Genomic DNA, 57,671 nt, shown 5'->3' with positions numbered 1-57,671 from the left:
TCCGCGTCAGTATCATCTTAGCGCGAATGAAATTGCGCAGATTCTCAATGCCTGAATAAGGAGCAGCGTGTGAAGTACAGAGGTTTTCTGTTTGATTTAGACGGTACATTGGTGGATTCATTACCTGTGGTGATTCGCTCATGGTCATTGTGGGGCGAACGCCACGGTATCGCAGCGGAAGAGGTTCTGGACTTCATACACGGCAAACCCGCCATCAATTCACTGCGCCACTTTATGGCTGGCCAGTCTGAAGAGGCGATTCAAGCCGAGTTCCTCTGGCTTGAGCGTCTGGAAGCGGAGGATACCGAAGGGGTTCAAGCTATCCCCGGGGCGAAAGCTCTGCTGGCAACTTTAAATGAGCTGCATATTCCTTGGGCGATCGTGACATCGGGCTCGATTCCGGTGGCGCATGCGCGACATAAAGCAGCCGGGCTGCCGATGCCTGAAGTGTTTATTACCGCGGAGAATATCAAACACGGCAAGCCCAATCCGGAGCCCTATTTGCTGGGTGCTGAGCGCCTGGGTCTGGCCGCCAGCGAATGCGTGGTGGTTGAAGATGCGCCAGCAGGGATTATCGCCGGTCTGGAAGCGGGTAGCGCCGTAGTTGCGGTAAATGCCCCAGCAGATGCACCGCGCTTGCATGAAGTCACTTATCAGGTAAAAACCCTGGAACCGCTGGTGGTGACGCAGGCGGAAAACGGCACCTTTACACTTTCTCTCAACGCTTAATTTTTTACTACACGCACATAAGTCGAGAAGCCGACTGGGGCTGCATAAGGGCTGGCAATCCGCAGCGCTGAATGGAATGAGTATGCCAGGAGAGCCCGCAGGACGCGGGCGAAAGGTGGCGCTGGAACATGGATGTTCCATCGGCACCGGTCCGTAAGGCCGTCGAATGAAGTGAAGGCACCGCGTAAGCGGCGCGAGGACCGCCAGCACTTATGCAGCATCAATCGGCGTCATCGCCAATCCTGAAGTCCCGTCTTTACAACGGCGTGTCCTGGGAAATCTCATCCAGCGACAGGCTGAAACTAGGGATAAAGACTTCCACAAAGTAATCCATCTCAGGTGAGCGGCGTTGCGACAGGGTTTTCTCCAGACGCGCCTTTGCCAGCAAGAATTCGTTATTACCTGCCGATAACTCTTCCAGGCATTTCACATAGGCGCAAAGCGCATCCGCCTGTTTCACCACTGCCTGCTCACTTTCGCTGTGCAAATGCTCATCAATCAAGGGTCGATAGGCATCCTGCAATTCAGGCGGCAGCATATCAATCAACTTTTGCTGCGCAATTTTCTCTATCTTCTTATATTCATGGGCAATTTGTGCATTGTAGTACTTCACCGGCGTCGGTAAATCACCGGTTAAGACTTCGCTGGCATCGTGATAGAGCGCCAGCATCGCAATACGCTCCGCGTTGAGATTACCGCTGAACTTCATGTTTTTGATGATCGCCAGGGCATGCGCCACCATCGCGACCTGAAGGCTGTGTTCAGAGACGTTCTCAGTGCGCACATTGCGCATCAGCGGCCAACGGTTAATCAGTTTAAGGCGGGAAAGGTGGGCGAAAAAGTGGCTACGGGTCATGACGGGTTCCTGTTGCACGGTGGGGAGTTTTACACTCCCCGAAATGAGAACAGTATATACCCGTCATACTTCGAACCGCAGCTGCGTTTGCTACGCGTGCTCACCCCAGTCACTTACTCATGTAAGCTCCTGGGGATTCACCCACTTGCCGCGTGATTCGGCCTTCGGCCTCACCCTGCGGGCCAGCGCAAGCGCTGTTCAAAAGCGCCGTAAGGCACTTTTGTACTGCAATTCGAATTATTTTGGGTATACGCATCACCTGTTACTGGCGATAGCCTTGCAGGAAGCGACCAAACTTGCTGATGGCCATTTCGAGGTCATCAACGCGCGGCAAGGTTACGATGCGTACGTGGTCCGGCCATGGCCAGTTGAAGGCAGTACCCTGAACCAGCAGCACCTTCTCTTGCAGCAGGAAATCCAGCACCATCTTCTGGTCATCAAAGATATTGAATTTCTTAGGATCGATGCGTGGGAACATATACAACGCACCTTGTGGCTTAACGCAGCTCACACCCGGAATGTCGTTAATCAACTCCCAGGCACGCTGGCGCTGTTCATACAAACGACCGCCCGGTGCAATAAACTCGCTGATACTCTGATAACCTCCCAGCGCAGTCTGAATGGCATGCTGAGCCGGGACGTTGGCACACAGACGCATCGATGCCAGCATCTCCAGGCCTTCGATGTAGCCTTTGGCATGCTTTTTCGGACCGTTCAACACCATCCAGCCCTGACGGAAGCCGGCAACGCGGTAGGTTTTGGACAAGCCATTAAACGTCACCGTCAGCAGATCCGGTGCCAGCGCAGCAATCGAATGGTGCTGTGCTTCGTCATACAAAATCTTGTCGTAGATTTCGTCGGCAAAAATAATCAGATTGTGTTGACGCGCAATCTCAACCACTTCCATTAGCAGTTCTTTGCTATACACCGCACCGGTCGGGTTGTTGGGATTGATGATCACGATGCCACGCGTACGCGGCGTGATTTTGCTACGAATATCATCCAGGTCTGGGAACCAACCCGCAGACTCATCGCACAGATAGTGCACCGCTTTACCGCTCGACAGGGAAACGGCCGCGGTCCACAGGGGATAATCCGGGGCCGGAACCAGCATTTCATCGCCGCTGTTCAGCAATGCCTGCATCGCCTGCACGATCAACTCGGACACACCGTTACCAATGTAGATATCTTCAACGGTAACATCGCGCATATCTCGCGCCTGGTAGTGCTGCATAATGGCTTTACGCGCCGAGTACAGTCCCTTTGAATCACAATAACCCTGCGAACTTGGCAGGTTACGAATCACATCGACCAGGATTTCATCAGGGGCTTCAAAACCAAACGGGGCAGGGTTACCGATGTTCAGTTTGAGGACTTTGTTACCTTCTTCTTCAAGACGCTTTGCTTCTTTCAGTACCGGACCACGGATGTCATAACAGACATTTTCCAGCTTGCCAGATTTATCAATTTGAAAATTCATTATTACCGCCTTAATGGGCAGAGTCCTTTAACCTGCCACCAAAAACAAACCTGCCCAATTTACTCCTCTCATCGTCACAAAAGAAGGGTAGCGCTGGGTTTTGGCGAGTTTGCCAGTTATTCCCGGCGTACGTAGAGTAAAACGCATCCGTTGTGAGCTGGCCTGGTTTATAAGCCTGCAAACTTGAGTAAGTGTGATATTAAATTCTGGGTAAACTGATGACCGCTGTAAAGCGCGTTATCCATAGGTAAAGCAGGTGATTAAGAAATTTTTTATTCACATCCTGTGCGAAAATTCATTAGCCACATGATGAAATAGTTAAAGGAATCTTGTTGGATGCCGAAGAAGTGTGCACCGGTGATGAAGCAATAGCTGGTGTCAGGGTATACAGTGCATTCTTATTCACTTTTTCACAGCAGAATGAGGCGCTAACAAGTGAATGATTAAGGCGATAATTGCGTCTTAAATAGCATTTGTACTGTAACTTTAACGCCTGGTATGGGGTTTCAGAATCGGGGTGGTTAAAAAACGCGCAGGGTTGTGGCAGGATAGGCTGGAAAAGCGTTTTGGTCAAAAATTGCGATGTTTTGAACAAAAACATTTCCCTTTAAAGCGTAAAAATGATTAAGTATAATTTATTATTTGATGCACTTTACCGCTTCGCATCAGCATAACATGATGTTATCCCTTTTTGACCCGCAGGGCCTTTTTGCGGGAAAATAGACAACTACGCAGCTTCCAGCACTTGTACGACATACGTCTTCGGACCAGAAGTTGTTCTGTCTTAAATAGACGGCGCTGCTCTGATTGCAGAGTGACATATCCGTCGGTATCCGCCTGACACGTTTTTTTCATGGCATCCTCCACACAGGGCTGCCATTAAGCACCATTACCTCTTATCTCTTTGATAAGTAGGGTAATACACCAGGGTAGTAGTTTTAAAAAATCTTATAAGTGAAGAAAAAACATGACTAATGCAAATCGTCCGATACTGAATCTCGACCTCGATCTGCTTCGTACTTTTGTCGCTGTTGCTGACCTGAATACCTTTGCGGCAGCAGCTGCAGCAGTATGCAGAACGCAATCGGCAGTAAGTCAGCAGATGCAACGTCTGGAACAATTGGTAGGTAAAGAGCTGTTTGCCAGACATGGACGTAATAAACTGCTGACGGAGCATGGCATCCAGTTGCTGGGCTATGCCAGAAAGATCCTTCGTTTTAACGACGAAGCCTGCACCTCTTTGATGTACAGCAATATCCAGGGCGTACTGACTATCGGTGCCTCTGATGATACTTCCGATACCATTCTGCCGTTTCTGCTTAACCGCGTAACGTCGGTGTATCCTAAGCTGGCCATTGATGTGCGCGTTAAGCGCAACCCGTTCATGATGGAAATGCTGAACCAGGGTGAAGTCGACCTGGTCGTCACCACGTCCAGCCCCGGCAATTTCACCTATCAAGTCCTGCGTACATCACCGACTCTGTGGTACTGCGCGGCGGATTATATCTTCCAGCGCGGCGAAGCCATTCCTTTGGTTCTGCTGGATGAGCCAAGCCCTTATCGTGACATGGCGATCGACCATCTCAACGAAGCGGGTATCCCTTGGCGCATCTCTTATGTTGCCTCAACGCTGGCTGCGGTGCGTGCTGCTGTTAAAGCCGGTTTAGGTGTTACAGCGCGTCCTGTAGAGATGATGAGCCCAGAATTGCGTGTTATGGGTGCGGCGGAAGGTCTGCCGGTTCTGCCGGACACACAGTATCTGTTATGCCGCAATCCAGACAGCGATAATGAACTGGCATTGGCCATCTTCAATGCGATGCAGTCGACCAATGATCCTTACAATCTGAGTGCAAATCCAGACGGTTCTCTGCTGCTGGATGACGAAGAGTAAGGATGGCAATAACGGGTCATTCCTCGCAAATGGAATGCCGTTCAATTGTTAAAACATAGAAAAAAAAGCCTTAGACTGATGAATATCAGCTAAGGCTTTTTTTATGCCTGTTAACTTGCGTTTTTTGACGCTATTTAAGTTACATAATTTCCCTTGTTTCCGAAAAAATGAAATGCGTTCCATTTTTAACCAGAGTGGAATCTTTTTATCATTTCGTGCCATCTTTTCCAGGGCATTTACCTGTGCCGATCGGCGTTTTTTCCGGCAAAAAACACCATTCTGTGTCTTAGATCAAAAAAATACCCCCTCTAAGGGGGGGGAAATCCCCGCAAGACCTGTCAAAATATGATTGTTAAATGCACGATCCATGCATGTGAATACCCGCTACACTAAAATTAACCTCACAAACTGAAGCGATTTAGCTGGCATGAAGGGGTTCATTTGTTAATAATATGATGCTGGTGTTAATTAATGTTTGAATGCTTTTGTCAAAGTTGACAAAAGGTTATAGAAAGGAGTAAAAAACCCCATAAAAGTGCTGCTTATTTGATAATGACAGCATAGTTTATAAGGTTTTTATCCTTCCCTTGAATCGATGTGGTGTGTTTGCTGCAACAGTGCAGGATGCCAACGCCACTTTTGATGAGTAAGCAAAGAGTATGTCGACAACTACAGAAGTGATCGCTCATCACTGGGCATTTATTGTTTTTATTGTTATCGCGTTTGGCCTGTGCGCCTTTATGTTGACCGGTGGTTGGCTGTTAGGTGGCCGTGCACGAGCGCGTCACAAAGACACCCCGTTTGAATCGGGTATCGAATCCGTTGGTGATACCCATATACGCCTCTCCGCTAAATTCTATCTGGTTGCGATGTTCTTCGTTATTTTCGACGTCGAAGCCCTCTATTTATACGCATGGTCGACCTCAATCCGCGAAAGCGGATGGGTGGGCTTTGTCGAAGCCGCAATTTTCATTTTGGTGCTCTTGGCTGGCTTGGTTTATCTGGTGCGCATTGGTGCGCTGGATTGGGCCCCTGCGCGTCGTCGCGTCGTGGTCAAATCAATCCCGGTTAGTCACAACCACACCAACCCTCATAAGCAGTAAAAGCGAGGCAATAACATGGACTACACGCTGACACGCGTAGACCCGAACGGCGGCGGTGATAACGATCGTTATCCTTTGCAGAAACAGGAGATTGTGACCGATCCCCTGGAGCAGCACGTTCATCGCAGCGTCTATATGGGCAAGCTCGAACACGCCCTGCATGACATGGTGAACTGGGGTCGTAAAAACTCTCTCTGGCCTTATAACTTCGGCCTTTCCTGTTGCTACGTGGAAATGACCACGTCATTCACTGCGGTGCATGACGTGGCGCGTTTTGGTGCGGAAGTTATGCGTGCCTCTCCTCGTCAGGCTGACTTTATGGTGATCGCCGGTACGCCATTTACCAAAATGGCGCCGGTTATTCAGCGTTTGTATGACCAGATGCTGGAACCAAAGTGGGTGATCTCAATGGGTGCCTGTGCCAACTCGGGCGGCATGTACGACATCTATTCCGTGGTACAGGGCGTGGATAAATTCCTGCCTGTCGACGTGTACATCCCTGGCTGTCCGCCGCGTCCAGAAGCCTACATGCAAGCGCTGCTGCTGCTGCGTGAATCCATTGGTAAAGAGCGCCGTCCATTGTCGTGGGTGGTGGGTGATCAGGGTGTTTATCGCGCCAATATGCAGCCAGAGCGTGAAAGAAAACGCGGCGAGCGCATTGCCGTGACTAACCTGAGAACGCCAGACGAAGTCTAAGCTTCCCGTACACGGATGGCACAGCGGCCGCAGCAGAACATCACAATTTAATGTGCGCCGCCATCCTGACGCCTTCTTTTGAGTGCCTGATAACAGGCCGGAATGGTGAGTAACGTATGACAGATTTAACCACGCAAGATCTCGCACAGCCGTCATGGCAAACCCGCGATCACCTGGACGATCCAGTGGTCGGCGAGCTGCGTAACCGTTTTGGGCCGGATGCCTTTACCGTTCAGGCCACCCGCACCGGCATTCCGGTGGTTTGGGTGAAGCGTGAACAGTTACTGGAAATTGTCGAATTCCTGCGTAAGCTGCCGAAGCCGTATGTCATGCTGTATGACTTACATGGTTTCGATGAGCGTTTACGTACCCACCGCGCAGGCTTACCTGCCGCGGATTTTTCCGTTTTCTATCACCTGCTTTCGATTGAACGCAACCGTGACATCATGCTCAAGGTGGCGTTGTCTGAAAACGATCTGAATGTGCCGACCATCACCAAAATCTTTGCCAATGCCAACTGGTATGAGCGCGAAACCTGGGAGATGTTTGGTATCACCTTCAATGGCCACCCGCACCTGACGCGCATCATGATGCCACAGACTTGGGAAGGCCATCCGCTGCGCAAAGATTACCCGGCGCGCGCGACCGAATTCGATCCGTTTGAACTGACTAAACAGAAAGAAGATCTGGAGATGGAGGCGCTGACCTTCAAGCCTGAAGACTGGGGCATGAAGCGCAGTACCACCAATGAGGACTTTATGTTCCTCAACCTGGGTCCTAACCACCCCTCTGCGCACGGTGCATTCCGTATCATCCTGCAGTTGGATGGTGAAGAGATCGTCGACTGCGTACCGGATGTCGGTTACCACCACCGTGGTGCTGAGAAGATGGGCGAGCGTCAGTCATGGCACAGTTACATTCCGTACACCGACCGCATCGAGTATCTCGGCGGCTGTGTGAACGAAATGCCTTACGTACTGGCGGTGGAAAAACTGGCCGGTATCACCGTGCCGGATCGCGTTAACGTGATCCGCGTGATGCTGTCTGAGCTGTTCCGCATCAACAGCCACTTGCTGTACATCTCCACCTTCATTCAGGACGTCGGCGCAATGACGCCGGTGTTCTTCGCCTTTACCGACCGTCAGAAAATTTATGACGTGGTCGAAGCGATTACCGGTTTCCGCATGCACCCCGCCTGGTTCCGTATTGGCGGCGTGGCACATGACCTGCCGAAAGGCTGGGAGCGTCTGCTGCGCGAATTCCTCGACTGGATGCCAAAGCGTCTGAAAGAGTATGACAAAGCGGCACTGCGCAATACCGTATTGATGGGCCGTTCACAAGGTGTGGCAGCTTACAACATGGACGAAGCACTGGCGTGGGGCACCACCGGTGCTGGCCTGCGTGCCACCGGGCTGGACTTCGACGTGCGTAAATGGCGTCCATACTCAGGCTATGAAAACTTCGATTTCGAGATCCCGGTTGGTGCTGGCATCAGTGATGCCTACACCCGCGTTCAGCTGAAAATGGAAGAGATGTGGCAGTCACTGCGTATTCTGGAACAGTGTCTGAAAAACATGCCGGAAGGCCCGTTCAAAGCGGATCATCCGCTGACCACGCCGCCGCCAAAAGAGCGCACGCTGCAACACATCGAAACCCTGATCACTCACTTCCTGCAGGTGTCGTGGGGCCCCGTCATGCCGGCCAACGAATCCTTCCAGATGATCGAGGCGACCAAAGGGATCAACAGCTACTACCTGACCAGCGATGGCAGCACCATGAGCTACCGCACCCGCGTGCGCACGCCAAGCTTCCCGCACCTGCAGCAGATCCCATCCGTGATCCGCGGCAGCCTGGTATCCGACTTGATCGTTTACCTCGGTAGTATCGATTTTGTTATGTCAGACGTGGACCGCTAATCATGCACGATCAAAAAATTGCTATTCACACTATCGACCCTGATGAGGTCTTTGTGCTGAGCGAGACCGAGCACCACGCTATCGAGCACGAAAAACACCATTACGAAGATGCGCGCGCCGCCTCGATTGAAGCGTTGAAGATCGTGCAGAAACAGCGTGGTTGGGTGCCAGATGGTGCCATTAATGCCATTGCTGATGTGCTGGGCATTCCAGCCAGTGACGTGGAAGGTGTCGCCACCTTCTATAGCCAAATCTACCGCACGCCGGTTGGCCGTCATGTGATCCGTTACTGCGACAGTGTGGTATGTCACATCACCGGTTTCCAGGGCATTCAGGCTGCACTTGAGCAGAACCTGAACATCAAGCCAGGCCAGACCACAGCCGATGGCCGCTTCACGCTGCTGCCAACCTGCTGCCTGGGCAACTGTGATAAAGGCCCAACCATGATGGTGGATGAAGATACCCACGTTCATCTGACGCCGGAAGGCATCGCCAACCTGCTGGAGCAGTATCAATGACCATTAAACAGATCATTCGTACTGCGGAAACGCACCCTCTGACATGGCGTCTGCGCGACGACAAGCAGCCGGTGTGGATCGATGAATATCGCAGTAAAAACGGCTATGTCGGTGCGGAAAAAGCCTTAAAAGAATTCAGCCAGGACGAAATCGTGGCGGCGGTGAAAGACTCCGGTCTGAAAGGCCGTGGTGGTGCAGGCTTTAACACCGGCCTGAAATGGAGCCTGATGCCGAAAGACGAATCCATGAACATCCGTTACCTGCTGTGTAACGCCGATGAAATGGAGCCGGGCACCTATAAAGACCGCTTGCTGATGGAGCAGATGCCGCACCAACTGGTGGAAGGCATGCTGATCAGTGCGTTCGCTTTGAAGGCTTACCGTGGCTACATCTTCCTGCGTGGCGAGTACATCGAAGCGGCTGTTCATCTGCGCCGCGCGATTGCCGAAGCCACCGAAGCCGGCTACCTCGGTAAAAACATTCTCGGCACCGGATTCGATTTTGAGCTGATCGTGCACACCGGCGCAGGGCGTTATATCTGCGGTGAAGAAACGGCACTGATCAACTCGCTGGAAGGCCGCCGCGCGAATCCGCGCTCTAAGCCGCCATTCCCGGCGAGTGCGGGCGTTTGGGGCAAGCCAACCTGCGTTAACAACGTGGAAACCTTGTCCAACGTGCCTGCGATCTTCCTCAACGGCGTTGACTGGTACAAAAATATCTCTACCAGCGAAGACACCGGCACCAAAATGATGGGCTTCTCTGGCCGCGTGAAAAACCCAGGTGTGTGGGAACTGCCATTTGGCACCACCGCGCGTGAAATTCTGGAAGATTATGCGGGTGGCATGCGCGATGGCCTGAAATTCAAAGCCTGGCAGCCGGGCGGTGCGGGCACCGACTTCCTGACCGATCAGCATCTCGATCTGCCAATGGAATTTGCCAGCATCGGCAAAGCCGGAAGCCGTTTGGGTACCGCGCTGGCGATGGCGGTCGATCACGAGATCAACATGGTTTCACTGGTGCGTAACCTCGAAGAGTTCTTTGCGCGTGAATCCTGTGGCTGGTGTACGCCATGCCGTGATGGATTGCCGTGGAGCGTGAAGATCCTGCGTGCGCTGGAGCAGAAAAAAGGCCAGCCGGGTGATATCGAAACCCTGCAGCAGCTTTGCCGCCAGCTCGGTCCAGGTAAAACCTTCTGTGCCCACGCACCAGGTGCCGTTGAGCCATTGCAGAGCGCGATTAAATATTTCCGTGAAGAGTTTGAAGCCGGCATTGCGCCGCAGGTGTTTGGCAATACCCGATCGATCGGTGGTATTCAGCCCAACCTGCTGAAAGCGCGCTGGTAATCAGCCGCCGTACACGGAATTCACCCTGAGCCGACCCGGCTTAGGGGACAGAATTAGATGTTTAACGCTCGTCTTAGGGCGAGCCTTACGGAAGCATGTTCACTATGGCTACAATCCATGTAGACGGTAAAGAATATCATGTGAACGGAGCGGACAACCTGTTGCAGGCGTGTCTCTCTCTGGGCCTTGATATTCCTTATTTTTGCTGGCATCCGGCGCTGGGAAGCGTGGGAGCCTGCCGCCAGTGCGCGGTGAAGCAATTCCAGAATGCCGAAGATACCCGCGGTCGCCTTGTCATGTCCTGTATGACACCGGCGTCGGACGGCACCTTTATCTCCATCGACGATGGCGAAGCCAAAGAGTTTCGTGAAAGCGTGGTGGAATGGCTGATGACCAACCACCCGCACGACTGTCCGGTGTGCGAAGAGGGCGGTAACTGCCACCTGCAAGATATGACGGTAATGACCGGCCATAGCTTCCGTCGTTATCGCTTCACCAAACGTACTCACCAGAATCAGGATCTCGGCCCGTTCATCTCGCATGAAATGAACCGCTGTATCGCCTGTTATCGCTGTGTGCGTTACTACAAAGATTACGCAGACGGCAAAGATCTGGGCGTCTATGGTGCCCACGACAACGTCTACTTTGGCCGCCCGGAAGATGGCACGCTGGAGAGCGAATTCTCCGGTAACCTGGTCGAAATCTGCCCAACCGGCGTGTTCACGGATAAAACCCACTCAGAACGCTATAACCGTAAATGGGATATGCAGTTCGCGCCAAGCATCTGCCAGCAGTGCAGCGTGGGTTGTAACACCAGCCCTGGCGAACGTTACGGCGAACTGCGTCGTATCGAGAACCGTTACAACGGTACCGTTAACCACTACTTCCTGTGCGATCGCGGGCGTTTCGGTTACGGCTATGTGAACCGCAAGGATCGTCCACGTCATCCAGTACAGAAACGCGGCAACGATTGGGTCAGCCTCAATGCTGAACAAGCGGTCAATGCGGCAGCTGACGTACTGCGTCAGGCGAAAAAAGTGATCGGTATTGGTTCACCGCGCGCCAGCATTGAAAGCAACTTTGCGCTGCGTGAACTGGTCGGTGCAGAGAACTTCTCAACCGGTATGCCAGCAGGCGAACAGGCTCGCGTCGAGTTAATGCTGAAAGTGCTGCAGGAGGGCGGAATCTACACGCCTTCTCTGCGCGAAATTGAAAGCTACGATGCGGTACTGGTGTTGGGTGAAGACCTGACTCAAGTGGGTGCGCGCGTGGCGTTGTCTGTGCGTCAGGCAGTGAAAGGCAAAGCACGTGAAATGGCAGCCGCACAGAAAGTGGCCGACTGGCAGATCGCGGCGATCCTCAACATTGGCCAGCACGCCAAACATCCGCTGTTTGTCACCAACGTCGATGAAACCCGGCTGGATGACATCGCCGCGTGGAGCTATCGTGCACCGGTAGAAGACCAAGCGCGCCTTGGTTTTGCTATCGCTAATGCGCTGGATGAAACTGCACCTGCGGTAAATGGCTTCGACACTAAGCTGAACGGCAAGCTGGATGTGGTGGTACAGGCATTAGCGGGGGCGAAAAAACCGCTGATCATTTCCGGTACTCACTCCGGTAGCATTGCAATGATTGAAGCGGCCGCCAACGTAGCGAAAGCATTGAAAGGTCGCGGTGCCGATGTAGGTATCACCTTCCTCGCTGGCGCAGCGAACAGCTTTGGTCTCGGCCTGATGGGCGGACAATCGCTGGATAGCGCACTGGAACAGCTGGATAAAGGCGAAGCGGAAGCGCTGATCGTCTTAGAGAACGATCTCTACCGTCACGCGCCAAAAGCCACCGTTGATGCAGCACTGCACAACACCGCACACGTCATTGTGGTGGATCATCAACGTACCGCCACGCTGGAGAAAGCCGGCCTCGTGCTGTCAACTGCCAGCTTTGCGGAGAGCGACGGCACCTCGATCAACCAGGAAGGCCGTGCTCAGCGCTTCTTCCAGGTTTACGATCCCGCTTACTACGACAACAGCGTTGTCATGCTGGAGAGCTGGCGTTGGTTGCACTCGCTGCACAGCACGGTAGAAAGCCGTCAAATCGACTGGACGCTGCTTGATCACGTCATTGACGCCACCGTTGCGGCGCTGCCGCAGCTGAAAGGTATTAAAGACGCGGCACCGGATGCCAGCTTCCGTATCCGTGGTCAGAAACTGGCGCGTTCACCGCACCGTAACAGTGGCCGTACCGCCATGCGTGCCAATATCAGCGTGCACGAACCGCGCCAGCCGCAGGATAAAGACACCATGTTTGCCTTCTCGATGGAAGGTAACAACCAGCCAAGCGCACCGCGCTCGCAGATTCCATTTGCCTGGGCGCCAGGCTGGAACTCCCCGCAGGCATGGAACAAGTTCCAGGCTGAAGTGGGTGGCAAACTGCGTCATGGCGATCCGGGTGTGCGTCTGTTCGAAGCCGGTGAAGGCTCATTGCCTTGGTTCACTGCGGTACCAGAAAGCTTTGTTGAAGGCAGTCAATACCGCGTTGCGCCTTACTACCAATTGTTTGGTAGTGAAGAGATGACCCAGCGTTCACCGACCTTCCAGAAGCGTATGTCACCTGCCACATTGGTGATTAACCCTGCTGATGCGGAAAAACTGGGTGTGAACAACGGTTCTGCAGTTGAGCTGGTGTGTGCCGGTGAAACCTTGCGCCTGCCGGTCCGTTTCTCTGCTTCCTTGCAAGCAGGGCAGGTGGGGCTGCCGCTGGGAATGCCGGGTGTGCCGCCATTCCTCTCGGGCGCGCAAATTGACAAATTGCAGGAGGCCGCGCAATGAGCTGGCTGACACCGGACGTTATCGACATCCTTATCCAGATCCTGAAAACCATTGTGATCTTGCTGGTGGTGGTGGGTTGTGGTGCCTTCATGAGTTTCGCCGAGCGTCGTCTGCTCGGCTTATGGCAGAACCGTTACGGTCCGAACCGTGTGGGTTGGGGCGGCTCGCTGCAGCTGGCCGCCGACATGATCAAAATGTTCTTTAAAGAGGACTGGGTTCCGCCGTTCACCGATCGCTTCATCTTTACCCTGGCACCCGTGATTGCCTTTGTGTCACTGCTGCTGGCGTTTGCCATTGTGCCGGTTTCACCGACCTGGATGGTGACAGACCTGAACATCGGTTTGTTGTTCTTCCTGATGATGGCAGGTCTGGCCGTTTACGCCGTGCTGTTCGCCGGTTGGTCGAGTAACAACAAATACTCGCTGCTGGGTGCGATGCGTGCGTCGGCGCAAACGCTGAGCTACGAAGTGTTCCTTGGCCTGTCGCTGATGGGTGTGGTGGCGCAAGCCGGTTCGTTCAATATGAACGCCATCGTCGAAAGCCAGACGCATTTGTGGAACATCATTCCGCAGTTCTTTGGCTTTGTGACCTTCTGCATCGCGGGTGTTGCGGTTTGTCACCGTCACCCGTTTGACCAGCCAGAAGCGGAACAGGAACTGGCTGATGGTTACCACATTGAATATGCCGGTATGAAGTTCGGCCTGTTCTTTGTCGGTGAATACGTGGCCATAACCACGGTTTCAGCGCTGATTGTCACGCTGTTCTTCGGTGGCTGGCACGGTCCATTCCTGCCGCCATTCATCTGGTTCGCCCTGAAAACGGCGTTCTTTATGGTGATGTTTATCCTGATTCGTGCTGCGCTGCCGCGTCCACGTTATGACCAGGTGCTGTCGTTCGGCTGGAAAGTATGTCTGCCGTTGACGTTATTGAACCTGCTGGCGACCGCCGCAGTGATTCTGTACAGCGCGCAGTAAGGGGTTTTGAGATGACTTTAAAAGATATTGTCGTTGGCTTCGGCACGACAGTGCGCAGTATCTGGATGATAGGCATGCATGCCTTCGCCAAACGCGAAACCCAGATGTATCCAGAAGAGCCGGTATATCTGCCGCCGCGCTATCGTGGCCGTATTGTGTTGACGCGCGATCCGGACGGCGAAGAGCGCTGCGTTGCCTGTAACCTGTGTGCGGTAGCCTGCCCAGTGGGATGTATCTCACTGCAAAAAGCAGAAACTGTCGATGGTCGTTGGTATCCAGAATTTTTCCGCATCAACTTCTCACGCTGCATTTTCTGCGGTTTGTGTGAAGAGGCTTGCCCAACCACCGCAATCCAGCTGACCCCGGATTTTGAACTGGGTGAATTTAAGCGTCAGGACTTGGTGTATGAGAAGCAAGACTTGCTGATTTCCGGTCCGGGTAAATATCCGGAGTACAACTTCTATCGCATGGCGGGTATGGCGATCGACGGGAAAGAGAAAGGCGAAGCGGAAAACGAAGCCAAGCCAATCGACGTCAAAAGCTTGTTACCTTAAGGAGCCAGGTATGGAATTTGCGTTTTATCTTTGCGGACTGGTGGCGGTGTTGACGACATTGCGCGTCATCACGCACACCAATCCAGTACATGCGCTGCTGTACCTGATTGTTTCACTGCTGTCGATTGCGGGCGTGTTCTTCTCGATGGGAGCTTACTTTGCCGGTGCGCTGGAAATCATCGTCTACGCCGGTGCCATTATGGTGCTGTTCGTGTTCGTGGTGATGATGCTGAACCTGGGCAAAAGCCAGCAGGATCAGGAGCGTGAATGGCTGAAGCCTTCGCTGTGGATTGGACCTGGCATCGTTTCTCTGCTGTTGCTGGCGGTCATGATTTACGCCATCAGCACCGCGCAGGATCAAGGTATTGATGGCACCGTCATTGATGCGAAAGCGGTCGGTATCAGCCTGTTTGGCCCATACGTTCTGGCGGTTGAGCTGGCCTCAATGTTGCTGCTGGCCGGTCTGGTGGTAGCCTTCCATATCGGACGTGAAGAGCGTCAGGGCGAAGTGTTAAGCAATCGCCATGCTGATGCACATGCGAATAAGGAGGATCACGCATGATCCCGTTACAACACGGCCTGATGTTGGCCGCTGTGCTGTTTGTCCTTGGCCTGACCTCACTGGTGCTGCGTCGCAACCTGCTGTTTATGCTGATTGGTCTGGAGATCATGATCAACGCTGCTGCGCTGGCACTGGTTGTCGCGGGCAGTTACTGGGGACAAGCTGACGGCCAGGTCATGTACATTCTTGCCATCAGCCTTGCGGCGGCGGAAGCCAGTATTGGCCTGGCATTGTTGCTGCAGCTCTATCGTCGTCGTCAGACGTTGAACATTGACACAGTGAGCGAGATGCGCGGATGAATCTTCTCTATTTAACCGTATTATTTCCGCTGATTGGCTTTCTGCTATTAGCGTTTTCCCGTGGCCGTTGGTCGGAGAACCTGTCGGCAACGGTAGGAATGGGATCGGTGGGTCTTGCTGCACTGACTACCATTTATGTCGGCTTCGACTTCTTCAGTCACGGCCAGCAGCCGTTCACACAAGCATTGTGGACATGGATGCACGTTGGCACCTTTGATATCAAAGTCAATCTGGTGCTGGATGGCTTGTCATTGACCATGCTTTCCGTTGTCACCGGCGTCGGTTTCTTCATCCACATGTTTGCTTCCTGGTACATGCGTGGCGAAGAGGGCTATTCGCGCTTCTTCGCATACACCAACTTGTTCATCGCGAGCATGGTGGTGCTGGTATTAGCTGACAACCTGATGCTGATGTATCTCGGTTGGGAAGGCGTGGGCTTGTGCTCATACCTGCTGATTGGCTTCTACTACAGCAATCCAGAGAACGGCAAAGCGGCGATGAAAGCGTTCATTATTACCCGTGTGGGTGATGTGTTCCTTGCTTTCGCACTGTTCATTCTCTACAACGAGCTGGGCACGCTGAACTTCCGCGAGCTGGTGGAACTGGCACCGGCGCACTTTGCCGCTGACAACCACATGCTGCAATGGGCAACGCTGATGTTGCTGGGTGGTGCGGTTGGTAAATCTGCACAGCTGCCGCTGCAAACCTGGCTGGCCGATGCGATGGCGGGTCCAACCCCGGTTTCTGCATTGATCCACGCCGCCACCATGGTGACCGCGGGTGTCTACCTGATTGCCCGTTCACACGGCCTGTTCCTGTTAACGCCGGAAGTGCTGCATCTGGTCGGGATTGTCGGTGCGATTACCCTGGTACTGGCGGGTTTTGCGGCACTGGTACAGACCGACATCAAACGCGTGCTGGCTTACTCAACCATGAGTCAGATCGGCTACATGTTCCTCGCGCTTGGCGTGCAGGCATGGGACGCGGCGATTTTCCACTTGATGACGCACGCATTCTTTAAAGCACTGCTGTTCCTTTCTTCGGGTTCGGTCATTCTGGCCTGCCACCACGAGCAGAACATCTTCAAAATGGGCGGCCTGCGTAAGAGCATCCCATTGGTGTATACCTGCTTCCTGGTCGGCGGCGCAGCGCTGGCGGCACTGCCGCTGATCACCGCAGGTTTCTACAGTAAGGATGAAATCCTGTTTGGTGCGCTGGCGAATGGCCACATCAATCTGATGGTGGCGGGTCTGGTCGGTGCATTCCTGACCTCGATCTACACCTTCCGCATGATCTTTATCGTGTTCCACGGTGAAGAGAAAATTCATGCGCACGCGGGCAAAGGCATTACTCACCATCTGCCGCTGATTGTGCTGTTGGTTCTGTCCACCTTTATCGGTGCGATGATCACACCGCCACTGGCGGGCGTGTTGCCTCAGAACGAATTTGGCGAAAGCGGCAAAGTGGCGCTGGAAATCACCTCCGGTGTGGTCGCGATCGTCGGCATCCTGATTGCTGCGGCACTGTGGTTGGGTAAACGTCAGCTGGTGACCAGCATTGCCAACAGCGCGCCGGGCCGTTTCTTTGGCACATGGTGGTTTGCCGCCTGGGGCTTCGACTGGCTGTACGACAAGGTGTTCGTAAAACCTTATCTCGGCATTGCCTGGCTGCTGAAGCGCGATCCGCTGAACTCACTGATGAACTTGCCAGCGCTGATCTCGCGTATGGGTAATAAAGGTCTGGTGGTGAGCGAGAACGGTTACCTGCGCTGGTATGTGGCTTCCATGAGCGTTGGCGCCGTGGTGGTGCTGGCGCTGATGCTGGTGATCTAAAGATTGATGAGCGGGGGCGAAGCGTTTTGTAACGCCCCTGATGAAGAATGTTCAAAATTGTCTGATGCACGAGCCTTATCGGCGCAGCCAGTTTTGTCACCGCCAGCGTGCAGCAACCGGAGCGTACTTGAGTACGTGAGAATTGCGAGCACTGCCGGGGACAAAAACGGCAAGCAAGATAGCTCGAACAGAGACGAATAATAGGGAAGTATGCCGTGTTATTACCTTGGCTAATAATCATACCCTTTGTTGGGGGCTTACTCTGCTGGCTAGCAGAACGCCTCGGTGCGAAAGTACCACGCTGGATCGCCATGATCACCATGGGCCTGACGCTGGCGCTTGGCCTGCAGCTTTGGTTGCAGGGAGGCTATTCATTAACGCAGGCTGCTGGGATCCCGCAGTGGCAGTCAACCTTCTCGGTGCCATGGATTCCTCGCTTCGGCATTAACTTCCATCTGGCTATCGACGGTCTTTCACTGCTGATGGTGGTACTGACCGGTCTGCTCGGCTTGATGGCGGTACTCTGTTCCTGGAACGAAATTGAGAAGTATCAGGGCTTCTTCCACCTCAACCTGATGTGGATCCTCGGTGGCGTGATTGGCGTGTTCCTCTCCATCGACATGTTCCTGTTCTTCTTCTTCTGGGAAATGATGCTGGTGCCGATGTACTTCCTCATCGCGCTCTGGGGTCACAAAGCCTCTGACGGTAAAACCCGTATCTCGGCGGCGACCAAATTCTTCATCTATACCCAGGCGTCTGGTCTGGTGATGTTGATTGCGATTCTGGCGCTGGTGTTTGTGCACTACAACGCCACTGGCGTCTGGACGTTCAGCTACGAAGAGCTACTGAAAACGCCAATGTCGCATACGGTTGAATATCTGCTGATGCTGGGCTTCTTCATCGCCTTCGCCGTAAAAATGCCGGTGGTGCCACTGCACGGTTGGTTACCGGATGCACACAGCCAGGCACCGACGGCGGGTTCCGTTGACCTCGCCGGTATTTTGCTGAAAACAGCCGCCTACGGTTTGCTGCGCTTCAGCCTGCCACTGTTCCCGAACGCTTCGGCAGAGTTTGCACCGATTGCCATGTGGCTCGGTATCATCGGTATCTTCTACGGTGCCTGGATGGCGTTCTCTCAGACCGATATCAAGCGCCTGATTGCTTACACGTCCGTTTCGCACATGGGCTTCGTCCTGATTGCTATCTACACTGGCAGCCAGTTGGCGTTCCAGGGCGCGGTTATCCAGATGATTGCTCACGGCCTGTCCGCCGCAGCACTGTTCATCTTGTGTGGCCAGTTGTATGAGCGTCTGCACACGCGTGACTTGCGTCAGATGGGCGGTTTGTGGGGACGTATCAAATGGATTCCAGGCCTGTCACTGTTCTTCGCGGTCGCCAACCTGGGTATGCCGGGCACCGGTAACTTTGTCGGTGAATTCATGATTCTGACCGGTAGCTTCCAGGTGGTCCCGGTCATTATCGTGATTGCGACCTTTGGTCTGGTGTTCGCTTCGGTTTACTCACTGATCATGATGCAGCGCGCTTACTACGGTGAGGCGAAGTCAAAAGATCCGCTGCCGGGCATGTCACCGCGTGAATTCATGACTATCGGGGTGCTGGTGGTGCTGCTGGTTCTGCTGGGTATCTATCCACAGCCGATCCTCGACACATCCCATGCTGCGATGAGCAATATTCAGCAGTGGTTTACCGCTTCAATTTCAACTACAAGGCCGTAATTCGCCATGACAATAACTCCTCAACATCTGATTGCGTTACTGCCGCTGTTGATCGTCGGATTGACGGTGGTGGTGGTGATGCTGTCCATTGCGTGGCGACGCAACCACTTTGTTAATGCCACGCTGACTGTAATTGGTCTTAACCTGGCGCTGTTTTCACTGTGGTTTGTAGGTCACGTAGGTGCTATGGATGTCACGCCGCTGCTGCGCGTTGACGGCTATTCGATGTTCTACACCGCGCTGGTGCTGCTCGCCAGTCTGGCTACCTGCACCTTTGCTTATCCGTGGTTGGCCGGTTTCCCGGACAACAAAGATGAGTTCTATCTGTTGGTGCTGATCGCCGCTCTGGGTGGCATCGTGCTGGCCAGTGCAAATCATCTGGCGGCGCTGTTCATTGGTATCGAACTGCTCTCCTTGCCGCTGTTTGGTTTGATTGGTTATGCCTTCCGCCAGAAACGCTCACTGGAAGCCGCGCTGAAATACATGATTCTTTCAGCGGCTGCGTCCTCGTTCCTGATCTTCGGTATTGCCTTGATTTATGCCGACTCTGGTAGCCTGAGCTTTGTGCAGTTAGGCAAGAGTCTGAATGACAGCATGATTCAACAGCCGCTGCTGCTGGTTGGCTTGGGCATGATGATTATTGGCCTCGGCTTTAAATTGTCACTGGTGCCGTTCCACCTGTGGACGCCGGATGTGTATCAGGGTGCGCCTGCACCTGTCTCCACCTTCCTGGCGACCGCCAGTAAAATCGCTATCTTCGGTGTGGTGATGCGTCTGTTCCTGTACGCGCCAGTGACTGACAGCGAAGCGGTGCGCACAGTGCTCGGGGTTATCGCCTTTGTATCGATTCTGTTCGGTAACCTGATGGCGATTTCGCAAAGCAATATCAAGCGTCTGCTCGGCTACTCCTCAATCGCCCACTTGGGTTATCTGCTGGTGGCATTGATTGCGGTGAAAACTCATCAACTGTCGCTGGAAACTGCCGGTGTTTACCTGGCGGGTTACCTGTTCAGCAGCCTCGGCGCGTTCGGTGTCGTGAGCCTGATGTCCAGTCCGTACCGTGGTCCGGATGCTGACACGCTTTACTCCTACCGTGGTCTGTTCTGGCACCGTCCGATCCTGTCAGCGGTGATGACCGTGATGATGCTGTCGCTGGCGGGTATCCCGATGACGCTCGGCTTCATTGGTAAGTTCTATGTGATTGCTTCCGGTGTGAATGGGCATCTGTGGTGGCTGACTGCGGCAGTCGTCGCGGGCAGTGCGATTGGACTTTACTACTACCTGCGCGTCACGGTGAGCCTGTACCTCAGCCCTCCAGAGATGCACACCCGTGACCGCGATACGCCAGCCAACTGGGCCTTTACCGCCGGAGGTGTGGTGGTGCTGATCTCCGCGATTCTGGTGTTGCTGCTGGGTGTCTATCCGCAGCCGCTTATTTCGCTGGTGCAGATGGCACAGCCACTGATGTGATTTGACGTCACGAAGAGAGAATCAGGCCCCCGGGCCTGATTTTTTTTGCCTGTCGAATACGAAAGGACCGCTCATTGTCGTTGTAGGGTCGCCATTTATGGCGTAAATCCGCTAAGTTAAGCATTAATTTGCATATGTATGCAGGTGCGCATGAATGCGCACCCTACGTAAAACGCGCCAATCCATTGTAGGTCGCCATTTATGGCGACCAAGAGGCCTGCGAGCAACCTGTATCAGTTCGAAGGCCACATCCTGGACTCCACCGAATTAACTGCCAGATTTGTCGGCCCGCTTACAGCTCGAAAGCTGCGCACTGTGTTAATCTCGTGAGATCACTTTTTTCGCTCAGACAAGGAAGCACCATGGAAATGCAATGGCTTGATTGCCACCACAGTGAACTCAGCGCACAGCAGTTATATACCTTGCTATCGCTGCGCAATCATGTGTTTATCGTCGAACAAAATTGCCCGTATCAAGACATTGATGGGCAGGATCTTACCGCAGATAACCGCCATGTCCTGGGTTTTCTTGACGGTAAACTGATGGCCTATGCGCGCGTGTTAACCCCGGTAGAAGAAACGGCTCCGGTGATCATTGGCCGGGTGATTGTGTCGGAAGAGGCGCGTGGATTGAAGCTCGGCTATCGCCTGATGGAGAAGGCACTGGAGAGTTGTGAACAGCACTGGCCGCAGCGTGGCATCTATCTGTCCGCGCAGGCACATCTGGAAGGTTTCTACGGCCGACTCGGTTTCAAAGCGGTGGGGGACGTCTATATGGAAGACAACATCCCACACATTGGTATGCAAAAACAATAACGGCGAGGATTGCTCCTCGCCGTGGTTATCAGCCCGGCGTCATCTGTCGATCGTCGGTGTATTTACGCTGATCGGGCGGTGGCGGGAAGTACTGATACAGCCAGGTTTCACTGAGCGTCTCGTCTTTGGTGCGCAAGAACAGACGCATATCAACCGGCTTGGTTGAGTCACTGTTTGGATACCAGTCAAACAGGATGCGGTACCCGTCGATTGGCTCAACGTAGAGAATCTCTACCTGTTTGATGGTGCCAGAATTGACCGTGATCACTGGCTCAATGCCCTTCGGCGCAGCGGCTTTCAGATCGCCACCCACGAAGTCGATGGCAAAGCGACGGCTCCACTGGTCAGGGAAGTGTTCTCCCGGCGCCCAACCTTCTGGGAATCCACCAATACCGGTACGCGTTGCATCCACGCGCGCCAGACCACTGCGTACGGGCGGTAACTGGCTCCAGTAGAGCTTGTACTGGAAGTTGAATTCACTACCCGCTTTCACCGGCTCGGTGGGCTGCCAGAAGCACACCACGTTATCCAGCGTTTCACCGGTGGTCGGGATCTCCATCAGGTTAATGGCACCTTTGCCCCATTTGCCAATCGGCTCGACCCACAGGCTTGGACGTTTGTCGTACCAGCCGATCACGTCCTGATAGTCTTTGAAATCATGATTCAGCTGCAACAGGCCGAAACCACGCGGGTTTTCATCCTGATAGGCGTTGAACTGTAAACGCTGAGGATTATTCAATGGACGGGCAATCCATTCACCTTTGCCAGTCCACATCGCCAGACGATCGGAATCGTGGATTTGTGGGTGGTAAGTGTTGCACATGCGACGCTCATTGGTGCCACAGCTGAACATACTGGTCATTGGCGCGATGCCAAGCTGACGAATCTCGTTACGCGCGAACAGGTGGTTTTCCACCTCCATCACCACACGTTTCTCTTCGCAGTGGATGGTGAACTTGTACGCACCGGTGACGCTGGCACCATCCAGCAGGGCGTAGACCACAAAAGTGGTGTCCTCGGCTTTTGGCGTTTCAAACCAGAAGGCGGTGAAGTCTGGGAACTCTTCATGGCCATTACTGAAGGTGTTGACCGCCACGCCGCGCGCAGACAATCCATACTGATAGGTTTCATCCACGGCACGGAAGTAGCTGGCACCGAGGAATGACACGATATCGCGGCGTGCCAGTTCAGGTTTTTTGAACGCACGGAAACCCGCAAAGCCCAAATCGGTTTTACCGACTAACTGCTGCGTATCCACATTGGCATTGTGATAGTTAAACAGTTCCGGACGGAAGTGAATTTCGCGTGCTTCGCGGCTGTCCGCATCTACAGAGAACATGCGAATACGGCGTTTAAAGCCCATTCCCACGTGGAAGAACTGCACGTCCAACTCACGATCGGCAATGTTGTTCCACAGCGAGTGGTTCGCATCGTACTGAATTTCGTTGTAGGCCTGGGGTGTCAAATTGGCCAGCGTGTCGGGTAGGGGGCCGGGTGCGCCGCCCCAGGGCTGTTTCGCCAGTGCGGAGGCTTTCTTTTTCAGTGAGTCGAAATCGAAGCGCACTGCGGTACCGTCGGCGATACCATCATCGGCCCAGGCGGACTGCGCAAACAGCGAGGAGAGCCCGGTCATGCCGCTGACGGCAGAGAGGGCCATGGACGCTTTCATAAATTTTCTACGATTCATGCCGGAAATCTAATCCTTAGCTGCTCTGGTGTGTTAAGACTTTCGTAAGACGCTAGGCGTCAGGCTACAGGGGGTTACGACAGTCGCGAAATTAAAAAATTCAGTCTGACGAAAATTTATCAGATTAATCAAATAAGCGAAGCAGATTTCTCGTCGCCACGCCTGGCTTAACATAACTTTGCACTGAGTCAGTTAAAACCAGGTGCATTCCTGGTCTACGTTGCCCAGCAAGGTGCGAATTAATGACTATAGTTAAACAACGATAAGTTATGAACATGGAGGAAGTACAACGTGTCATCTTCAGACCAATTTGAAACTCGCCTTGATGACGATCTGGCTCTGCTGACGGAAACGCTGGAAGAAGTGCTGAAATCGTCTGGGGATCCTGCCGATCAAAAGTACATCGAGCTCAAACTGAAAGCAGAACAGGCGCTGGAAGACGTGAAAAACCGTGTCAGTCAGGCGTCCGACAGTTATTACTATCGTGCCAAAAAAGCCGCCTATCGCGCTGATGAATATGTGCATGACAAACCCTGGCAGGGTATCGGCATCGGTGCCGCTGCGGGCCTGTTTGTCGGTTTACTGCTGGCGCGACGTTAATCCGCAAGGGCGCGGGATTCAGCGCGCCCGATTCCTCTCTTTTCTGCCGCTTTGACGCCCATTTGTTTCAAATCTTTGTTTCGCAACCTTTGCGATTGTGTTGCGCCTGCGTGCTTTCTACAGTAATGCGACAGGGATAAGGAGAATACAACGTGATACGTGTCGAAATGCTCTCAACGGGCGATGAAGTGTTACACGGGCAGATAGTCGATACCAATGCGGCCTGGCTGGCGGATGTGCTGTTCCAGAACGGTTTGCCGATGACCAGCCGTAGCACGGTGGGTGATGCCATGTCTTCATTGGTAGATGCGCTACAGAGCCGCAGCCAAATCGCCGATGTGCTGATCGTTAATGGCGGCCTCGGGCCAACCAGTGACGATCTCAGTGCGTTGGCGGCCGCCACCGCTTGTGGGACTGAACTGGTGATTCAGCAGGCGTGGCTGGAAAAAATGGAAGCCTGGTTCGCCAGCCGTGGCCGTGTGATGGCGCCCAGCAATCGCAAGCAGGCCGAAATTCCTGCCAATGCCGAGCTGATTGATAACCCGGTCGGCACCGCATGCGGCTTTGCATTGCAACTCAATCGCTGCTGGATTTTCTTCACACCGGGCGTACCCTCTGAATTCAAAGTGATGGTTGAGCAGGAGATCATTCCACGCCTGAAAGCGCGTTTTGATTTGCCCGAGCCGCCGCTATGCTTGCGTCTGACGACCTTTGGCCGTGGCGAAAGTGATATCGCTGCAGAGCTTGAACCCTTGCCGCTGCCAGAAGGCGTGGTGATGGGCTATCGCTCCTCGATGCCGATCATCGAAATCAAACTCACCGGTCCAGCCAGCCAGCGCGTGGCGATGGAGCAGGCGTGGCAGCAAGTGAAACTGTTGCTGGCAGAATGCACGATTTTTCATGGCACTGAAGGGTTACCTGCGTTGTTAGCCCGAGAACTGCAAGAACGGGGTTTCCGCCTGGCACTAAGCGAACAATATACCGCTGGATTGCTGAACTGGCAGCTGGCGTCAGCTCAGGTGCCGCTCAGTGCCGCTGAGATTTTGCCGCCGCAGGCGGAGACGCTGGAAGCGCAAGTTGAACGCACAAAAGAGTTAGCCGCGCATCATGGCACCGTATTGGCGCTTTCTGTGGGAAATCTGGAAGAGGGCGAAGTGTCTGTCGCGCTGCATACGCCAGAAGCCAGCTGGGGCCAACGCGTCAAGTTCACTCACGGACGTCATAACGTGGAAACGCGACAGAAGGTAGTGGCAATGATGGCAATGAACATGCTGCGACGCTGGTTGCACGGTAGCGAAGTCAGTACCGGGCATGGCTGGATTGATGTGTTAGAGACGGTGAAGTTGTAAACCTGTCCGGTGCGCACAACTGTGGCCAGGTATCTTGATGCAACCCGGTGCGCATAAATGCGCATTCTACGATGTAGGGTCGCCATTAATGGCGACCTGGGTCATCACAATTCTATTTCAATCTCCCCTTTAGCGCGGCAACAGCAGGGCAAAATTTCGCCCTGTTGAATAAACGCCAACGGGGTTTCCGCGTAAGCCACTTCGCCTTTCAGCAAGCGCATGCGGCAGGAGCCACAGTAGCCTTCACGACACTGAAACTCCACGCACACATTATGCGCTTCAAGCGTGGTCAGCAGATTGGGATGATCTTCTGCGCACTCCAGCCGGGAGCCGGAACTGCGCAGAATAACAACAGAACGGCTCATGCTTACAGCTGGAAGTCGTTGAAGTCGTCTTCGCCCACTTCAGCATCAATCTGGCCAACCAGGTAAGAACTCACTTCAACTTCCTGCGGCGCAACCTGCACGTTGTCGGAAACCAGCCAGGAGTTGATCCATGGAATCGGGTTTGAGCGAGTCTGGAACGGCAGGTCAAGACCGACCGCCTGCATACGGATATTGGTGATGTACTCGATATACTGGCACAGAATGTCTTTGTTCAGACCAATCATCGAGCCGCCGCTGAACAGATAATCTGCCCACTCTTTTTCTTGCTCGGCGGCCTTCTTGAACAGGTCAAAACACTCGTCACGACATTCGGCGGCGATCTCTTTCATTTCTGGATCGTCTTCACCGGTTCGCAGCAGGTTCAGCATGTGCTGAGTGCCGGTCAGGTGCAGTGCCTCGTCGCGTGCGATCAGCTTGATGATCTTCGCGTTACCTTCCATCAGCTCGCGCTCGGCGAAAGCAAATGAACAGGCGAAGCTGACGTAGAAGCGAATCGCTTCCAGTGCGTTCACGCTCATCAGGCAGATATACAGCTGCTTTTTCAAGGCACGCAGATTAACAGTGACGGTTTTGCCGGCCACTTGATGCGTGCCTTCGCCCAGCAGATGCCAGTAGCTGGTCATCTCGATCAGGTCGTCGTAGTACTTCGAGATATCCTGCGCACGCGCCAGAATCTGCTCGTTGGTGACGATATCGTCAAATACCAGTGAAGGATCGTTGACGATGTTACGAATGATATGGGTGTAAGAACGCGAGTGGATGGTTTCAGAAAACGCCCAAGTCTCTATCCAGGTTTCCAGTTCTGGAATCGAAATCAGCGGCAGCAGCGCCACGTTAGGGCTACGGCCCTGAATCGAATCCAGCAGCGTCTGATATTTCAGGTTGCTGATAAAGATATGTTTCTCGTGATCCGGCAGCGCCTGATAATCGATACGATCGCGTGAAACGTCAACTTCTTCTGGACGCCAGAAGAAGGAGAGCTGCTTTTCGATCAGCTTTTCAAAGATGTCATATTTCTGCTGGTCGAAACGCGCAACGTTTACTGACTGGCCGAAGAACATCGGTTCTAACAACTGGTCATTTTTGTTCTGCGAAAATGTGGTGTAAGCCATGACTAAGTCCAAAAGTAAGAGGGGCCGACGTGTGTCGGCCCTGACATGATAGGGCGTTTGCCGGATTAGATCTTACAGGCGCCGCTTTCGCAGCCATCATCCTGAATGGATGGGGCCAGATCGTCCTGCGCATCTTCCGCACCGTCACGGGTGTTTTGGTAATACAGGGTTTTCACGCCAAACTTATACGCGGTCAACAGATCTTTCAGCAGTTGTTTCATTGGCACTTTGCCATTGGCGAAACGGCTTGGATCGTAGTTGGTGTTTGACGAAATAGCCTGATCGATAAACTTCTGCATGACGCCAACCAGTTGCAGGTAACCGTCGTTAGAAGGCATTTCCCACAGCAGTTCGTACTGATCTTTCAGACGCTCATACTCTGGCACCACCTGACGCAGAATGCCGTCTTTCGAGGCTTTAATGCTGATGTGGCCGCGCGGCGGTTCAATACCGTTGGTAGCGTTTGAAATCTGCGAAGAGGTTTCAGACGGCATCAGGGCAGAGAGCGTGGAGTTACGCAGGCCGTGAGTGGTGATCGACTCACGCAGTGCTTCCCAGTCGAGATGCAGCGGCTCGTTGCATACCGCATCGAGGTCCTTTTTATAGGTATCGATCGGCAGAATGCCCTGTGAGTAGGTGGTCTCTTTGAACCACGTGCAGGCACCTTGCTCTTTCGCTAACTCGTTCGAGGCTTTCAGCAGGTAATACTGAATCGCTTCGAAGGTTTTGTGCGTCAGGTTGTTGGCGCTGCCATCAGAGTAACGCACGCCATTCTTCGCCAGATAGTAAGCGTAGTTAATGACGCCAATACCCAGCGTACGACGGCCCATTGCGCCGCGTTTTGCCGCCGGGATGGGGTAGTCCTGGTAATCCAGCAGGGCATCCAGCGCACGTACCGCAAGGGTAGCCAGCTCTTCCAGATCGTCGAGGCTATCAATTGCACCAAGGTTAAACGCAGACAGCGTACACAGGGCAATCTCACCGCTTTCGTCATTCACGTCATTCAGCGGTTTAGTCGGCAACGCGATTTCCAGGCACAGGTTGGACTGGCGAACAGGCGCGATAGCCGGATCAAACGGGCTGTGAGTGTTGCAGTGATCGACGTTCTGGATATAGATACGGCCAGTTGAAGCACGTTCCTGCATCATCAGTGAGAACAGCTCAACCGCTTTGACGCGCTGTTTACGGATGCTGTCGTCTTTCTCATATTTGGTGTACAGACGTTCAAACTCGTCCTGGTCGGCGAAGAACGCATCGTACAGACCCGGCACGTCAGACGGGCTGAACAGCGTGATGTCTTCACCTTTCAGCAGACGTGTGTACATCAACTTGTTGATCTGTACGCCGTAATCCATATGACGCACGCGGTTGCCTTCAACACCACGGTTGTTTTTCAGTACCAGCAGGCTTTCGACTTCCAGATGCCACATGGGGTAGAACAGAGTCGCCGCACCGCCACGCACGCCGCCTTGTGAGCACGACTTCACCGCCGTCTGGAAATGCTTATAGAACGGGATACAGCCGGTGTGGAAAGCTTCACCGCCACGAATCGGGCTGCCCAGCGCACGAATGCGACCGGCATTGATGCCGATACCGGCGCGCTGAGAAACGTATTTCACGATAGCGCTGGAGGTGGCGTTGATAGAATCCAGGCTGTCACCACACTCGATCAGGACGCAAGAGCTGAACTGACGGGTTGGTGTACGCACGCCGGACATGATTGGCGTTGGCAATGAGATCTTGAAGGTAGAAACGGCATCATAGAAACGACGCACGTAATCCATACGCGTTTCACGCGGGTAACCAGAGAACAGGCAAGCCGCGACCAAAATATACAGGAACTGCGCGCTCTCGTAGATTTCGCCGCTGACACGGTTCTGTGCCAGGTATTTCCCTTCCAGCTGTTTTACCGCCGCGTATGAGAAGTTCATATCGCGCCAGTGGTCGAGGAACTCGTCCATCTGCGCGAACTCTTCAACGCTGTAATCTTCCAGCAGATGGCGATCGTATTTGCCCATCTCAACCATTTTCACCACCTGGTCATACAGCTTTGGCGGCTCAAACTGGCCGTAGGCTTTTTTACGCAGGTGGAAGATGGCAAGACGTGCAGCCAGATACTGGTAATCCGGGGCATCACGGGAGATCAGGTCTGCAGCCGCTTTGATGATGGTCTCGTGGATATCCGAAGTACGGATACCATCGTAAAACTGAATGTGGGAGCGCAGCTCAACCTGAGACACGGAGACATTGTTCAGCCCTTCAGCTGCCCAATCCAGTACTCGGTGAATCTTATCGAGATCAATGCGTTCCTGACGGCCATCGCGTTTAGTAACGAGCAGACTTTGGTTCATGTCGCGTGTTTACCTGTCCATGAAATACATAGTTATCCCCCATCTATTCACAAGGTCTATGCACAAGCCGCTCGTTGTGAGTAAGCCTGTGGATAAACACTATATATAGGGGGTGCGGGAAGTTTGAACAACAATATGGTGAGTATTCTAGTCAGCATTCTGATCATCACAAGAGTTGATTTTCGCGAAAAAATCCGTCCTGGGGGGTAGCGAAAATCCTGGATCCCCATCCCACAAGGGCTGCAACTGGTGTCAACTGCAAAGCAGTTTTTTTTCATAATTTGATCGAGCGCGTGTTTATTGCTCAACCTTGTCCGTTCCGGATTTTTCTGAGGTCAAAAAAGCCCTGACAAGGCCGCCAGTAGCGAACTTATCTAAAATGACTTATGAATTTTTTGTGACCTAAGCAGCCTACAAAAAAGGCTGGTACGCGTCTAAAAGGAAATTGATCTGGATAGCCGTAAGATTACAAACCCGGTGCTTTCCACATTGAGGTGGTTAACCCACTGTCCACCAAGGTCAGTTGGTCCGCGTAGACCTGTTGCCAACGCGTCTTTTGCTGCTGGTAGAGTTGATGGTGTTGTGGATTAGGCTCGAATTCACGCTCCCACCGTACCAGTGCTTGCCCTGACTCCTGCAAGCTGTCGTAAACGCCAGCCGCCACGCCAGCCGCTATCGCACATCCCAGGGCTGTTGCTTCTTTGACCTGCGGTACTTTCACCGTCAATCCGGTGACATCACTCAGTATCTGACTCCACAGTTTTCCCTTGGCCCCGCCACCGGCAAACACCAGTTGTGAGGTGCGCATGCCGGAAAACGCTGCCACTTGATCAAGATTACACGCAGAGACGATGGCAGCGTTCTCCTGCAGGGCGCGGAATAACGTTTGTTTATTACAGCGTTCGGGATCGATGGAGAGGTTAATAAATGAAGGAGCGGCGTGATACCACTTATTGAAATGCATGGCATCGGAGAACACCGGCATCACACCCCATGAACCGGCAGGCACGCGTGCGGCCATCTCTTCTAACAGGCTGTAACAATCAACACCCAAGCGTTCTGCGAGCAATTTCTCTTCACCGCAAAAGGCATCGCGGAACCAGCGCATGGTTAGCCCGGTGAAAAAACTGATGGCTTCCGCCTGCGCCATGCCGGGGATCACATGTGGATTCACGCGGATGTTCATCTCAGGGTCAACCTGCGGTTGGGGCAAATTCACCACCTGCTGCCAGAAGGTGCCTCCCAGTACGGCGGTCTCACCCGCATTCACCACGCCTAACCCGAGCGTACCCAACTGCACATCACCGCCGCCCATGCCGACTGCTGTGCCTTTCTCCAGCCCACATTGACGCGCGGCTTCGGCAGTAACTTCTCCTAACTTGGTACCGGTTTCGGCGACCGGGGACAGGATATCGCCACGCAATCCCGCCATCTCCAGCAGGTCAGGTCGCCATTGCCGAGTGTGTAAATCCAGCAGGCCGGTGGTGCCCGCATTGGACGGATCCACTGCCAGTTCACCGCTGAGACACTTCGCCAGCCAGTCACTGATCATGGTTAAGGTGGCGGCCTGGCGATAAATGTCAGGGCGATGGTGCGCCAACCACAGTAGGCGGGGCATTGCGCCTAAAGCCAGAGTTTGTCCCGAGCACTGGTAGATTTCACGCTCAAACTCGCCGTGATGAATCTCCTTCAGCTCACTTACTTCACGGCTGGCGCGTGCGTCCACGTTAGCGCAGGCCCAAATCGCTTCGCCTGCTTTGTTGTAAAGCACAATGCCTTCGCGCATCGAGCAGCATGCCACACTGCGAATCGCGCTGGCAGGCAGTTGAGACTGTTGCAGCGCCTGGCGGATGCACTGACAGGCAAGTTGCCAGTTGTGGCTAAGGTCAAACTCCATCGAGCCCGGCACATCGGGCAGGGCGAGATGCCGCCATTCCGCTTGCGCCACGGCGACCTGCTCTCCTTGCAGATTGAAAATCACCGCGCGAATACTGCCGGTGCCAGCGTCGAGCGCCATTAAATGCGGGGCGTGTGTCATCACGAAACTCCTGTCAATACGGAACGAGTGCTCCACGCCGACGGCCCAACGGGTGTTACTGCAAAGATAGCTGTGTGAGTGGGTTTTCACCTCCAGATGAAGGGGTTAGCCAAGGGATGAAAGTGCGAACTGTGATCGCTGCAAGAGTTTTATTCAACCAGCCTGGCCAGGATTGCCACTCTGCGAATGACGATGAAAGGAACGAACTGATGGAAGTGACGCTGGTCGAAATCAACGTAAAACCCGACTGTATCGACGAATTTCTGCGAGTTTTCGAGCTGAATCATTTAGGGGCATTGCAGGAACCGGGTAATCTCCGTTTTGACGTGTTACAGGACAGCAGTGTACCCACGCGCTTCTTTATTTATGAAGCTTACGCCGATGAAGCCGCAGTGTTGGCACACAAAAAAACGCCGCACTACCTGGCTTGCGTCGAGGCACTAGAGGCGTTGATGAGCGAACCGAGAAAGAAAACCGCGTTTAAGGGGATTTTCCCACAAGCTTAGGGATTAACGTCCTGAACCTGAACCTGAACCTGAACCTGAACCTGAAGTATAGACCTGCTGGGTGCGGCTTTAGGCCGTTCATAAAAGCCATGATCAACTCTAAGGGCCAGTCACCCCCCGCCCGAAGAGCAAAGCGTCCGCCGCCGGGATGCGGCGGCCGATCTGCATGGATGCATGATTCCTTTGCGATCGGGCGGGGGGTGACTGGCCAACTCACCGATCCCACAGCGGCAACGTGCCAATCCCACCGCACCCGCGCAAAAACTCAATCCTGGCGATGCGTATGCACCATATAATTCACATCCACGCCACGCCCCAGACGGAACTGATTGGTCAGCGGATTGTAGTGCAGGCCAATCATACCCATCTCACGCAATGGCGTTTCATCGACCCAGTTCAGCAGTTCAGCCGGACGGATGAACTTCTTAACATCATGCGTCCCACGCGGCACCATACGCATCACGTATTCGGCTCCGAACACCGCCAGCAGCCAGGCCTTTGGATTGCGGTTAATCGTCGAGAAAAACACTTCGCCGCCGGGTTTCACTAACTGCGCGCAAGCCAGCACCACCGAACGCGGATCGGGCACGTGCTCCAGCATCTCCATGCAGGTCACCACGTCATACTGCCCGGCATGGCTGGCGGCGTGGTCCTCCACGGTTTGCTGCACATAATTGACGCTGACGCCGCTCTCCAGCGCATGTAAACGCGCCACTTCCAACGGCTCTGCACCCATATCCAGTCCAGTCACATTGGCACCTTCACGCGCCATACTTTCAGCCAGGATGCCGCCGCCGCAACCCACATCCAACACCTTCTTACCAAACAAGCCATTGCTGTGCTGAGCAATCCAGCCAAGACGCAGGGGATTGATACGGTGTAACGGCTTAAATTCACCCTCTAAATCCCACCAGCGTGATGCCACCGCTTCAAACTTAGCGATCTCAGCGTGGTCGACGTTCTGGCGGCTTTCCTGCGGTTGTTCACTCATTGAATCAAGACTCCTGACAAAATATTCCCTCAGTATAAACGCTTAAGTCTCGCCAGCGCATCTCTCACCTGAAAGGAAAAGCGGGATTAAACCCTGCTTAACGTTCACCGTGGGCAAGCAATGTGATATAGTTTCGCACCATTAAAATCCGGGATTATGTAGAGGGATAGCGGCTCCATGAGCGACCTTGCGAGAGAAATTACACCGGTCAATATCGAAGAAGAGTTAAAAAACTCTTACCTCGATTACGCCATGTCGGTCATCGTTGGCCGAGCCTTACCCGATGTGCGTGATGGCCTGAAGCCGGTGCACCGCCGTGTGCTGTTTGCCATGAGCGAACTCGGTAACGACTGGAACAAACCTTATAAGAAATCGGCCCGTGTGGTCGGTGACGTAATCGGTAAATATCACCCACATGGTGATTCCGCTGTTTACGAAAGTATCGTTCGTATGGCCCAGCCGTTCTCCCTGCGCTACATGCTGGTAGATGGTCAGGGTAACTTCGGTTCTGTCGACGGCGACTCCGCTGCAGCGATGCGTTATACCGAAGTGCGTATGGCGAAAATTTCCTCAGAGCTGCTGGCTGACCTGGAAAAAGAAACCGTCGATTTCGTACCGAACTATGACGGCACTGAGCAGATCCCTGAAGTTCTGCCGACCAAAATTCCTAACCTGCTGGTAAACGGTTCGTCCGGTATCGCCGTAGGTATGGCGACCAATATTCCGCCGCACAACTTAACGGAAGTGATCAACGGCTGTCTGGCGTTCATCGAAGATGAAGAGATCACCGTTGAAGGTCTGATGGAACACATCACCGGCCCGGACTTCCCAACCGCAGCGTTCATCAATGGTCGTCGTGGTATTGAGGAAGCTTATCGCACGGGTCGCGGCAAGATTTACATCCGCGCGCGCGGTGAGATCGAGACCGACGCCAAGACCGGCCGCGAAACCATCATCGTCAATGAAATTCCATATCAGGTGAACAAAGCGCGCCTGATCGAGAAAATTGCCGAGCTGGTAAAAGAAAAACGCGTTGAAGGCATCAGCGGTCTGCGTGATGAATCCGATAAAGACGGTATGCGTATCGTTATCGAGATCAAACGCGACGCGGTGGGCGAAGTGGTACTGAACAACCTCTACTCGCTGACGCAGTTGCAGGTCTCATTCGGCATCAACATGGTTGCTCTGCATCAGGGCCAGCCGAAGATCATGACGCTGAAAGGCATCATCGAAGCCTTCGTGCGCCATCGCCGTGAAGTGGTGACGCGCCGTACCATCTTCGAGCTGCGTAAAGCACGTGACCGTGCACACATCCTTGAAGGTCTGGCGATTGCGCTGGCTAACATCGACCCGATCATCGAACTGATTCGTCGTGCACCAACCCCAGCCGAAGCGAAAGCGGGCCTGTTGGCGCAGTCATGGGATCTCGGTAATGTTGCCGCCATGCTGGAACGTGCCGGTGATGATGCCGCCCGTCCTGAGTGGCTGGAAGCGCAGTTCGGTATTCGCGACGGTCAGTACTATCTGACTGAACAGCAAGCCCAGGCGATTCTGGATCTGCGTCTGCAGAAACTGACCGGCCTTGAGCATGAAAAACTGCTCGACGAATACAAAGAGTTGCTGGACCAGATCGCAGAATTGATCCACATCCTGCAGAGCGCTGAGCGTTTGATGGAAGTGATCCGCGAAGAGCTGGTGGCAATGCGCGATCAGTTTGGTGATGCACGTCGTACCGAAATCACCGCGAACAGCGCTGACATCAACATCGAAGACCTGATCAATCAGGAAGACGTTGTGGTCACCTTGTCGCATCAAGGGTATGTCAAATACCAACCGCTGACCGACTATGAAGCTCAGCGTCGTGGTGGCAAAGGCAAATCTGCTGCGCGTATTAAAGAAGAAGACTTTATTGACCGTCTGCTGGTGGCCAACACCCATGACACCATTCTGTGCTTCTCTAGCCGTGGCCGCCTGTACTGGATGAAAGTCTATCAGCTGCCAGAAGCGAGCCGTGGAGCGCGTGGTCGTCCAATCGTCAACCTGCTGCCGCTGGAAGCCAACGAACGTATCACCGCCATTCTGCCAGTGCGTGAATACACCGAAGGCTTCAACATCTTTATGGCGACCGCGGATGGTACCGTGAAGAAAACGGCCCTGCAGGAGTTCAGCCGTCCACGTAGCGCCGGTATCATCGCTATCAATCTGCGTGAAGATGATGAGCTGATCGGCGTTGCGCTGACCAACGGTAGCGACGAAGCGATGCTGTTCTCTGCCGCGGGTAAAGTGGTGCGCTTTGCTGAGACCGCTGTTCGCGCCATGGGACGTTCCGCATCCGGTGTGCGTGGTATTAAGCTGGCTGAAAATGACAAAGTGGTGTCGTTGATTGTGCCGCGTGAAGAGGGCGCTATCCTCACCGTGACGCAAAACGGTTACGGTAAGCGTACCGCTAACAGCGAGTACCCAACCAAATCACGTGCCACTCAGGGTGTGATCTCAATTAAAGTCACCGAACGTAACGGGCCAGTGATTGGTGCGGTACAGGTGGTGGATGGCGATCAGATCATGATGATCACCGATGCTGGCACACTGGTGCGTACACGCGTGTCCGAAGTCAGCGTGGTGGGTCGTAACACGCAAGGTGTGATCCTGATCCGCACCGCAGAAGACGAAAATGTTGTCGGTCTGCAGCGTGTTGCTGAGCCGGTGGAAGAGGAAGAACTCGACGCCATCGACGGCAGCGTAGCGGAAGGTGAAGATGACATCGCTCCAGAAGTGGATAGCGATGACGTGCCGGAAGCGGACGACGAAGAGTAATCCATCTCCTGGATTATTTAACGGCAGGTCAGGTAACTGACCTGCCGTTTTTTTATCTGAGTTTTACTCCCAAAGTCGCGTGCTGGCTGGCTTTTTAACCCCGATAAAGCTAGTGTATGAGGACTTTTCAACATCCTGACAACACCTTGCCGCCAGTGAGCCTCTTTTGAAATATCTCGTCTCCTTCCGTACCACGCTTCGCATCTCGCGCTATCTTTTTCGCGCACTGGCGTTGCTGCTTTGGGCGCTGGGTGCCTTACTGACCACCTTTTTCATCATTAACGTGCTGCATGAGAAAGAGAACGCGGTTCGTCAGGAGTTTGCGACTAATTATGGTCAGGCCGAGTGGTATGTCCGTCATTCCGCGGATGTGATGCGCGAATTGAAGTACATCACGGAAAATCGCTTGAGTAACAGTGCTAATGGGCTGGATGTGCTGAACGGTTTACCCACCAGCAAAGGCACGTTACCGCAGTTCACGCCGTTATTCTCAGACGGTGATTGCACCTCAATGAGCAACACCTGGCGCAACTCGCTCGATTCGCTCAGCTACTTCATTAATTACTGGAAAAGCAACTTCGCCTCCGCCTATGAGTTGAACCGGGTGTTCTTTATTGGTGGCGAGAATCAGTGCCTGGCGGACTTCACCATTGGCAACAATAACTCCGTTGATCGCGAACGCAGCCTGAAGGCGCTGCGCGAACGCGTGCTGCACTATCGCAGTGGTAATGAAGAAGAGCGGCGTAACCCCATGTATTGGATCACCCCCAGCAGCCAGCCTGGCGTGGGAAATTTTTATATGGTGATGCCGGTGTACGTAGCTAACAAATTGCAGGCGCTGTTAGGTGTTGAACAAAATATTCGTCTGGACGAGTTCATTCAACCCGGTGGATTGCCGCTGGTGGCGACCATCACGGATGAAAACTATCGACCACTACTCAGTTCGCGCCGCGGTGGTCCTGGCTATTCACTCGACGATTTGCCGGATGACAGCACCTGGTTTGGTTATCTGGATAGTTACCGTCAACTGGTGTTAAAAAAACCGTTGCCGCCATCCAACCTCAACGTGGTGTGGTCACTCTCGACCGATGTGTTGATGGATCAGCTTAAGCTCATGCTGATTAACGCACTGCTGCTGAATATTCTCAGCGCGCTGGTGCTGTTCACCCTGGCGTGGATTTTCGAGCGCCGCATGTTCCTGCCCGCCGAAGACAATGCGCATCGGCTGGAAGAGCATGAGCAGTTCAACCGTAAAATTGTCGCTTCGGCACCGGTGGGCATCTGTATTCTGCGCACCAGTGATGGCACCAATATTCTCAGTAATGAACTGGCGCATAACTATCTGACACTGCTGACGCAGGAAGATCGCCAGCGCCTGAACGAGATCATCGGCGGCCAGCAGGTCAACTTCGTCGACGTACTGACGGGCACCAACACTAACCTGCAAATCAGCTTTGTCCATTCGCGCTATCGCAACGAAAACGTGGCGATTTGCGTGCTGGTCGATGTTTCCGCACGTGTTCGAATGGAGCAGTCGCTGCAGGAAATGGCACATGCCGCGGAACAGGCGAGCCAGTCGAAATCCATGTTCCTCGCCACCGTTAGTCATGAGTTGCGCACGCCGCTGTACGGTATTATTGGTAACCTCGATTTATTGCAAACCAAGGCATTGCCGAAAGGTGTCGATTCACTGGTGACGGCGATGAATAACTCGTCGAGCCTGTTGTTGAAGATCATCAGCGATATTCTCGACTTCTCGAAAATTGAATCTGAGCAGTTGAAGATCGAGCCGCGTCCCTTCTCTCCGCGTGAAGTCATCAATCACATTGCCGGTAACTATCTCTCGCTGGTGGTGCGTAAGCGCCTGACGCTGTATGTTTTTATTGAGAATGACGTGCCGCTGACGCTGGAAGGCGATCCGATGCGTCTGCAACAGGTGATTTCTAACCTGCTGAATAATGCCATCAAATTCACCCATACCGGCTGCATTATTCTGCATGCCTATGTGAGGGAGGGATATCTGGCCTTCCGTGTGCGTGATACGGGTGTGGGTATTCCCGCCAAAGAGGTTACGCGCCTGTTTGACCCGTTCTTCCAGGTTGGGTCCGGTGTGCAGCGCAACTTCCAGGGAACCGGGCTGGGGCTGGCTATCTGCGAAAAGCTGATCAACATGATGGATGGCGATATTGAAGTCGACTCCGAGCCTGGCATGGGCAGCCAGTTTGTGGTGCGTATTCCGATTTACGCGGGCCAGCAGCCGGCACCTCCGTTGTTGGATGGATTGCAAGAAAAGGCCATTTGGCTTGACCTGCGTAATGACTATCTCGCCAAATTCCTGCAACGTTTACTGCAACAGCAGGGCATCCAGGTCGCCGACTATCAGGGGCAGGCGTCCAGTGAAGATGTCATTATCAGCGATCATGATGATCTTCCTGCGCATCCCGTGGGCGCCCGCATCCGTATTTGCGGTGCGCATATCGATATGCCGCTGGAAAGCGCGCCAGGCCAATGGGTGCACAGTACCGCGACCTTACATGACCTGCCGCTGCTGTTAGGCCGCATCTACCGCATCAATATTAACAGTGATACCACCAGCACTCCGCAGCTGCCGCTGGTGCAGGAAGCCGCAAACTACGATGACATCATGGTGCTGATAGTTGATGACCATCCCATTAACCGCATGCTGCTGTCAGAGCAGTTGGGCACGTTGGGCTACCAAACCAAAACCGCTCAGGATGGTGTCGATGCCCTGAACGTGTTGAGTCGCAACCATATCGACATTGTGCTGAGTGACGTCAACATGCCGAATATGGATGGCTACCGACTGACTCAGCGCTTACGCCAGCTGGGACATGCATTCCCGGTGATTGGTGTTACAGCTAATGCTTTGGCAGAAGAGAAGCAGCGCTGTATGGATGCGGGTATGGATAACTGTCTGTCTAAACCGGTCACGCTGGATGTGTTGAAAACAACCTTAGCGATTTACGCGGAGCGGGTCAGGAAAAGCAGGGAAGGGTAATGCAAAGGAATAGCAATGCTATCAATGAGATAAGCGTTCCAGCTGTAGCTGCGCGATTTATCGCGCAATAAATTGCGCCGCTACCCTAAACAGATGGACATTGTGTAGCAACAAACAGGCGCACCGAAGTGCGCCTGTTATGATTAGTCTTTGTCGATCTGGGTGGCGCTAACAGATGAGAGGTAGTTCAGCAGCGCGATATCGTTATCCACGCCCAGTTTCATCATCGCTGATTTCTTCTGGCTACTGATGGTTTTGATACTGCGGTTGAGCTTTTTGGCAATCTCAGTCACGAGGAAGCCTTCAGAGAACAGACGCAGTACTTCACTCTCTTTCGGTGACAGGCGTTTGTCTCCGTAACCACCGGCACTGATCTTCTCCAGCAGTTTTGCCACGCTTTCCGGCGTATATTTCTTGCCTTTCTGCAGGGCCGCCAACGCTTTTGGCAGATCGGTAGGCGCGCCTTGTTTCAGCACGATCCCTTCGATATCCAAATCCAACACGGCACTCAGGATCGCTGGGTTATTGTTCATGGTCAGAACGATAATTGAGAGATCCGGATAGTGACGTTTGATGTATTTAATCAGGGTGATGCCATCACCGTACTTCTCGCCAGGCATGGAGAGATCGGTGATTAAGACGTTCGCATCGAGTTTGGACAAGCTGTTGATCAGTGCTGTTGAGTCTTCGAACTCACCTACAACGTTGACCCATTCGATCTGTTCCAGAGATTTACGGATACCGAACAGAACGATCGGATGGTCATCGGCAATAATTACGTTCAAGTTATTCATCTTATTGGTTACCTTGCTGCAGCAGTTGGTTGACGTAAGCGTCAATTTCACTGGTGGTATTTTTAATGGTTAAATCGTCACATGCTTTTATGTGTTGTTCTAACGCTTCACATAGCAGTTTACCTGGTACCAGATTTAACATGGCAAATACGCCTTTCAGGCGATGTGCTGTCTGAGCAAGCGAGGGATAATCCTTTTCCGCGGCTTCAGTATACAGTCTCTTCACATCAGGCGGTACTGTCTCGGTAAACAGCTGGAAATAGCCGCCGCTTAATAGCGGGGTGGCAGCTTCATCTTCGCTACTCTCCTCTATCAAATCATGCGCCATTTGTTTCTCAATCAGCGCGAGCAACGCATCAAGCAGCGCATTGCTCAGGTTGAAGTTGACCCGAATTTGCTGCTCGTTTAAAACGCGATATCCCATTTCGTCATCGGCCAGCAGTAATGACCAGCCGCTCAGGCGTGTTGGATCATCGGTGACCAGCACGTCATGTTCCTGCCCTGACAGACGTTCGTCAGAGGTCAGGCAATTTGCTCCCCAGTTTTCCAGATGGCGGCAAACAATTTTGTGTACGTCTTCCACCGCGATATCGACCAGTGCAGTGACGCCTTCCAGCAGCTTCTCTTCCTGCTCGCCTTGCTGTTCCAGCGCCAGCGGCAATTGAATGTTGTAGCGCGAACCGATATCGGGTTTGGCAATGATCTCAAGCTGCCCACCCATTTGCTTACACAACTGCTTGCACAGGAAGAATGCCATGCCTGAGGCCTGGCCAAAGCGGTCTTGCGTGGTTTCACCCAGGTAAGGGAAATCGACATTCGCCAGTTCGTCCACACTCAGTCCGGAGCCGGTGTCGACTAACTGCAGCAGTACGCTGTTCGGCTTGCTTTCACTGGCTTTGATTTCCAGCGTAATCTTGCCCCACTGCGTGGTCGTCAGCGCATAGTGCATTAGCGTGGTCAGCACCTTACGCAGCGCGCGGCGATCGCCAAAACGCATCTCGTCGCTGGCAAGGTGATTATTCATCACCAGTGACAGCCCTTTGCGGCGCATCAGCGGAAGACTTTCTAAGGCGATTTCGTCCAGCAGCTCTTGCAAGTTGAACACGCTGGCATCCGGTGACCAGTCGTGCGCTTCCAGGCGGTTGAGCAAGACGATGTCATCCACTAATCGTGCCAGACCCTGACTTTCGTCGAGCAGATCCAGCACTGTCTCATCATCATCACGCTGACTGAGCTGGACTAACTGCGCCACCATGCTCTCCAGTGGGCGGTTTAACGCGTGACCCAAATTTTGCATCAACTGCTGGCGCATCTGGTGATTACGATCCAACACCTGCTGCGCTTTTTGCAGCTTTTTATTGACCAGTAATTCACGATCCTGATCGCGCATCATAAACAACTGCGTATGAGCGGACAGCACACTGCGCGCGTGGCGAATCTCATACACCTCATTGTTGATGGTCGCCTGCAATACCCCCTGGTGTTGATCGGACATATTGATGATTTTTTGCAGATTCAGGTGCGGTAACAGGTGTTCGGCAATCTTGTTACTCAACAGCGTACGGTTGGTGGCGAAATCATATACCAGCAGGCCAACCGGCAAACTGGCCACAATCTCTTCATTTAACATCCGCAGCGAGTCAAGTTCCGCACTCTGGTTCTCGTTGGGGCGCAGCGATTGCTGGCGTAACAGGGTGATGCCAGCAATAGATAGCAGGAACAGCACCAGGTTAATCAACAGTGGCCACATCAGGTTGTGCAGGGTATCCAGCGCCAGACTGGTCAGCGGCACACGATAAACCAGCTGCAGTGAGGTGCTTGGCAATGATGCGGCAATTTCAAGATTAGGATTCGCCAGCGTGACATGTGTGCTTTCGCTGCTGGCATCCTCACTACTGGTGCTGGTTGTCTGCGCCGCATCCTGAATCAGCTGGAAATTCTCCAGCGGCATGCTGTGTGGGATCAGATCGTTGATGGGTAAATCAAACGCCACCACGGTTGCTAAGTGACCCGGCTGGTTGAAGGTGGTGCGCAGCGTAAAGTAGTGATCGTTTTGCCAGGCAAAATGACGCAATGGCGAGAAGCTTTCGCGTTCATCCAGTGCATTCGCCTGTTGCAGCATTTCGGCACGGCGGCTATCGACCAGCGTATTAATCGCGCTCTCTTTATAGCGTGTTGCCATGTCTTTCAGCGGCAGCGTGGAGATCATGATCAGACTATTGTCCTGACCATTGAGAAAATACATGGACCAGGTGGGATTCTCAGCGCCCCACAGCGTATCGAGATAGTTGGACATGCGCATGGTCATGTCCAGTGTGCTGCTGTCGTGTGAACCAAAGATCAACGCTTCCGTTTTACGGCGCGTCTTTTCCAGGTAGTAGACATCCGGGCGTAATCGGGTTTCCTGCAGATTGCTGTTAGGGGTAGAACCGGCGGCAGTTGTAGCGAGATTTTCATAAATCTGCCAGGTGGCGAAACGAGAAGCGTCGATGCGCTTCTGAATGGCGCGCGCTAAGTCGGTCATCGCATAGCGCTTCTCGGTTATCCAGGCATTGACGCTGTTGTGCACCATCGCGCCCAGCGCCAAAAAAAGCACCAGGTTAAACACCACGAAGAAGCGGGTAACGTTACCGGAGGTCAGAGGAAATTTATAAGGCAGCATAGTGTCTCAGGATCCTGCAATTAGCGCGCCACCAGGCGAGCACTGGCGGCAACGGCCAGCAGCAGTAGGGCGATAAACAAAAATGCGCCACTCAAACTGAGCCACTGGGAAATAAATCCGATTAAAGCCGGACCTGAAAGAATACCTGCATAGCCTAAAGTTGTCATGGCAGAAATCGCCCGATTCGACGGCATATCGTGTTGATTCCCCGCGGCATTGAACAGCATCGGTACCGTGTTTGCCAGACCAAAGCCGACTAACAGGAAAGCCAACAAGGCAACCTGTGGCCAGGGAAGTATTACCGCCAGCGTCATCCCTGCTGCGGCTGCCAGTGCGCCAGTCAACATCACCGGATAACGGCCAAAGCGCTGGATGACTTTATCCCCTGTCAGACGGCCCAGCGTCATCGCGATGGAGAAGATGGCGTAGCCCAAACCCGCATGCGCCACACTCATTTCCGGGCTTTGCAGTAGCAGCAGGGCACTCCAGTCGAGTACCGCCCCTTCCGCGAGGAACAGGATAAAACAGAGTAGGCCGAGGAAAGCGACCCAGCCACGCGGTATCACCAGCCAGGGTTGATCAGGTTGATGCAGGCGTTCTGTCATCAGAGTCGGCAGGCAGATAAACAGTAGCGCGACGATCAATACCATCACCACCGCCACCGCCTGCAATGGCGTCAATCCACTGCTCAGCAGCAAACTCACGCTTCCAGCTCCGATAATGCCACCGAGGCTGAAAAAACCATGAAAACCCGACATCATCGGTTTGTGTGCTGCTTTTTCTACTTCGACCGCTTGCACATTCATCGCGACGTCCAGCATGCCCAGTCCGGCACCAAAGATCATCAGGGTGACGGCCATTAGCCATATCTGATCAAGGATGGCGAGCAGCGGCAATATTGCCAGCACCACTAACGTGGAACATAGCATGACACTTCGGCCACCAAAGCGCGCAATCAGTGCGCCCGTCACCGGCATCGCGGCAAGCGAACCGATGCCAAGACACAACAGCAAGCCACCGAGTGATGCACCGCTCAGCGCCAGGCGCTGGCTAGCAAAGGGCACCAAGGGGGCCCATGCGGACATGCTTAACCCGGCAATCAGGAAAACGATGCGTGTACCCAGATTAACTCGTTGATGCAAATTGTTGTGCTGTGCGGCGTCCAGTGCTGTCATAAAAAGTGGTTTTATCATTAACTGTTAGAGCGACGAAGTTTAGCACTAAAGCGGGCATCACACCTTAGATCTGGGGCGGTCTGGTCGCAGCCGTTATCGTCAGAAACAGGCATATTACCGATATTTTGCCTGCCGTTATGCTTTTCCAGAACTTTCCTGGCATGACCCGATCATCGCGTGAGTGACTTAAGTTAAATTCTTTCCTCTCCTTCATGCCCGCCAGAATCAATAATTTTGAATCAAAGAATGGTCACAAATGCGCCAGAACTTTTTTCTTAAACGACTGAATAACGGCAGAGAATTAACGCATGAATATTAACCTCTTAGGCCGGGTAATATTTAAGCGAACTTTGTTGTGTGGAAAAATTAACATTGCAGTTTCATTGCTAACTATTTAACAAAAGGTGCTAAAATTAACAAATAATGTGTAGCGGAAGGGATCTTAATTTAAGGTAGTAAACTATCTTTACGTGGTATTAATTTTGAGCGAAGAATGGCAGGCAAAAAAAAGCCGGACAATCATGTCCGGCGGGAATTAGGGTAAAACAACTCATTCGGGGTGAATGAAGGTGATAATGAAATAAATGATGATAGCGGGAGTAATTGTATGCGCTGAGTAGCCATTTGTTTTATCATTCAGTGCGGAGGGGTTTGCGTGTTTAAGTTATTGTTTTTAAATGCCTAAAAATTGGTTTATCAATGTGTGCTCTATTTTTTGTTGATCTGTGCTGCTTATAAGTTCCCCGCTATTTACATTTAGAAATAACTATTAAATACAATGAAACACTTTTGGAAATTTAGTATCATTTTCGTGATAGATTATTGCCTCGTATAAAATAACAATGGCTTGCCGGCTGAATTTTTAATCGTTCAGTTCGCAGTGGCATAAATAAAGGCACATTACAGAGGGTAATAAAATGAAACGTCGCGTTATCTCCCTGATGATCCCTGCATTGCTGGTTGCAGGATCAGCAAGCGCAGCTGAAATTTATAACAAAGATGGCAACAAATTAGACCTCTACGGCAAAGTCGATGGTCTGCACTATTTCTCTGACAACTCTGGCTCAGATGGTGACCAGTCTTACCTGCGTTTTGGTTTCAAAGGTGAAACCCAGGTTTCTGATCAAATCACTGGCTATGGCCAGTGGGAATACCAGGCAGCCCTGAACACCTCTGAAGCTGAAGGTACCGCTAACAGCTTTACCCGTGTCGGCTTTGCTGGTGTGAAATTCGGCGATGCTGGATCCTTCGACTACGGCCGTAACTACGGCGTAATCTATGACGTTGCAGGCTGGACTGACGTATTGCCAGAGTTTGGTGGTGATACTTACGGCGCGGACCAGTTCATGTTCCAGCGCGGTAACGGCATGGCGACCTACCGTAACTCCAACTTCTTTGGTCTGGTGGACGGTTGGAACTTCGCAGTCCAGTATCAAGGCAAAAATGACAACCCAACCGAATCGACCACCGGTCGTGACGTGCTGGGTGAGAACGGTGATGGTTACGGCCTGAGCACCACTTATGATCTGGGTGCGGGTTTTGGTATTGGTGCGGCGATGTTCCAGTCTGACCGTACTAACAACCAGAACACCGGCGCTATCCTGGGACGTGGTGATAAAGCGGCAGCCTACACCGGCGGCTTGAAATATGACGCCAACAATATTTACCTGGCGGCAATGTACACCCGTACCAACAACGCAACTCGCTTCGGTTCAAGCGATGGCACCGCTTACGGCTACGCTGATACCGCTGATAACTGGGAATTGGTTGCTCAGTACCAGTTCGACTTCGGTCTGCGTCCATCTCTGGCGTTCATCTCTTCTCGCGGCAACGTAGAGAACTATGGCGATCAGAACCTGAAAAAATATGTTGATGTGGGCGCAACCTACTACTTCAACAAAAACATGTCGACCTATGTTGATTACCAGATCAACCTGCTGGACGACAACAACTTCACCAATGCGGCTGGCATCAACACTGACGACATTGTGGCGCTGGGTCTGGTTTACCAGTTCTAATACCCGCTCTGAAGCTACCGTTTGGTAAGTCATTGTAGGGTGCGGCCTTCAGGCCGCCCATTTCGCCATCGGGCGCGCCAAGGCACGCCCCTACAATTTAACCGTAGCGGTGTACCCAATGACACCGCTACGCTGAACCAAGCAACTGCGCCAAAGCCTCTTTTAATACCCCAACAATCGTTGCCGCATCTTCTCCAATCTGCACCTGAACGATAGCACCTTCGACCAGCAGCACAATCTGCGCGGTTTTGCACTGCTGATCAGGCGTCAGCCTCTCTGCAATCGCCTGCGCCATGTCTTGTTTATGCTGACGAATCAGCATGCTGGCTTCTTCAAGCGAATTCCCCAACTCTGCTGCCGTATTAATAAAGGCGCAGCCACGGTAATCCGCGTCATTAAACCAACTCAGTAAGGTCGCGGGCAGGGCGCTAATCAGGTCGTTATCCTGCGTCAGAGACATTCTAAATGCTGACATCCAGCGCTGATGACGTAACTGCAAAAACGCCACAATGAGCGCATTCTTCGCCGGGAAGTGGCGATAAAAAGTCACTTTCGTCACGCCAGCTGCAGCAATCACCTTATCCACGCCGGTGGCACGGATGCCCTGTTGATAAAATAATTGCTGAGCGCTGAGAAGAATCCGTTCACGGGCGGTGGTGCTGGCATCAAGTTCTAACGGAGCAAGCATATAAATTTTCCGATCTTACAGGTAGACAGAATTGTCTACATACGGCAGGATGAATCAAGTAGACAGACCTGTCTACATGCAGAGGAGAAAATCATGCTGGTGCCCCCATTCAATCAACAAACTGCGCTGCAAAAAGTGCGTATGGCAGAAGACGCCTGGAACAGCTGCGATGCACAGCGTGTGTCGCAGGTATACAGTGAAGATACGCGGTGGCGTAACCGCAGCGAATTCGTTAACGGTCGCGCTGAAGTCGTGTCATTTCTGCAGCGGAAGTGGGCGAAAGAGTTAGAGTATCGCCTGATCAAGGAGTTGTGGGCGTGGCATGAAGACAAACTGGCGGTGCGCTTTGCCTATGAGTGGCACGATGACAGCGGCAACTGGTTCCGCAGTTACGGTAATGAGAACTGGCATTTTGGAGCAGATGGTTTGATGATTCAGCGTTTCGCCTGCATTAATGATCTCCCGATCAAGCCAGAGCAACGCCTGTTTCACTGGCCTGTGGGAAGACGCCCGGACGATCATCCGGGCTTGAGTGATTTGGGGTTGTAGGCGTTACTGCATCGATCGCCATTTCTTCGCTTTGGGCGCGGATTGCGCCGGCATGCTGAGCGCCGGCGCGCTACCTTCCATCGCTACGCCTGCTAGCGTAAACGCTGAGAAACGCAGCCATTGCTGCCATTTCTGTTCTGTTTTGTTCTTTTCCATTCCGCACCTCGCTGATGTTCAACCCAGTCTCAACAGTGCAGAATTCATGCCAGATCACCGCTCTCAGCGCCACGCGGCTCTTCGCGGGTTTGCTATAGTGCGCCAGCGCTGACGCGGTGCAGAATGATAGTTAGTGGTGCAAAAATTTAACGCCGACGGGAGGGGTAGTGCTGGATAAGGCGATGGCGATAAGTTTGCCAGCAGCGATAAGCCCCAAAAATAAACAGGCCGGCGGATACGGCAACAATCATATAAATCATCATCTGGCGTTCCTTTATTCGTTGTCGTGCGGGAACGAGATATCCTGAGTCAGCTTTGGTTTAACATCAAGCAGCTTTAGCCTGTTTTACAAGTTGTTTATGCTTTGAAACAGGGTGAATGAATGCGTTACAGATGAGGTATGGATGTACTTTAAGAATATTCTGCTGATTAGTGCATTAGCAGTTGGCCTGAGTGGCTGCGACCAAGCACCAACGCGTTCGGCAATGGTGCTGGAAGGTAAAACCATGGGCACGGTATGGCGTGTCAGTCTGGCAGGCGTCGAACCTCAACGTAAAGACGCATTGCAGCAGGTTATTCAGCAGCAGTTAGATCAGGATGACCACGCGCTTTCAACATGGAAAAAAGATTCAGTGCTGTCGCGCTTTAACCAATATCAAGGTAGCGACCCCCAACCGATCAGTCCTGATATGGCAGATATTGTGGTTGAAGCGTTGCGCATCGGAAAGAAGACTAGCGGCGCGATGGATATCACCGTTGGGCCGTTGGTGAATTTGTGGGGCTTTGGGCCAGTAAAACAGCCTGCGCATACCCCAACGGACGCGGAGATTAACGCTGCCAAAGCGCAGACGGGCCTGCAACACCTGCACGTTATCCAGACGGTTGATGGGCAGTGGCTGCAAAAAGATCTGCCTACGCTTTATGTGGATCTCTCGACCATGGGGGAAGGGTATGCCACCGATCACCTGGCCCGGCTGATGGAACAACAGGGCATCACCCATTATTTGGTCTCAGTGGGGGGCGCAGTACTCAGTCGCGGCTTAAATGCCAGCAATCAGCCTTGGCGTGTGGCTATCCAGAAACCCACCGATCGGGAAAATGCAGTGGAAGCGCGTGTGGATTTGCAAGGGCACGGTATCAGCACCTCGGGGAGCTATCGCAACTATTATGAACTGGATGGAAAACGAATTTCCCACGTGATCGACCCCGCGACAGGGCGTCCAATCGACCATAAACTGGTCTCGGCAACGGTGATAGCCACCACCGCGCTGGAAGCCGACGGCTGGGATACCGGTTTAATGGTGCTGGGTACAGAACGGGCTAAAGCATTAGCTTTAAAAGAGCATCTGGCGGTGTACCTCATCACCAAACAGGGCGAGGGGTTTACGCACTGGATGTCGCCGCAATTTAAATCGTTCCTGATCGATCAGGAAGACAAGTAAGCCTGGGAGGCGCATATGTTGGATCTGTTTAGTGAAGAGGCTCCCTGGCAGGAGCCGCTGGCGGAAGGCGCGGTGATTTTGCGCCGCCGCGCACGCGATGAGGCCAATGCGCTATTGGATGCAATCCATAGCATCGCTGAACAGAACCCGTTTGCCCATCGCATCACGCCGGGTGGTCACCGTATGTCGGTGGCGATGACCAACTGTGGGAATTTAGGCTGGTCGAGCGATTCGCGCGGCTACCAATACACTGAGCAGGACAACAGCAGTGGTCACAAATGGCCGCCGATGCCTGCGCTGTTCCTGCAACTTGCACAGCAGACCGCGCGCGAGGCCGGTTTTGCCGACTTTAACCCGGACGCTTGCCTGATCAATCGCTACGAACCCGGGGCAAAGCTGACGTTGCATCAGGATAAAGATGAGAAGGACCTGCGCCAGCCGATCGTTTCCGTCTCATTAGGATTGCCCGCCGTGTTTCAGTTTGGTGGTTTTGAGCGCGGCGATGCCACGCAACGTGTCCTGCTGGAACATGGCGATATCGTGGTGTGGGGCGGACCCTCACGCTTGCGCTATCACGGTATTTTACCGCTTAAACCGGGCATTCATCCTGATGCGGGCGCCTTCCGTTACAACCTGACTTTCCGCCGCGCCCATTAACCGGCTGTGGGATGAGAATTATTCTTGCTATCAACTGATGCGCCATTAAACTGCAGGCTGCTTTATTGACCTCCGGAATCTGTTAATGGCATTGCTGCATGTGGTTTATCGCCAGTATCGCTGGCCTTTTATTGGTGTCATTCTTCTCACCCTGTTAAGTGCTGCACTGGGCATCGGGCTGATCGCCTATATCAATAACGAGCTGATCGTCGCGGTGAATACCTCCATTGCGGTGTTGCCGAGCTTCCTTGGCCAGCTGTTTTTGCTCATGGCCGTGACGCTGGGCTCGCAGCTGGCGCTGACCTTACTGGGGCATCATTTTGTCTGGCGTCTGCGTGGCGAATTCATCAAGCGTATTCTGGATACCCGTATCGAGCGTATTGAACAGATTGGCAACGCGCATTTGCTGGCCGGCCTCACCAGCGATGTCCGCGCCATCACCATCGCCTTTGTCCGGCTGCCTGAATTGATTCAGGGCATCATTATCACCCTGGGTTCTGCACTCTATATGGCGTGGCTTTCGCCCAAAATGCTGATGATCACCTCGCTGTGGCTGGTGGTGACGCTGGTGGGCGGCTGGTTGCTGGTGTCGCGTGTTTATCAGCACATGGCTAAGCTGCGTGAAATTGAGGATGACCTGTACCGCGATTTCCAGACCATCATCGAAGGGCGTAAAGAACTGCAGCTTAACCGCGAACGTGCGCAGCTGATTTATGACACGGTTTATCAGGAAAATGCTAAGGGTTATCGCCATCATATTGTGCGTGCCGATACCTACCATCTGAGTGCGGTTAACTGGTCAAATATCATGATGCTGGGTGCGATCGGCATTGTGTTCTTTATGGCGAATGGGCTGGGCTGGGCGAACACGGCGGTCGCAGCAACTTACTCATTAACCTTGCTGTTCTTACGCACTCCGTTGCTGGCGGCCGTTGGGGCCTTGCCAACCCTGTTGAGCGCCCAAGTGGCGTACCGCAAAATCAATAGCTTCGACCTTGCGCCTTACGATGCTCAGTTCCAGTCGCTGCCGCAAACCCGTGACTGGCAAACCCTGGAGTTGCGTGATGTCTGCTTCCATTATGGCGAGCACGGTTTCCAGGTGGGGCCGATTAATCTGACGCTGCGTCGGGGTGAGCTGGTGTTTCTGATTGGTGGTAACGGCAGCGGAAAATCGACGCTGGCCATGCTACTGACCGGCCTGTATCAGCCGCAGTCCGGCAGCCTGTTGCTGGATGGGAAAGAGGTGGATTGGCATAATCTTGATGCTTATCGCAAACACTTCTCCGCGGTGTTTACGGATGTGCATCTGTTTGATCGTCTTATCAGCCACGGTGGTCAGCCTGCCAATCCGGCGCTGGTGCAGCAGTGGCTTGAACGCCTGAAGATGCAAGACAAACTGAAGTTGCAGGGGAATAAGGTACTCAATCTGCAACTGTCTAAAGGACAGAGTAAACGCCTTGCACTGCTGTTAGCGGCGGCAGAAGAGCGTGACATCTTGCTGCTTGATGAATGGGCCGCGGATCAGGATCCGCACTTCCGCCGCATCTTCTACCGTGAATTACTGCCGTGGTTGCAGGCGTCAGGCAAAACCGTGTTTGCTATCAGCCATGATGATCACTACTTCATTCATGCCGATCGTTTACTGGAGATGCGTGAAGGCCAGTTAAGCGAACTGACCGGCAACGAGCGCGAAATGGCAACACTGGATGCGGTTAAACGCACCGACACCGGCCATTAACGCCACGCGGGATAGCTTAGCGAAAAGCCTTATTGGGCAAAGTGTTGTCTGACGGGTAAGGTGAATTCCAACAGAGATTCCTCGTCTCTGTCTCCCTGGAACACTTCTGTCGTCTTGTGTTGTCACCGGCTCGGGTTTATTTCTGAGCCGGTTTTTTATTGTCTGGTAGCGGGTGGCTGACCAGCGTAATGATGCGATCATCACGCAGCCAGAACTGGGCCTGAAAAGGAGTATGCGCGGTAAAGTCTGCGGAGAAGTCTTGCGTCAGGAGCAGCGTTGCCTGCGCTTGCGACATATCCAGATTAACCAGCTCAGCTTGCAGGAACTCCATAGGCTGATGCAATTGCGGCCAGAGCGCTTTGTACAGGCTCTCTTTCATTGAAAACAGCAGGGTCGCGGCAACTGCAAAGGGCAGCGGCAGTGTTTCCAGCAACCTGCGCTCTTTGTCACTCATCAGTAAATCCACCGTCTCCAGCGCAGTTTGTTCCGCCATCACCTGTTCCACATCCACGCCAATACACAGCGGTGCCTGCGTCACGGCGATAACTGCCATCTGCTGAGAGTGGGATAACGATGCCTGAACACCCGCAGGCCAGACTGGGGATCGGTCGGGCGCATTGCGCAGCACAAAATCCGGCAGCGCAAAGCGTGCCAGCATCTGCTGTGCCAGCCAGCGGCTTGCCAGATGCTCAGCTTTGCGTTTGGTTACCGCACTCTCAAGGGATACCGGCAGCGGCAATTGCCATTGCTGATGTAGGTCTTTATGCCATGCGAGCTGATCAAACTGACACCAGGCGATCGACACTTTTTCCGCCTGGATGGCAGCCGCGGTGATAAACGGGGGAGAGGGCAATGCAAGTGGGGTTTCAGAAGCAAACATAAAGCATCACAGCCGACGGAAAAACGTAGTTTTACCAGTCAGCTGCGAGGAGAGCAAGTCAAAGGGACTGCCGACTTTTAACGGTTTGGCGGAATCGACATGCCTTTGATCTGCACCACAAAGTGCTGATTGCCTTTCGTGATGCGCGCACCGCGCTCACACCACTGAGAGGCCAGACGGAAGAAATCGTCGCTGCCAATATCGTAAGCCAGTTCAACTTTATTGATACCTGAGTGCAGGAGTTCTTCCGCATCCTGCAGGTTTTTTGCCTTGATGACCATAATCATTGTCCATCGAAAAACAGGAAGGATAAGAGTAATTAAACTGTATGACAGTTTTGTTTCAATTAGGTGAAATGCTGTCATATTTGATGAGAAATGTGATCCCGCTTCGTTTTGGTTGCTTTCGGGAAGTGATTGAGTGTCAGTAATAAAGAACAGCAGACAAACAGGACATTCTCACTTTGTAGGGCGCGCCTACTAGCGGGAAAGAGCGGCTTAGAGACCATAATGAATGTCTGTTAAGCGGCTGACGATAACGCCGTCTGGCACGACGTGGAAGTCGAAGGTACCGCTTTAGCGGCGCGAGGACGGCCCAGAGGGGGCAGTAGTGGCGGCAGAGCCCGCACTGGAACAAAAGGCCACTAATCAATAAGCAACCAGAGTTCTTAACTGACGAGCATTACGGCTAAAAGCAGCCCCATCGTGCTTAAGGAAAGTGGTGCCTTTACAACACCAGGCAGCCAAAAGGGAAATTTAAGAAAAAAAAAGCAGCCATATAGGCTGCTTTTTTGGGATTTTGGTCGGCACGAGAGGATTTGAACCTCCGACCCCGGACACCCCATGACCGTGCGCTACCAGGCTGCGCTACGTGCCGAACGTGAGGCAGTAGTCTACTGGTTCCACTACCGAATGCAATATGCGCAGGTTTTAACTGCCTCATATTTAATCAGTTTGCCGTGAAACGCTTCTCTTCCGTTAACACCTGCAACAGCAGAGCCAGTTGCGGCTTATGATCTTTCAACGGTTTGCCTTGTGCATCATAGGCGCTGTAACTGCCATTGTTATTCAGCACCAGCGTCACTGTTGGTGTGGTGACCACCAGTCTGCCATCTTCGCTGCTCGCCACCCAATTGTGACTACGCTGGGCAGCGAACAGATCTTCACCCTGTGAATAGTTCGCCGGGTTAGTGCGCACATGCAGCAGACGCTGCATCAGCGTGGTCATCACATCCTGCTGATCGGTCAGACGATCAATGGTCTGCGCAGGCGTATTTGGCCAGTGCACCACCAGAGGTACTTGAAGCGTTGCACGATTGCCAGGATTGTCATCATTGCCATTCAACGTCACCGCTCGCTGTGCCGTCACCACCACCACGGTATTTTTCAGCAAGTCGCGCTGTTGCAATGTCTGCAATACTGCGGCGATCTGTTCATCAACGCCCGCAGCCTGGCGCAGATAACTGCGCTGGCGCACTTTGGCACTGTCACCATTTACCGTCACGCCGTTTAAGGCAATCCATGAGAACCACGGAGAGCCATTGCCTTTTTGGCCGTTCAGCCAGTTTTGCCACTGGTTAACGGTGCTGCTGTTCGGCTGAGTATCGGCATCCGGCAGGCTGTAATCGGCTAACAGGGCCTGGCGATACAGCGGTTGGCTGAAGCCATCAGACGAGAACAGGCCAAACTGGTAGCCTTGAGAGTTCAAGGCACTGAGCAGCGCCGAAGGCATTCGTGCCGCCAGTACGCCATCCATATAGCTGGACGAGATGCCATAGAACAAACCGAACAGACCTTTTTCTGGCTGCAACCCGGCACTGTAATGTTGGGTGAACCGGACATTGTCGCTGGCGAATTGGTTTAGCGAAGGCAGCGATTTATCCAGGTTTTCATTACTCAAACCATCAACTGTCAGCAACAGCAGGTTGTGGCGTGTGCCGCCATCGCGGAAGGTAATGTCACTGAGTGGATACTGCACTGACAGCGCTTCAGGATCGCCTTGTTGTACCAGGCGGCGCTGATACTCTTGCGCATCCAGCAAGCCATGACGCTCCAGAAAACGTCGTGCTGTCATGGGGTAGGAGAGTGGCAGATTGGCACGCTGCATGGTGATCGGGCGATAGAAGTTCGCATCGGCCCAAATATACATCAAGTGGCTGGCAAAAAAGGCAGAAATAAACAGCGCAGCCAACGGCTTACCGAACGAGCGGCGATTAAGACTGCGCAGCTTCTGCCAACTCCAGGTGGCGAACAACATCTCCACCAGGAAAATCAGCGGCACGCTAATGAACATCAGCTGCCAGTCACGCGCCATTTCACTTTGGTCGGGGTTGATAACCAACTCCCACACCACCGGATTAAGGTGCAGGTGGAAGCGGTTAAACACCGCGCTGTCGACCATGATCAACGTCAGCCCAGCGGTGGCGATAATCGCTGATAGCACCCTGAGTAAGCGTTGAGACATGACCACAAAGGTCAGCGGAAAAATAACCAGCAGGTAACCGGCGAACACGATAAAGCTAAAGTGGCCAATCCAACTGGTATACGCATAGATGCGACCCGCGAGCGAAGCGGGCCAGTCAGCGACCAACAGATAGCGGCTACCTAAAATCAGCGCAAAGATGATATTAAAAAGCGCAAACCAGTGCCCCCAGCTAATCATCTGGGAGACTTTTTCGCGGTAGCGCTGCCGGTTGGTTACCATATTATGAAGTCAGATCTGCAATTTAATGGGCGTTGTCATCGCGTACGGAAGACTGCAACGCTTCCGCGAATGATTTCGCCAGGCTACGGCGCTGCGCCGGAGAGACACTGGTGTTGATCAAGTTAGTTACCATGTTCCCTAAAACCATCAGGGAAAGGTCGGTTGGCGCTTTGTCTTTTTCAAGAATCTGCGCCATCTGCGCGAGAAGCTTCTCTACGCGCTCGTCGCTGTAACGGGATGATTGTGGCATATCGTCGACTAATCAAGTGTGAAAAGGCGGTATATTACCGTAACAACGCACTTTTTTCCGCAATTTTATCGCAAGCAGAACGATCAGTTTGTGCGTGCAGTTGAAAGCAGCGGCAGGCGGTGTTTGAATACGCGGCTGAGCCTAAAGGAGAGTCTACCATGAGTCTGGATATCGACCAGATTGCCCTGCATCAGTTAGTTAAACGTGATGAAAACCAGCTGGAGCTGGTCCTGCGCGATACCTTGCTGCCGACGACCCGTGCGGTGGAAGAGATGGCGGAAGAGTTGCACCGGGTTTACAGCGCGAAGAGTAAAGCCTATGGCTTGTTCAACGAAGAGAGTGAGTTAGCCGATGCGCTGCGCAACTGCCGCAAAGGGGAAGATGACTTTCTGGCTTTCAGCCGCGCGGCGACCGGTCGTCTGCGTGACGAACTGGGCAAGTATCCGTTTGCCGAAAGTGGTGTGGTGCTGTTTTTACACTATCGCTATCTGGCGGTGGAGTATCTACTGGTGGCGATGTTGAGCAGCCAGTCGAGCATGCGTGTGAACGAGCAGTTGGATATCAGCAGCACCCATTATCTCGACATCAATCACGCTGACATTGTGGCACGTATCGATCTCACTGAATGGGAAACCAATCCTGAATCGACGCGCTATCTGACTTTCCTGCGCGGCCGCGTGGGGCGCAAAGTGGCAGACTTCTTCATGGATTTCCTCGGCGCCAGTGTCGGTCTTGATACGAAAGCGCAAAACCGCGGTTTACTGCAGGCGGTGGATGATTACTGTGCGGAGTCGAATCTCGATAAAAACGAACGCCAGAATTATCGTCAGCAGGTTTACAGCTACTGCAACGATCAATTGCAGGCGGGTGAAGAGATCGCGCTGGAGGATCTTTCCAGTGAACTTCCGCCATTGGGCGAGAAAACCTTCCAGGCCTTTACGCAGGAACAAGGTTACGAGTTGGAGGAACACTTCCCGGCGGACCGCAGCACACTGCGTCAGCTCACCAAATTTGCCGGGAGCGGCGGGGGCATGACCCTGAATTTTGATGCGATGCTGCTGGGTGAGCGCATTTTCTGGGATCCCGCTACCGATACCTTGACCATCAAAGGTACGCCGCCGAATCTGCGCGATCAGTTGCAGCGTCGAACCGGCGGCAACTGAATTTTGACATAAAAAAAACGCCGCAGATGCGGCGTTCTCTTTTCAACTCGTTGGCGATTAAGCGCGAACGAAGTCGATGTGGTGCAGTTTTGGCTTGAACGGGTGACGTTGCACCGCCTGAGCTTTAACTTTGATTTCTTTACCATCAACAACGATGGTCAGCACGTCGGTGTAGAACTCAGGCTTAGCCTGCAGGTTCATCACAACGTCGTGGTCCAGTTCGATAGCAACTGGTGCTTCGTTTCCGCCATAGATGATGGCTGGGAATTTATTTGCTACACGCAGACGGCGGCTCGCACCCTTACCCTGCTCTTTACGTACTTCAGCGTTGAAAGTGGTCATTCTTGTATCTCTTCAATAGTTCCTGCTACAGGCGACCCAGCAACAGGACGGTTATTCAAATGCTTTTACGGATGCAAAAGCGGGCGGGATTATAGCCATATTCAGAGGGCGGGGCAAATGATTCTGCCGCTTAACGCAATTCATTGGCACGGCGATAGCGGCCCTGATAATCAAACATCTTTTCGCGAATTTGCCAAAAATGGCCTTTGGCGCGCGCCACCACAAAATCGGGATGACGCAAAAGAGGTTGTAAAGCGATGACATCGGCAGCGGTTTGCCAGCCCAACTCAACGCCTGGCGCGCGCTGATGTGGGCGCATAAACAATTGCTCAAAGGCTTTACGTTGTGCTGGCGTTTGCAGACGAAATCGTTCGCTAACGCTGGTGCCATCCTCATCGAAATAGGTGGCTTTAAGCCATTCCCCTTTCTCGTCGCGGCCTTGTTCCAGCGCCATGCCACCACAGCGCAATACACGGGCATCTTTCAGTTTTAATGCCGCTTTGAGCATATCGTCGGGATCCACCATGATGCGGTCACACTGATGGCAGCGGCGGGCGGCAATATCATTCTCTGCTCCGCAATCCGGGCAGCTTTTAAAACGAAAACGGTAATCACACTGCTCACGGTTTCCCTCGTCATCCTCCAGCACACCCTGACAGCGGCGACCAAAATGTTCGATGACATGGCCATCCTCGGTGGCTTTTCCCCAGAAAGTATTGGCGAATCCGCAGGAAGGGCAGAATACCTGTACCGGTTGATTGTCGCTGGCACCTTTTGGCGTGCCGACTTCAGGGGTGAAAAGGTCGTGCGGATTGCCGGCATAATCCAGAATCAGGCAATCTGTTTTACCCGGTGACAGGCGCAGGCCGCGCCCAACAATTTGCTGATAGAGGCTGACGGATTCGGTCGGGCGCAAAATGGCGATCAAATCCACGTGCGGTGCATCAAAACCGGTAGTCAGCACCGCGACATTCACCAGAAACTTCAGCTGCTGCGCTTTAAAAGCGTTAATAATGCGATCGCGCTCTTTGACCACCGTTTCTGCCGATACCAGCGCACTGTTTTCTGGCAGCAGCGACAGAATTTCGCGCGCATGTTCCACCGTCGCCGCGAACACCATCACACCACGCCGGTCGTCTGCGAATTCAACAATCTGGCGGATGATATGCGGGGTCACACGGTTTTGTTGCTTCAACTCGCGATTGAGGTCGGCTTCACTGAATAAGCCATTATTTTGCGGGATCAGGCGGCTGAAATCGTACTGCACCACCGGCATATCCAGTCGTTCGGGCGGGACAAGGAAGCCGTGTTTGATCATATAACGCAGCGGCAGTTCATAAATGCAGTCACGGAACAGTGCCTGCTGGTCGCCACGCACCATACCGTGGTAATGAAACTGATAAATCCAGCCTTTTCCGAGGCGGAAAGGGGTGGCAGTGAGACCCAACAGGCGCAGTTGTGGATTATGCTGGCGCAAATGGGCAAACAACTGCTGGTACTGGCTTTCTTCATTGTCACTAATGCGATGGCACTCATCGACGATCACCAGCGAAAAGGCGCTGTCAAAACGGTCAAGATTACGCGCCACCGATTGCACGCTGCCGAACACCACCTTGCTCTCGCTTTGCTTGCGCTGCAAACCGGCAGCGAAAATATCCGCCTGCAAACCGTAAGCCTGATATTTGCTGTGGTTTTGTTCGACTAACTCTTTGACATGGGCCAACACCAGCACCCGACCGCGCGCCACGCGTGACAGTTCAGCAATGACCAAACTTTTACCGGCGCCGGTCGGCAACACAATCACCGCTGGCGTAGGGTGACGGCGGAAGTGTTGCAGGGTGGCGTCAACGGCTTCTTGCTGGTACGGGCGCAGGGTGAAAGACATCGGGGCAAACTTTTTCTGGAACGGGGGCGTATTATGCCATGAAAGCATCTGAAACACAGGATCGCTACTGTTAGCAGGCGAAGGATCAAGCTATACTGACCCCACTTTTTTAAC

General features: G+C 53.2%; 48 protein-coding genes and 1 tRNA gene (1 of these 49 only partly in view). 28 read left to right on the top strand and 21 right to left on the bottom strand.

The genetic code is table 11. The annotated features are described in order from the left end of the window. Together ACPUC8_RS02590 and ACPUC8_RS02585 are read left to right on the top strand one after the other, a co-directional pair. Positions 1 to 55, top strand: partial view of a YfbU family protein gene (locus ACPUC8_RS02590; RefSeq protein ID WP_039336473.1) — the final stretch only. The gene continues 440 nt to the left of window position 1, outside the view; the window shows 55 of its 495 coding nt (coding positions 441–495); its start codon lies off the left edge, out of view; it ends in the stop codon at positions 53 to 55. A 14-nt stretch (positions 56 to 69) separates the two neighbouring features. Next, complete coding sequence (locus ACPUC8_RS02585; protein WP_039336475.1) at positions 70 to 729, top strand: sugar phosphatase; 660 nt, start codon at positions 70 to 72, stop codon at positions 727 to 729. 256 nt (positions 730 to 985) lie between these two features. Here the strand turns inward: ACPUC8_RS02585 and yfbR are convergent, their stop codons facing one another. Both yfbR and ACPUC8_RS02575 read right to left on the bottom strand, forming a co-directional pair. Further along, complete coding sequence (yfbR, locus tag ACPUC8_RS02580; RefSeq protein WP_039336477.1) at positions 986 to 1,585, bottom strand: 5'-deoxynucleotidase; 600 nt, start codon at positions 1,583 to 1,585, stop codon at positions 986 to 988. Positions 1,586 to 1,847: 262 nt separating this feature from the next. Beyond that, positions 1,848 to 3,065 (bottom strand): pyridoxal phosphate-dependent aminotransferase, encoded by a 1,218-nt coding sequence (locus ACPUC8_RS02575; RefSeq protein ID WP_039336479.1) that lies wholly within the window; start codon positions 3,063 to 3,065, stop codon positions 1,848 to 1,850. 967 nt (positions 3,066 to 4,032) lie between these two features. Here ACPUC8_RS02575 and lrhA point away from each other — a divergent pair. The 15 genes from lrhA (at position 4,033) to ACPUC8_RS02500 (ending at position 21,602) form a co-directional block, all read left to right on the top strand. After that, the gene (lrhA, locus tag ACPUC8_RS02570; protein WP_039336481.1) at positions 4,033 to 4,956 is read left to right on the top strand and encodes a transcriptional regulator LrhA; all 924 of its coding nucleotides are present in this window, start codon (positions 4,033 to 4,035) and stop codon (positions 4,954 to 4,956) included. Between the two features lie 659 nt (positions 4,957 to 5,615). Next, positions 5,616 to 6,059, top strand: a complete 444-nt coding sequence (locus ACPUC8_RS02565; RefSeq protein WP_034825074.1) for an NADH-quinone oxidoreductase subunit A — start codon at positions 5,616 to 5,618, stop codon at positions 6,057 to 6,059. Positions 6,060 to 6,074: 15 nt separating this feature from the next. Beyond that, positions 6,075 to 6,755, top strand: a complete 681-nt coding sequence (locus ACPUC8_RS02560) for a NuoB/complex I 20 kDa subunit family protein (RefSeq protein WP_007889318.1) — start codon at positions 6,075 to 6,077, stop codon at positions 6,753 to 6,755. 116 nt (positions 6,756 to 6,871) lie between these two features. Then, positions 6,872 to 8,671, top strand: a complete 1,800-nt coding sequence (nuoC, locus tag ACPUC8_RS02555; protein ID WP_039336484.1) for an NADH-quinone oxidoreductase subunit C/D — start codon at positions 6,872 to 6,874, stop codon at positions 8,669 to 8,671. Positions 8,672 to 8,673: 2 nt separating this feature from the next. Then, positions 8,674 to 9,189: an NADH-quinone oxidoreductase subunit NuoE gene (gene nuoE, locus ACPUC8_RS02550; RefSeq protein ID WP_038645741.1), complete on the top strand. Its 516-nt coding sequence runs from the start codon at positions 8,674 to 8,676 to the stop codon at positions 9,187 to 9,189. Between the two features lie 2 nt (positions 9,190 to 9,191). Continuing rightward, positions 9,192 to 10,532, top strand: a complete 1,341-nt coding sequence (nuoF, locus tag ACPUC8_RS02545; RefSeq protein ID WP_197063376.1) for an NADH-quinone oxidoreductase subunit NuoF — start codon at positions 9,192 to 9,194, stop codon at positions 10,530 to 10,532. 104 nt (positions 10,533 to 10,636) lie between these two features. Continuing rightward, positions 10,637 to 13,360, top strand: a complete 2,724-nt coding sequence (gene nuoG, locus ACPUC8_RS02540) for an NADH-quinone oxidoreductase subunit NuoG (RefSeq protein WP_039336488.1) — start codon at positions 10,637 to 10,639, stop codon at positions 13,358 to 13,360. Beyond that, positions 13,357 to 14,334 (top strand): NADH-quinone oxidoreductase subunit NuoH, encoded by a 978-nt coding sequence (gene nuoH, locus ACPUC8_RS02535; RefSeq protein WP_034825063.1) that lies wholly within the window; start codon positions 13,357 to 13,359, stop codon positions 14,332 to 14,334. The genes nuoG and nuoH overlap by 4 nt, the downstream gene beginning before the upstream one ends. An 11-nt stretch (positions 14,335 to 14,345) precedes the next feature. Next, positions 14,346 to 14,888: an NADH-quinone oxidoreductase subunit NuoI gene (gene nuoI / locus ACPUC8_RS02530; protein WP_034825061.1), complete on the top strand. Its 543-nt coding sequence runs from the start codon at positions 14,346 to 14,348 to the stop codon at positions 14,886 to 14,888. Between the two features lie 10 nt (positions 14,889 to 14,898). Continuing rightward, on the top strand, positions 14,899 to 15,450 hold the full coding sequence (gene nuoJ, locus ACPUC8_RS02525; RefSeq protein ID WP_039336491.1) for an NADH-quinone oxidoreductase subunit J: 552 nt from the start codon (positions 14,899 to 14,901) through the stop codon (positions 15,448 to 15,450). Continuing rightward, a complete protein-coding gene (gene nuoK / locus ACPUC8_RS02520; protein ID WP_034825057.1) occupies positions 15,447 to 15,749 on the top strand; it encodes an NADH-quinone oxidoreductase subunit NuoK in 303 nt (100 codons plus the stop codon). The genes nuoJ and nuoK overlap by 4 nt, the downstream gene beginning before the upstream one ends. Continuing rightward, positions 15,746 to 17,581: an NADH-quinone oxidoreductase subunit L gene (gene nuoL / locus ACPUC8_RS02515; protein WP_058969164.1), complete on the top strand. Its 1,836-nt coding sequence runs from the start codon at positions 15,746 to 15,748 to the stop codon at positions 17,579 to 17,581. The genes nuoK and nuoL overlap by 4 nt, the downstream gene beginning before the upstream one ends. Positions 17,582 to 17,796: 215 nt before the next feature. Further along, positions 17,797 to 19,317 carry an NADH-quinone oxidoreductase subunit M gene (gene nuoM, locus ACPUC8_RS02510; protein ID WP_039328358.1) on the top strand — a complete coding sequence of 507 codons (1,521 nt, stop codon included), beginning with the start codon at positions 17,797 to 17,799 and terminating at the stop codon, positions 19,315 to 19,317. A 6-nt stretch (positions 19,318 to 19,323) separates the two neighbouring features. Next, positions 19,324 to 20,787 carry an NADH-quinone oxidoreductase subunit NuoN gene (gene nuoN, locus ACPUC8_RS02505; protein WP_039328356.1) on the top strand — a complete coding sequence of 488 codons (1,464 nt, stop codon included), beginning with the start codon at positions 19,324 to 19,326 and terminating at the stop codon, positions 20,785 to 20,787. Positions 20,788 to 21,149: 362 nt separating this feature from the next. Next, a complete protein-coding gene (locus tag ACPUC8_RS02500) occupies positions 21,150 to 21,602 on the top strand; it encodes a GNAT family N-acetyltransferase (protein ID WP_283226456.1) in 453 nt (150 codons plus the stop codon). Positions 21,603 to 21,630: 28 nt separating this feature from the next. Here ACPUC8_RS02500 and ACPUC8_RS02495 read toward each other — a convergent pair whose 3' ends face one another. After that, entirely contained in the window at positions 21,631 to 23,289 is a 1,659-nt protein-coding gene (locus ACPUC8_RS02495) for a glucan biosynthesis protein D (RefSeq protein ID WP_039328353.1), read from the bottom strand. Between the two features lie 291 nt (positions 23,290 to 23,580). Here ACPUC8_RS02495 and elaB point away from each other — a divergent pair, with 291 nt between their 5' ends. Together elaB and ACPUC8_RS02485 are read left to right on the top strand one after the other, a co-directional pair. Then, entirely contained in the window at positions 23,581 to 23,889 is a 309-nt protein-coding gene (gene elaB / locus ACPUC8_RS02490; protein WP_039328351.1) for a stress response protein ElaB, read from the top strand. A 152-nt stretch (positions 23,890 to 24,041) separates the two neighbouring features. Then, the gene (locus ACPUC8_RS02485) at positions 24,042 to 25,238 is read left to right on the top strand and encodes a nicotinamide mononucleotide deamidase-related protein YfaY (protein ID WP_039328350.1); all 1,197 of its coding nucleotides are present in this window, start codon (positions 24,042 to 24,044) and stop codon (positions 25,236 to 25,238) included. A gap of 104 nt (positions 25,239 to 25,342) precedes the next feature. Here ACPUC8_RS02485 and yfaE read toward each other — a convergent pair whose 3' ends face one another. The 4 genes from yfaE to lsrK form a co-directional block, all read right to left on the bottom strand. Next, a complete protein-coding gene (gene yfaE / locus ACPUC8_RS02480; RefSeq protein WP_039328349.1) occupies positions 25,343 to 25,603 on the bottom strand; it encodes a class I ribonucleotide reductase maintenance protein YfaE in 261 nt (86 codons plus the stop codon). 2 nt (positions 25,604 to 25,605) lie between these two features. Continuing rightward, positions 25,606 to 26,736 (bottom strand): class Ia ribonucleoside-diphosphate reductase subunit beta, encoded by a 1,131-nt coding sequence (gene nrdB / locus ACPUC8_RS02475; protein ID WP_039328348.1) that lies wholly within the window; start codon positions 26,734 to 26,736, stop codon positions 25,606 to 25,608. A 65-nt stretch (positions 26,737 to 26,801) separates the two neighbouring features. Further along, positions 26,802 to 29,087, bottom strand: coding sequence for a class 1a ribonucleoside-diphosphate reductase subunit alpha (gene nrdA, locus ACPUC8_RS02470; protein WP_058969170.1), 2,286 nt, complete (start codon positions 29,085 to 29,087; stop codon positions 26,802 to 26,804). Positions 29,088 to 29,553: 466 nt separating this feature from the next. Next, positions 29,554 to 31,125, bottom strand: a complete 1,572-nt coding sequence (gene lsrK, locus ACPUC8_RS02465) for an autoinducer-2 kinase (RefSeq protein ID WP_494925534.1) — start codon at positions 31,123 to 31,125, stop codon at positions 29,554 to 29,556. A 209-nt stretch (positions 31,126 to 31,334) separates the two neighbouring features. Between lsrK and lsrG the strand changes: the two genes are divergently transcribed. Continuing rightward, on the top strand, positions 31,335 to 31,631 hold the full coding sequence (gene lsrG, locus ACPUC8_RS02460) for a (4S)-4-hydroxy-5-phosphonooxypentane-2,3-dione isomerase (protein WP_039328345.1): 297 nt from the start codon (positions 31,335 to 31,337) through the stop codon (positions 31,629 to 31,631). A gap of 265 nt (positions 31,632 to 31,896) precedes the next feature. Here lsrG and ubiG read toward each other — a convergent pair whose 3' ends face one another. Next, complete coding sequence (gene ubiG / locus ACPUC8_RS02455) at positions 31,897 to 32,622, bottom strand: bifunctional 2-polyprenyl-6-hydroxyphenol methylase/3-demethylubiquinol 3-O-methyltransferase UbiG (protein ID WP_039328344.1); 726 nt, start codon at positions 32,620 to 32,622, stop codon at positions 31,897 to 31,899. Positions 32,623 to 32,799: 177 nt separating this feature from the next. On the opposite strand from ubiG, the gene gyrA reads away from it, so the two are divergent. Further along, positions 32,800 to 35,436 carry a DNA topoisomerase (ATP-hydrolyzing) subunit A gene (gene gyrA, locus ACPUC8_RS02450; protein WP_039328343.1) on the top strand — a complete coding sequence of 879 codons (2,637 nt, stop codon included), beginning with the start codon at positions 32,800 to 32,802 and terminating at the stop codon, positions 35,434 to 35,436. A gap of 166 nt (positions 35,437 to 35,602) precedes the next feature. After that, the gene (rcsC, locus tag ACPUC8_RS02445; RefSeq protein ID WP_494925533.1) at positions 35,603 to 38,455 is read left to right on the top strand and encodes a two-component system sensor histidine kinase RcsC; all 2,853 of its coding nucleotides are present in this window, start codon (positions 35,603 to 35,605) and stop codon (positions 38,453 to 38,455) included. Positions 38,456 to 38,598: 143 nt separating this feature from the next. Here rcsC and rcsB read toward each other — a convergent pair whose 3' ends face one another. The 3 genes from rcsB to ACPUC8_RS02430 are packed head-to-tail and all read right to left on the bottom strand — an operon-like array spanning position 38,599 to position 43,086. Continuing rightward, the gene (rcsB, locus tag ACPUC8_RS02440) at positions 38,599 to 39,249 is read right to left on the bottom strand and encodes a response regulator transcription factor RcsB (RefSeq protein ID WP_039328341.1); all 651 of its coding nucleotides are present in this window, start codon (positions 39,247 to 39,249) and stop codon (positions 38,599 to 38,601) included. A 1-nt stretch (position 39,250) separates the two neighbouring features. Next, positions 39,251 to 41,908 carry a phosphotransferase RcsD gene (rcsD, locus tag ACPUC8_RS02435; protein ID WP_494925614.1) on the bottom strand — a complete coding sequence of 886 codons (2,658 nt, stop codon included), beginning with the start codon at positions 41,906 to 41,908 and terminating at the stop codon, positions 39,251 to 39,253. 23 nt (positions 41,909 to 41,931) lie between these two features. Then, positions 41,932 to 43,086 carry an MFS transporter gene (locus tag ACPUC8_RS02430; RefSeq protein WP_494925532.1) on the bottom strand — a complete coding sequence of 385 codons (1,155 nt, stop codon included), beginning with the start codon at positions 43,084 to 43,086 and terminating at the stop codon, positions 41,932 to 41,934. A gap of 917 nt (positions 43,087 to 44,003) precedes the next feature. On the opposite strand from ACPUC8_RS02430, the gene ompC reads away from it, so the two are divergent. Then, positions 44,004 to 45,104, top strand: a complete 1,101-nt coding sequence (gene ompC / locus ACPUC8_RS02425; protein WP_039328339.1) for a porin OmpC — start codon at positions 44,004 to 44,006, stop codon at positions 45,102 to 45,104. A gap of 127 nt (positions 45,105 to 45,231) precedes the next feature. Here ompC and ACPUC8_RS02420 read toward each other — a convergent pair whose 3' ends face one another. Further along, on the bottom strand, positions 45,232 to 45,792 hold the full coding sequence (locus ACPUC8_RS02420) for a TetR/AcrR family transcriptional regulator (RefSeq protein WP_494925531.1): 561 nt from the start codon (positions 45,790 to 45,792) through the stop codon (positions 45,232 to 45,234). A gap of 93 nt (positions 45,793 to 45,885) precedes the next feature. Here ACPUC8_RS02420 and ACPUC8_RS02415 point away from each other — a divergent pair, with 93 nt between their 5' ends. Beyond that, entirely contained in the window at positions 45,886 to 46,341 is a 456-nt protein-coding gene (locus tag ACPUC8_RS02415) for a nuclear transport factor 2 family protein (protein ID WP_039328336.1), read from the top strand. Positions 46,342 to 46,344: 3 nt separating this feature from the next. Here the strand turns inward: ACPUC8_RS02415 and ACPUC8_RS02410 are convergent, their stop codons facing one another. Together ACPUC8_RS02410 and ACPUC8_RS02405 are read right to left on the bottom strand one after the other, a co-directional pair. After that, positions 46,345 to 46,497: a hypothetical protein gene (locus tag ACPUC8_RS02410; RefSeq protein WP_494925530.1), complete on the bottom strand. Its 153-nt coding sequence runs from the start codon at positions 46,495 to 46,497 to the stop codon at positions 46,345 to 46,347. Between the two features lie 146 nt (positions 46,498 to 46,643). After that, positions 46,644 to 46,760, bottom strand: coding sequence for a response regulator (locus ACPUC8_RS02405; protein ID WP_231568828.1), 117 nt, complete (start codon positions 46,758 to 46,760; stop codon positions 46,644 to 46,646). Positions 46,761 to 46,901: 141 nt separating this feature from the next. Between ACPUC8_RS02405 and apbE the strand changes: the two genes are divergently transcribed. The 3 genes from apbE to ACPUC8_RS02390 all read left to right on the top strand — a co-directional run bounded on the left by apbE (position 46,902) and on the right by ACPUC8_RS02390 (position 50,334). Beyond that, entirely contained in the window at positions 46,902 to 47,939 is a 1,038-nt protein-coding gene (gene apbE / locus ACPUC8_RS02400; protein ID WP_494925529.1) for an FAD:protein FMN transferase ApbE, read from the top strand. 15 nt (positions 47,940 to 47,954) lie between these two features. Continuing rightward, positions 47,955 to 48,596, top strand: coding sequence for a DNA oxidative demethylase AlkB (alkB, locus tag ACPUC8_RS02395; protein WP_039328332.1), 642 nt, complete (start codon positions 47,955 to 47,957; stop codon positions 48,594 to 48,596). 85 nt (positions 48,597 to 48,681) lie between these two features. Further along, a complete protein-coding gene (locus ACPUC8_RS02390) occupies positions 48,682 to 50,334 on the top strand; it encodes a multidrug ABC transporter permease/ATP-binding protein (protein ID WP_494925528.1) in 1,653 nt (550 codons plus the stop codon). A gap of 136 nt (positions 50,335 to 50,470) precedes the next feature. Here ACPUC8_RS02390 and ACPUC8_RS02385 read toward each other — a convergent pair whose 3' ends face one another. From ACPUC8_RS02385 to ACPUC8_RS02365, 5 genes are all read right to left on the bottom strand, one after another. Further along, positions 50,471 to 51,214 (bottom strand): 4'-phosphopantetheinyl transferase family protein, encoded by a 744-nt coding sequence (locus tag ACPUC8_RS02385; protein WP_494925527.1) that lies wholly within the window; start codon positions 51,212 to 51,214, stop codon positions 50,471 to 50,473. A gap of 77 nt (positions 51,215 to 51,291) precedes the next feature. Further along, a complete protein-coding gene (locus ACPUC8_RS02380) occupies positions 51,292 to 51,495 on the bottom strand; it encodes a hypothetical protein (protein ID WP_039328329.1) in 204 nt (67 codons plus the stop codon). A gap of 518 nt (positions 51,496 to 52,013) precedes the next feature. Continuing rightward, positions 52,014 to 52,090: transfer RNA gene (locus tag ACPUC8_RS02375), tRNA-Pro, on the bottom strand. A 72-nt stretch (positions 52,091 to 52,162) separates the two neighbouring features. Then, positions 52,163 to 53,917, bottom strand: a complete 1,755-nt coding sequence (gene yejM, locus ACPUC8_RS02370) for an LPS biosynthesis-modulating metalloenzyme YejM (RefSeq protein WP_494925526.1) — start codon at positions 53,915 to 53,917, stop codon at positions 52,163 to 52,165. Positions 53,918 to 53,939: 22 nt separating this feature from the next. After that, the gene (locus tag ACPUC8_RS02365; protein ID WP_034824987.1) at positions 53,940 to 54,167 is read right to left on the bottom strand and encodes a YejL family protein; all 228 of its coding nucleotides are present in this window, start codon (positions 54,165 to 54,167) and stop codon (positions 53,940 to 53,942) included. A gap of 158 nt (positions 54,168 to 54,325) precedes the next feature. Between ACPUC8_RS02365 and yejK the strand changes: the two genes are divergently transcribed. Next, the gene (gene yejK / locus ACPUC8_RS02360) at positions 54,326 to 55,330 is read left to right on the top strand and encodes a nucleoid-associated protein YejK (protein ID WP_058969192.1); all 1,005 of its coding nucleotides are present in this window, start codon (positions 54,326 to 54,328) and stop codon (positions 55,328 to 55,330) included. Positions 55,331 to 55,387: 57 nt separating this feature from the next. Here yejK and rplY read toward each other — a convergent pair whose 3' ends face one another. After that, positions 55,388 to 55,672, bottom strand: a complete 285-nt coding sequence (gene rplY, locus ACPUC8_RS02355; RefSeq protein WP_039333718.1) for a 50S ribosomal protein L25 — start codon at positions 55,670 to 55,672, stop codon at positions 55,388 to 55,390. Between the two features lie 130 nt (positions 55,673 to 55,802). Further along, positions 55,803 to 57,557: a DNA repair helicase RadD gene (gene radD, locus ACPUC8_RS02350; RefSeq protein ID WP_039333720.1), complete on the bottom strand. Its 1,755-nt coding sequence runs from the start codon at positions 57,555 to 57,557 to the stop codon at positions 55,803 to 55,805. Positions 57,558 to 57,671 lie beyond the last annotated feature (114 nt).

Source organism: Pantoea sp. CFCC18177 (assembly GCF_059412425.1).
This window is presented reverse-complemented; position numbering and strand designations above follow the sequence as displayed.

What these genes read in the sequence shown, in the direction of transcription:
- yfbR (WP_039336477.1), bottom strand. Translation starts at nt 1,585, where the DNA reads ATGACCCGTAGCCACTTTTTCGCCCACCTTTCCCGCCTTAAACTGATT.
- ACPUC8_RS02575 (WP_039336479.1), bottom strand. Translation starts at nt 3,065, where the DNA reads ATGAATTTTCAAATTGATAAATCTGGCAAGCTGGAAAATGTCTGTTAT.
- lrhA (WP_039336481.1), top strand. Translation starts at nt 4,033, where the DNA reads ATGACTAATGCAAATCGTCCGATACTGAATCTCGACCTCGATCTGCTT.
- ACPUC8_RS02565 (WP_034825074.1), top strand. Translation starts at nt 5,616, where the DNA reads ATGTCGACAACTACAGAAGTGATCGCTCATCACTGGGCATTTATTGTT.
- ACPUC8_RS02560 (WP_007889318.1), top strand. Translation starts at nt 6,075, where the DNA reads ATGGACTACACGCTGACACGCGTAGACCCGAACGGCGGCGGTGATAAC.
- nuoC (WP_039336484.1), top strand. Translation starts at nt 6,872, where the DNA reads ATGACAGATTTAACCACGCAAGATCTCGCACAGCCGTCATGGCAAACC.
- nuoE (WP_038645741.1), top strand. Translation starts at nt 8,674, where the DNA reads ATGCACGATCAAAAAATTGCTATTCACACTATCGACCCTGATGAGGTC.
- nuoG (WP_039336488.1), top strand. Translation starts at nt 10,637, where the DNA reads ATGGCTACAATCCATGTAGACGGTAAAGAATATCATGTGAACGGAGCG.
- nuoH (WP_034825063.1), top strand. Translation starts at nt 13,357, where the DNA reads ATGAGCTGGCTGACACCGGACGTTATCGACATCCTTATCCAGATCCTG.
- nuoI (WP_034825061.1), top strand. Translation starts at nt 14,346, where the DNA reads ATGACTTTAAAAGATATTGTCGTTGGCTTCGGCACGACAGTGCGCAGT.
- nuoJ (WP_039336491.1), top strand. Translation starts at nt 14,899, where the DNA reads ATGGAATTTGCGTTTTATCTTTGCGGACTGGTGGCGGTGTTGACGACA.
- nuoK (WP_034825057.1), top strand. Translation starts at nt 15,447, where the DNA reads ATGATCCCGTTACAACACGGCCTGATGTTGGCCGCTGTGCTGTTTGTC.
- nuoL (WP_058969164.1), top strand. Translation starts at nt 15,746, where the DNA reads ATGAATCTTCTCTATTTAACCGTATTATTTCCGCTGATTGGCTTTCTG.
- nuoN (WP_039328356.1), top strand. Translation starts at nt 19,324, where the DNA reads ATGACAATAACTCCTCAACATCTGATTGCGTTACTGCCGCTGTTGATC.
- ACPUC8_RS02500 (WP_283226456.1), top strand. Translation starts at nt 21,150, where the DNA reads ATGGAAATGCAATGGCTTGATTGCCACCACAGTGAACTCAGCGCACAG.
- ACPUC8_RS02495 (WP_039328353.1), bottom strand. Translation starts at nt 23,289, where the DNA reads ATGAATCGTAGAAAATTTATGAAAGCGTCCATGGCCCTCTCTGCCGTC.
- yfaE (WP_039328349.1), bottom strand. Translation starts at nt 25,603, where the DNA reads ATGAGCCGTTCTGTTGTTATTCTGCGCAGTTCCGGCTCCCGGCTGGAG.
- nrdB (WP_039328348.1), bottom strand. Translation starts at nt 26,736, where the DNA reads ATGGCTTACACCACATTTTCGCAGAACAAAAATGACCAGTTGTTAGAA.
- nrdA (WP_058969170.1), bottom strand. Translation starts at nt 29,087, where the DNA reads ATGAACCAAAGTCTGCTCGTTACTAAACGCGATGGCCGTCAGGAACGC.
- lsrK (WP_494925534.1), bottom strand. Translation starts at nt 31,125, where the DNA reads ATGACACACGCCCCGCATTTAATGGCGCTCGACGCTGGCACCGGCAGT.
- lsrG (WP_039328345.1), top strand. Translation starts at nt 31,335, where the DNA reads ATGGAAGTGACGCTGGTCGAAATCAACGTAAAACCCGACTGTATCGAC.
- ubiG (WP_039328344.1), bottom strand. Translation starts at nt 32,622, where the DNA reads ATGAGTGAACAACCGCAGGAAAGCCGCCAGAACGTCGACCACGCTGAG.
- gyrA (WP_039328343.1), top strand. Translation starts at nt 32,800, where the DNA reads ATGAGCGACCTTGCGAGAGAAATTACACCGGTCAATATCGAAGAAGAG.
- rcsB (WP_039328341.1), bottom strand. Translation starts at nt 39,249, where the DNA reads ATGAATAACTTGAACGTAATTATTGCCGATGACCATCCGATCGTTCTG.
- ACPUC8_RS02430 (WP_494925532.1), bottom strand. Translation starts at nt 43,086, where the DNA reads ATGACAGCACTGGACGCCGCACAGCACAACAATTTGCATCAACGAGTT.
- ompC (WP_039328339.1), top strand. Translation starts at nt 44,004, where the DNA reads ATGAAACGTCGCGTTATCTCCCTGATGATCCCTGCATTGCTGGTTGCA.
- ACPUC8_RS02420 (WP_494925531.1), bottom strand. Translation starts at nt 45,792, where the DNA reads ATGCTTGCTCCGTTAGAACTTGATGCCAGCACCACCGCCCGTGAACGG.
- ACPUC8_RS02415 (WP_039328336.1), top strand. Translation starts at nt 45,886, where the DNA reads ATGCTGGTGCCCCCATTCAATCAACAAACTGCGCTGCAAAAAGTGCGT.
- ACPUC8_RS02410 (WP_494925530.1), bottom strand. Translation starts at nt 46,497, where the DNA reads ATGGAAAAGAACAAAACAGAACAGAAATGGCAGCAATGGCTGCGTTTC.
- ACPUC8_RS02405 (WP_231568828.1), bottom strand. Translation starts at nt 46,760, where the DNA reads ATGATGATTTATATGATTGTTGCCGTATCCGCCGGCCTGTTTATTTTT.
- apbE (WP_494925529.1), top strand. Translation starts at nt 46,902, where the DNA reads ATGTACTTTAAGAATATTCTGCTGATTAGTGCATTAGCAGTTGGCCTG.
- alkB (WP_039328332.1), top strand. Translation starts at nt 47,955, where the DNA reads ATGTTGGATCTGTTTAGTGAAGAGGCTCCCTGGCAGGAGCCGCTGGCG.
- ACPUC8_RS02390 (WP_494925528.1), top strand. Translation starts at nt 48,682, where the DNA reads ATGGCATTGCTGCATGTGGTTTATCGCCAGTATCGCTGGCCTTTTATT.
- ACPUC8_RS02385 (WP_494925527.1), bottom strand. Translation starts at nt 51,214, where the DNA reads ATGTTTGCTTCTGAAACCCCACTTGCATTGCCCTCTCCCCCGTTTATC.
- ACPUC8_RS02380 (WP_039328329.1), bottom strand. Translation starts at nt 51,495, where the DNA reads ATGGTCATCAAGGCAAAAAACCTGCAGGATGCGGAAGAACTCCTGCAC.
- yejM (WP_494925526.1), bottom strand. Translation starts at nt 53,917, where the DNA reads ATGGTAACCAACCGGCAGCGCTACCGCGAAAAAGTCTCCCAGATGATT.
- ACPUC8_RS02365 (WP_034824987.1), bottom strand. Translation starts at nt 54,167, where the DNA reads ATGCCACAATCATCCCGTTACAGCGACGAGCGCGTAGAGAAGCTTCTC.
- yejK (WP_058969192.1), top strand. Translation starts at nt 54,326, where the DNA reads ATGAGTCTGGATATCGACCAGATTGCCCTGCATCAGTTAGTTAAACGT.
- rplY (WP_039333718.1), bottom strand. Translation starts at nt 55,672, where the DNA reads ATGACCACTTTCAACGCTGAAGTACGTAAAGAGCAGGGTAAGGGTGCG.
- radD (WP_039333720.1), bottom strand. Translation starts at nt 57,557, where the DNA reads ATGTCTTTCACCCTGCGCCCGTACCAGCAAGAAGCCGTTGACGCCACC.